Source organism: Olleya sp. Hel_I_94 (assembly GCF_007827365.1).
Lineage (GTDB): Bacteria > Bacteroidota > Bacteroidia > Flavobacteriales > Flavobacteriaceae > Olleya.
Genome location: NZ_VISI01000001.1, coordinates 348,529 through 406,199 on the forward strand (window position 1 = coordinate 348,529; position 57,671 = coordinate 406,199).

At 35.5% G+C, this 57,671-nt stretch carries 69 protein-coding genes (1 of these 69 running past the window's edge); 44 read left to right on the forward strand and 25 right to left on the reverse strand.

Going from position 1 to position 57,671, the window contains the following annotated elements:
- Positions 1-351 precede the first annotated feature (351 nt).
- The 26 genes from JM82_RS01640 (at position 352) to JM82_RS01755 (ending at position 14,230) form a co-directional block, all read left to right on the forward strand.
- Positions 352-1,515, forward strand: a complete 1,164-nt coding sequence (locus JM82_RS01640; protein WP_261375245.1) for a Fic family protein — start codon at positions 352-354, stop codon at positions 1,513-1,515.
- Positions 1,516-1,715: 200 nt separating this feature from the next.
- On the forward strand, positions 1,716-1,886 hold the full coding sequence (locus JM82_RS16275) for a hypothetical protein (RefSeq protein WP_162851989.1): 171 nt from the start codon (positions 1,716-1,718) through the stop codon (positions 1,884-1,886).
- Positions 1,887-1,959: 73 nt separating this feature from the next.
- Complete coding sequence (locus tag JM82_RS01645) at positions 1,960-2,871, forward strand: hypothetical protein (protein WP_145000641.1); 912 nt, start codon at positions 1,960-1,962, stop codon at positions 2,869-2,871.
- Between the two features lie 102 nt (positions 2,872-2,973).
- On the forward strand, positions 2,974-3,615 hold the full coding sequence (locus tag JM82_RS01650; RefSeq protein WP_145000643.1) for a hypothetical protein: 642 nt from the start codon (positions 2,974-2,976) through the stop codon (positions 3,613-3,615).
- Positions 3,605-4,243, forward strand: coding sequence for a hypothetical protein (locus JM82_RS01655; protein ID WP_145000645.1), 639 nt, complete (start codon positions 3,605-3,607; stop codon positions 4,241-4,243). Before JM82_RS01650 ends, JM82_RS01655 begins: the two co-directional genes overlap by 11 nt.
- 1 nt (position 4,244) lies before the next feature.
- Positions 4,245-4,805 carry a hypothetical protein gene (locus JM82_RS01660; protein WP_145000647.1) on the forward strand — a complete coding sequence of 187 codons (561 nt, stop codon included), beginning with the start codon at positions 4,245-4,247 and terminating at the stop codon, positions 4,803-4,805.
- Positions 4,780-5,007, forward strand: a complete 228-nt coding sequence (locus JM82_RS01665; RefSeq protein WP_145000649.1) for a hypothetical protein — start codon at positions 4,780-4,782, stop codon at positions 5,005-5,007. Before JM82_RS01660 ends, JM82_RS01665 begins: the two co-directional genes overlap by 26 nt.
- A 9-nt stretch (positions 5,008-5,016) precedes the next feature.
- Positions 5,017-5,490 carry a hypothetical protein gene (locus tag JM82_RS01670; protein WP_145000651.1) on the forward strand — a complete coding sequence of 158 codons (474 nt, stop codon included), beginning with the start codon at positions 5,017-5,019 and terminating at the stop codon, positions 5,488-5,490.
- Between the two features lie 50 nt (positions 5,491-5,540).
- Positions 5,541-5,807, forward strand: coding sequence for a hypothetical protein (locus JM82_RS16495; protein ID WP_261375247.1), 267 nt, complete (start codon positions 5,541-5,543; stop codon positions 5,805-5,807).
- Positions 5,777-6,244 (forward strand): hypothetical protein, encoded by a 468-nt coding sequence (locus tag JM82_RS16500; RefSeq protein WP_261375248.1) that lies wholly within the window; start codon positions 5,777-5,779, stop codon positions 6,242-6,244. The genes JM82_RS16495 and JM82_RS16500 overlap by 31 nt, the downstream gene beginning before the upstream one ends.
- Positions 6,237-7,826, forward strand: a complete 1,590-nt coding sequence (locus JM82_RS01680) for a YncE family protein (protein ID WP_145000653.1) — start codon at positions 6,237-6,239, stop codon at positions 7,824-7,826. Before JM82_RS16500 ends, JM82_RS01680 begins: the two co-directional genes overlap by 8 nt.
- Entirely contained in the window at positions 7,810-8,247 is a 438-nt protein-coding gene (locus JM82_RS01685) for a TIGR02594 family protein (RefSeq protein WP_145000655.1), read from the forward strand. Before JM82_RS01680 ends, JM82_RS01685 begins: the two co-directional genes overlap by 17 nt.
- Before the next feature lie 10 nt (positions 8,248-8,257).
- The gene (locus JM82_RS01690) at positions 8,258-8,752 is read left to right on the forward strand and encodes an N-acetylmuramoyl-L-alanine amidase (RefSeq protein WP_145000657.1); all 495 of its coding nucleotides are present in this window, start codon (positions 8,258-8,260) and stop codon (positions 8,750-8,752) included.
- Positions 8,753-8,941 carry a hypothetical protein gene (locus JM82_RS01695; protein ID WP_145000658.1) on the forward strand — a complete coding sequence of 63 codons (189 nt, stop codon included), beginning with the start codon at positions 8,753-8,755 and terminating at the stop codon, positions 8,939-8,941.
- Positions 8,941-9,387, forward strand: coding sequence for a hypothetical protein (locus JM82_RS01700; protein ID WP_145000660.1), 447 nt, complete (start codon positions 8,941-8,943; stop codon positions 9,385-9,387). Before JM82_RS01695 ends, JM82_RS01700 begins: the two co-directional genes overlap by 1 nt.
- Positions 9,384-9,872 (forward strand): hypothetical protein, encoded by a 489-nt coding sequence (locus tag JM82_RS01705; protein WP_145000662.1) that lies wholly within the window; start codon positions 9,384-9,386, stop codon positions 9,870-9,872. The genes JM82_RS01700 and JM82_RS01705 overlap by 4 nt, the downstream gene beginning before the upstream one ends.
- 1 nt (position 9,873) lies before the next feature.
- Complete coding sequence (locus JM82_RS01710) at positions 9,874-10,395, forward strand: hypothetical protein (protein WP_186439166.1); 522 nt, start codon at positions 9,874-9,876, stop codon at positions 10,393-10,395.
- A gap of 9 nt (positions 10,396-10,404) precedes the next feature.
- The gene (locus JM82_RS01715) at positions 10,405-10,908 is read left to right on the forward strand and encodes a peptidoglycan-binding domain-containing protein (RefSeq protein ID WP_145000664.1); all 504 of its coding nucleotides are present in this window, start codon (positions 10,405-10,407) and stop codon (positions 10,906-10,908) included.
- Positions 10,908-11,411, forward strand: coding sequence for a hypothetical protein (locus JM82_RS01720; RefSeq protein ID WP_145000666.1), 504 nt, complete (start codon positions 10,908-10,910; stop codon positions 11,409-11,411). Before JM82_RS01715 ends, JM82_RS01720 begins: the two co-directional genes overlap by 1 nt.
- Complete coding sequence (locus JM82_RS01725; RefSeq protein WP_145000668.1) at positions 11,389-11,637, forward strand: hypothetical protein; 249 nt, start codon at positions 11,389-11,391, stop codon at positions 11,635-11,637. The genes JM82_RS01720 and JM82_RS01725 overlap by 23 nt, the downstream gene beginning before the upstream one ends.
- The gene (locus JM82_RS01730; RefSeq protein WP_145000673.1) at positions 11,634-11,957 is read left to right on the forward strand and encodes a hypothetical protein; all 324 of its coding nucleotides are present in this window, start codon (positions 11,634-11,636) and stop codon (positions 11,955-11,957) included. The genes JM82_RS01725 and JM82_RS01730 overlap by 4 nt, the downstream gene beginning before the upstream one ends.
- Positions 11,957-12,307, forward strand: coding sequence for a hypothetical protein (locus JM82_RS01735; protein WP_145000675.1), 351 nt, complete (start codon positions 11,957-11,959; stop codon positions 12,305-12,307). Before JM82_RS01730 ends, JM82_RS01735 begins: the two co-directional genes overlap by 1 nt.
- A 37-nt stretch (positions 12,308-12,344) precedes the next feature.
- Complete coding sequence (locus JM82_RS01740; RefSeq protein ID WP_186439167.1) at positions 12,345-12,632, forward strand: hypothetical protein; 288 nt, start codon at positions 12,345-12,347, stop codon at positions 12,630-12,632.
- Positions 12,632-13,162, forward strand: a complete 531-nt coding sequence (locus JM82_RS01745) for a hypothetical protein (RefSeq protein WP_145000679.1) — start codon at positions 12,632-12,634, stop codon at positions 13,160-13,162. Before JM82_RS01740 ends, JM82_RS01745 begins: the two co-directional genes overlap by 1 nt.
- Before the next feature lie 85 nt (positions 13,163-13,247).
- Positions 13,248-13,589 carry a hypothetical protein gene (locus JM82_RS01750; protein WP_042269915.1) on the forward strand — a complete coding sequence of 114 codons (342 nt, stop codon included), beginning with the start codon at positions 13,248-13,250 and terminating at the stop codon, positions 13,587-13,589.
- A 110-nt stretch (positions 13,590-13,699) separates the two neighbouring features.
- The gene (locus tag JM82_RS01755) at positions 13,700-14,230 is read left to right on the forward strand and encodes a D-Ala-D-Ala carboxypeptidase family metallohydrolase (RefSeq protein ID WP_145000681.1); all 531 of its coding nucleotides are present in this window, start codon (positions 13,700-13,702) and stop codon (positions 14,228-14,230) included.
- A gap of 301 nt (positions 14,231-14,531) precedes the next feature.
- Here JM82_RS01755 and JM82_RS01760 read toward each other — a convergent pair whose 3' ends face one another.
- The 25 genes from JM82_RS01760 to JM82_RS01875 form a co-directional block, all read right to left on the reverse strand.
- Positions 14,532-15,449: an NERD domain-containing protein gene (locus JM82_RS01760; RefSeq protein ID WP_261375250.1), complete on the reverse strand. Its 918-nt coding sequence runs from the start codon at positions 15,447-15,449 to the stop codon at positions 14,532-14,534.
- Positions 15,446-16,996, reverse strand: a complete 1,551-nt coding sequence (locus JM82_RS01765; RefSeq protein ID WP_145000683.1) for a hypothetical protein — start codon at positions 16,994-16,996, stop codon at positions 15,446-15,448. The genes JM82_RS01760 and JM82_RS01765 overlap by 4 nt, the downstream gene beginning before the upstream one ends.
- Entirely contained in the window at positions 16,983-17,906 is a 924-nt protein-coding gene (locus JM82_RS01770; protein WP_145000686.1) for a hypothetical protein, read from the reverse strand. Before JM82_RS01770 ends, JM82_RS01765 begins: the two co-directional genes overlap by 14 nt.
- 20 nt (positions 17,907-17,926) lie before the next feature.
- A complete protein-coding gene (locus JM82_RS01775) occupies positions 17,927-21,121 on the reverse strand; it encodes a hypothetical protein (protein ID WP_145000688.1) in 3,195 nt (1,064 codons plus the stop codon).
- Positions 21,114-21,794 (reverse strand): condensin complex protein MksE, encoded by a 681-nt coding sequence (locus JM82_RS01780; RefSeq protein ID WP_145000689.1) that lies wholly within the window; start codon positions 21,792-21,794, stop codon positions 21,114-21,116. Before JM82_RS01780 ends, JM82_RS01775 begins: the two co-directional genes overlap by 8 nt.
- The gene (locus JM82_RS01785) at positions 21,779-22,852 is read right to left on the reverse strand and encodes a hypothetical protein (RefSeq protein ID WP_145000691.1); all 1,074 of its coding nucleotides are present in this window, start codon (positions 22,850-22,852) and stop codon (positions 21,779-21,781) included. Before JM82_RS01785 ends, JM82_RS01780 begins: the two co-directional genes overlap by 16 nt.
- Before the next feature lie 454 nt (positions 22,853-23,306).
- The gene (locus JM82_RS01790; protein WP_145000693.1) at positions 23,307-24,071 is read right to left on the reverse strand and encodes a zinc-dependent peptidase; all 765 of its coding nucleotides are present in this window, start codon (positions 24,069-24,071) and stop codon (positions 23,307-23,309) included.
- A gap of 15 nt (positions 24,072-24,086) precedes the next feature.
- Positions 24,087-24,299, reverse strand: coding sequence for a heavy-metal-associated domain-containing protein (locus JM82_RS01795; protein ID WP_145000695.1), 213 nt, complete (start codon positions 24,297-24,299; stop codon positions 24,087-24,089).
- A gap of 23 nt (positions 24,300-24,322) precedes the next feature.
- Positions 24,323-26,581 carry a heavy metal translocating P-type ATPase gene (locus tag JM82_RS01800; RefSeq protein WP_145000697.1) on the reverse strand — a complete coding sequence of 753 codons (2,259 nt, stop codon included), beginning with the start codon at positions 26,579-26,581 and terminating at the stop codon, positions 24,323-24,325.
- A gap of 110 nt (positions 26,582-26,691) precedes the next feature.
- The gene (locus JM82_RS01805; protein WP_145000699.1) at positions 26,692-27,258 is read right to left on the reverse strand and encodes a helix-turn-helix domain-containing protein; all 567 of its coding nucleotides are present in this window, start codon (positions 27,256-27,258) and stop codon (positions 26,692-26,694) included.
- 12 nt (positions 27,259-27,270) lie between these two features.
- Positions 27,271-27,447, reverse strand: a complete 177-nt coding sequence (locus tag JM82_RS16280) for a hypothetical protein (protein ID WP_186439168.1) — start codon at positions 27,445-27,447, stop codon at positions 27,271-27,273.
- 71 nt (positions 27,448-27,518) lie between these two features.
- Entirely contained in the window at positions 27,519-29,321 is a 1,803-nt protein-coding gene (locus JM82_RS01810; RefSeq protein WP_145000701.1) for an efflux RND transporter periplasmic adaptor subunit, read from the reverse strand.
- Between the two features lie 11 nt (positions 29,322-29,332).
- Complete coding sequence (locus tag JM82_RS01815) at positions 29,333-29,821, reverse strand: DUF305 domain-containing protein (protein ID WP_145000703.1); 489 nt, start codon at positions 29,819-29,821, stop codon at positions 29,333-29,335.
- A 16-nt stretch (positions 29,822-29,837) separates the two neighbouring features.
- Positions 29,838-30,542 (reverse strand): PepSY domain-containing protein, encoded by a 705-nt coding sequence (locus tag JM82_RS01820; RefSeq protein ID WP_145000705.1) that lies wholly within the window; start codon positions 30,540-30,542, stop codon positions 29,838-29,840.
- Between the two features lies 1 nt (position 30,543).
- On the reverse strand, positions 30,544-31,134 hold the full coding sequence (locus tag JM82_RS01825; RefSeq protein ID WP_145000707.1) for a DUF2911 domain-containing protein: 591 nt from the start codon (positions 31,132-31,134) through the stop codon (positions 30,544-30,546).
- A 6-nt stretch (positions 31,135-31,140) separates the two neighbouring features.
- On the reverse strand, positions 31,141-31,623 hold the full coding sequence (locus tag JM82_RS01830) for a YybH family protein (RefSeq protein WP_145000708.1): 483 nt from the start codon (positions 31,621-31,623) through the stop codon (positions 31,141-31,143).
- Between the two features lie 19 nt (positions 31,624-31,642).
- A complete protein-coding gene (locus JM82_RS01835; protein ID WP_394330317.1) occupies positions 31,643-32,191 on the reverse strand; it encodes a potassium channel family protein in 549 nt (182 codons plus the stop codon).
- Positions 32,192-32,754: 563 nt separating this feature from the next.
- Positions 32,755-33,315: a DUF3347 domain-containing protein gene (locus JM82_RS01840; protein WP_047418842.1), complete on the reverse strand. Its 561-nt coding sequence runs from the start codon at positions 33,313-33,315 to the stop codon at positions 32,755-32,757.
- 23 nt (positions 33,316-33,338) lie between these two features.
- On the reverse strand, positions 33,339-33,791 hold the full coding sequence (locus JM82_RS01845; RefSeq protein ID WP_070237425.1) for a heme-binding domain-containing protein: 453 nt from the start codon (positions 33,789-33,791) through the stop codon (positions 33,339-33,341).
- Positions 33,792-34,394 carry a DUF3347 domain-containing protein gene (locus JM82_RS01850; RefSeq protein WP_145000710.1) on the reverse strand — a complete coding sequence of 201 codons (603 nt, stop codon included), beginning with the start codon at positions 34,392-34,394 and terminating at the stop codon, positions 33,792-33,794.
- Positions 34,395-34,422: 28 nt separating this feature from the next.
- On the reverse strand, positions 34,423-37,074 hold the full coding sequence (locus JM82_RS01855; protein ID WP_145000712.1) for a multicopper oxidase domain-containing protein: 2,652 nt from the start codon (positions 37,072-37,074) through the stop codon (positions 34,423-34,425).
- 59 nt (positions 37,075-37,133) lie between these two features.
- Positions 37,134-37,568, reverse strand: coding sequence for a hypothetical protein (locus tag JM82_RS01860; protein WP_145000714.1), 435 nt, complete (start codon positions 37,566-37,568; stop codon positions 37,134-37,136).
- 2 nt (positions 37,569-37,570) lie between these two features.
- Positions 37,571-38,791, reverse strand: a complete 1,221-nt coding sequence (locus JM82_RS01865; RefSeq protein WP_145000716.1) for a TolC family protein — start codon at positions 38,789-38,791, stop codon at positions 37,571-37,573.
- A complete protein-coding gene (locus JM82_RS01870) occupies positions 38,788-42,540 on the reverse strand; it encodes an efflux RND transporter permease subunit (protein WP_145000718.1) in 3,753 nt (1,250 codons plus the stop codon). The genes JM82_RS01865 and JM82_RS01870 overlap by 4 nt, the downstream gene beginning before the upstream one ends.
- Positions 42,541-42,647: 107 nt before the next feature.
- Positions 42,648-43,064: an HYC_CC_PP family protein gene (locus JM82_RS01875; RefSeq protein ID WP_145000720.1), complete on the reverse strand. Its 417-nt coding sequence runs from the start codon at positions 43,062-43,064 to the stop codon at positions 42,648-42,650.
- Between the two features lie 228 nt (positions 43,065-43,292).
- Here JM82_RS01875 and JM82_RS01880 point away from each other — a divergent pair, with 228 nt between their 5' ends.
- From JM82_RS01880 to JM82_RS01965, 18 genes are all read left to right on the forward strand, one after another.
- A complete protein-coding gene (locus JM82_RS01880; protein ID WP_145000722.1) occupies positions 43,293-45,521 on the forward strand; it encodes a TonB-dependent receptor family protein in 2,229 nt (742 codons plus the stop codon).
- A gap of 93 nt (positions 45,522-45,614) precedes the next feature.
- The gene (gene rpiA / locus JM82_RS01885) at positions 45,615-46,313 is read left to right on the forward strand and encodes a ribose 5-phosphate isomerase A (protein WP_145000724.1); all 699 of its coding nucleotides are present in this window, start codon (positions 45,615-45,617) and stop codon (positions 46,311-46,313) included.
- A gap of 297 nt (positions 46,314-46,610) precedes the next feature.
- On the forward strand, positions 46,611-47,033 hold the full coding sequence (locus JM82_RS01890) for an HYC_CC_PP family protein (RefSeq protein ID WP_145000726.1): 423 nt from the start codon (positions 46,611-46,613) through the stop codon (positions 47,031-47,033).
- Between the two features lie 171 nt (positions 47,034-47,204).
- Positions 47,205-47,786: a helix-turn-helix domain-containing protein gene (locus JM82_RS01895; protein ID WP_145000728.1), complete on the forward strand. Its 582-nt coding sequence runs from the start codon at positions 47,205-47,207 to the stop codon at positions 47,784-47,786.
- A 70-nt stretch (positions 47,787-47,856) separates the two neighbouring features.
- Complete coding sequence (locus tag JM82_RS01900) at positions 47,857-48,459, forward strand: WG repeat-containing protein (RefSeq protein WP_145000730.1); 603 nt, start codon at positions 47,857-47,859, stop codon at positions 48,457-48,459.
- Between the two features lie 159 nt (positions 48,460-48,618).
- Positions 48,619-49,080, forward strand: coding sequence for a hypothetical protein (locus JM82_RS01905; protein ID WP_145000732.1), 462 nt, complete (start codon positions 48,619-48,621; stop codon positions 49,078-49,080).
- Positions 49,081-49,105: 25 nt separating this feature from the next.
- Positions 49,106-49,363: a hypothetical protein gene (locus JM82_RS01910; protein WP_145000734.1), complete on the forward strand. Its 258-nt coding sequence runs from the start codon at positions 49,106-49,108 to the stop codon at positions 49,361-49,363.
- Positions 49,364-49,375: 12 nt separating this feature from the next.
- Positions 49,376-49,594: a heavy-metal-associated domain-containing protein gene (locus JM82_RS01915; protein ID WP_034886844.1), complete on the forward strand. Its 219-nt coding sequence runs from the start codon at positions 49,376-49,378 to the stop codon at positions 49,592-49,594.
- 19 nt (positions 49,595-49,613) lie between these two features.
- Complete coding sequence (locus JM82_RS01920; RefSeq protein WP_145000736.1) at positions 49,614-49,832, forward strand: SHOCT domain-containing protein; 219 nt, start codon at positions 49,614-49,616, stop codon at positions 49,830-49,832.
- A gap of 17 nt (positions 49,833-49,849) precedes the next feature.
- Positions 49,850-50,128: a DUF5676 family membrane protein gene (locus tag JM82_RS01925; RefSeq protein ID WP_070237419.1), complete on the forward strand. Its 279-nt coding sequence runs from the start codon at positions 49,850-49,852 to the stop codon at positions 50,126-50,128.
- Positions 50,129-50,146: 18 nt separating this feature from the next.
- Complete coding sequence (locus JM82_RS01930) at positions 50,147-50,863, forward strand: lycopene cyclase domain-containing protein (RefSeq protein WP_145000738.1); 717 nt, start codon at positions 50,147-50,149, stop codon at positions 50,861-50,863.
- 4 nt (positions 50,864-50,867) lie between these two features.
- The gene (locus JM82_RS01935; protein ID WP_145000740.1) at positions 50,868-51,383 is read left to right on the forward strand and encodes a hypothetical protein; all 516 of its coding nucleotides are present in this window, start codon (positions 50,868-50,870) and stop codon (positions 51,381-51,383) included.
- Between the two features lie 26 nt (positions 51,384-51,409).
- Complete coding sequence (locus JM82_RS01940; protein WP_261375252.1) at positions 51,410-51,874, forward strand: universal stress protein; 465 nt, start codon at positions 51,410-51,412, stop codon at positions 51,872-51,874.
- A gap of 34 nt (positions 51,875-51,908) precedes the next feature.
- The gene (locus JM82_RS01945; protein WP_145000741.1) at positions 51,909-53,261 is read left to right on the forward strand and encodes an NAD(P)/FAD-dependent oxidoreductase; all 1,353 of its coding nucleotides are present in this window, start codon (positions 51,909-51,911) and stop codon (positions 53,259-53,261) included.
- Between the two features lie 7 nt (positions 53,262-53,268).
- The gene (locus JM82_RS01950; RefSeq protein ID WP_145000743.1) at positions 53,269-54,624 is read left to right on the forward strand and encodes an APC family permease; all 1,356 of its coding nucleotides are present in this window, start codon (positions 53,269-53,271) and stop codon (positions 54,622-54,624) included.
- 21 nt (positions 54,625-54,645) lie between these two features.
- The gene (locus tag JM82_RS01955) at positions 54,646-55,659 is read left to right on the forward strand and encodes a type II glyceraldehyde-3-phosphate dehydrogenase (RefSeq protein WP_145000745.1); all 1,014 of its coding nucleotides are present in this window, start codon (positions 54,646-54,648) and stop codon (positions 55,657-55,659) included.
- A gap of 11 nt (positions 55,660-55,670) precedes the next feature.
- Entirely contained in the window at positions 55,671-56,732 is a 1,062-nt protein-coding gene (locus tag JM82_RS01960; protein ID WP_145000747.1) for a class I fructose-bisphosphate aldolase, read from the forward strand.
- 12 nt (positions 56,733-56,744) lie between these two features.
- On the forward strand, positions 56,745-57,671 hold the 5' portion of the coding sequence (locus JM82_RS01965) for a dicarboxylate/amino acid:cation symporter (RefSeq protein ID WP_145000749.1). The gene runs 429 nt beyond the window's last position; the window shows 927 of its 1,356 coding nt (coding positions 1-927); its start codon is at positions 56,745-56,747; its stop codon lies off the right edge, out of view.

The following is a 57,671-nucleotide window of genomic DNA, read 5'->3' on the forward strand; positions in this document are numbered from 1 at the left end:
TATTTTACATTTTTGTCGTAAATCCACTTTTTAATGGAAAAAAATATACCAATCCACTTACAAGAGATCATTTTTAGCTCTTCCGATTCTGCGACATCGCAACAAATATCGAAGTTAGAAAAAGAGGGAACGATACGGAAGCTGGCAAACAGAGTTTACACTTCTAATCTTGAAGATACACCAGAAGACATAACAAGACGCAATCTATTTCATATTCTTGGGCATTTATATCCAGGTGCACTATTAAGCCATCGTTCTGCGTTTGAGTTTGCACCAACAGCCACAGGACAAATATTTTTAACGTACACCTACACAAGAAAAGCACAATTACCAGGAATAACAATTCGTTTATTGGCTGGCAATAAACCTATAAAAGGCGACACCATCTTTTCTGGAGAATTATACCTATCTCAAAGAGAACGTGCTTTGCTGGAAAATATGGAATCTTCTCGAAAGCTTGGTCCCGATTCTAAAACATTAACCTATCCAGAAATTGAAGAAAAGCTGGAACAAATCATCCGTATTAATGGAGAAGACGAATTAAATGCGGTAAGAGACAAAGCAAGAAAGATTGCCAAAGAAGTGGGCTTGATTAAAGAGTTTACCAAGCTAAATAAAATCATAAGCGCCTTACTCACTACAAAACCATCGAGTATATTAAAATCGCCAGTAGCATCAGCAAGAGCATTTGGAGTGCCTTATGATCCGGCTAGAATTCAACTTTTTGAATCGTTGTTTACAGCTTTGAAACAACAAGAGTTTCAGCATCGAGAAGAAAAAAATACCACAACTGCTGCTTATAGAAACTTTGCCTTTTATGAAAGTTACTTTTCCAATTACATAGAAGGTACTGTCTTTGAAATTGAAGAGGCAAAACGAGTCATCGAAACTCAAAAACCACTACCATCACGTAATGAAGACTCTCACGACGTATTAGGAACGTATCAAATTGTTTCTAACCCACGCCAAATGAAAATCGTTCCAAGCACTAAAGAAGAATTAGTAGAAATACTTCAGTACAGACATCAGATATTATTGAGTGCTCGAGAAGATAAAAAGCCAGGAAAGTTCAAAGACAAAAACAACAGAGCTGGAGACACCTCTTTTGTAGAAATGGAATTAGTTACAGGAACACTTTATAAAAGTTTTGACTACTATCAAGCACTAACACATCCTTTTGCAAAAGCAGCTTACATAATGTTTGTGATTAGTGAAGTCCATCCTTTTTTAGATGGTAATGGACGTATTGCACGTGTAATGATGAATGCTGAACTATCTACTGCATCACAGACCAAAATAATTATCCCAACAGTCTACAGAGAAGATTATTTAGGAGGATTACGCAGGTTAACCAGAAATCAAGACCCATCCGTTTACATAAGAATGCTCAACAGAGCGCAAGCTTTTAGTGATACATTGCTTGGTGATGATATGGTTGCAATGGAAGAAGTTTTGCGTCAAAGTGAGGCGTTTAAAGAGAGCAATCAAGGTGTATTGAGGATAATTAATAATTAGAAAACCAGTTAGAAGCACTTTATAATTCATTATTGCATTGACGCCTTAACTTCATCGTTAAGGCGTTTTTTATTTCCACTCGTCCCAAAGTCCCTTTCGCGACAGCGGAAAAACTACCATTCATTCTCAACTTCGCACTCAATCAAGGTTTAGAGACCTCGCCAAGTAATTCAAAACGAAATCAATCAATAATTAAACGAATGGCAAACAAGAACGACATCGCCTGGACACCAATTCTATATTGTGTGGGAGCAGGCGTCGCTGGAATCGCATTAGGAACATTTTTAATTGCTCCGATGATGCAAAAAATGAAAGCTAAAAAATTAGCTGAAGCAAAGAAACCAGCAACCGCAAGTCCAACTAAAAAATAGTGTTTAGAGACACTTTTGGACTCCAAAACAAAAGTATCATCCTGTTTTTTGAACAGGCAAACAATGAAAACAAATGAAAGATTATAACGACGAATTAATGCGTTACGAAGAAGCTGCTGAAGATCAGTATGACGACTACGATAACGACGAGATGTACGACGATGAAGAAGACGACTTCGATACTGGATTTGAAGGTTTAGAAGACGGTTATGACGAAGAGTACGAAGATGAATATGATGATTACGACGACTACGCTGATGAAGGCGAGTACGACGATGATGCCTATGATGATTACACAAAATCAAGTATTGGCAAGATAGACCCTAACGATAGAACCCTTACGGTTGTCGTGACTAACAAATCTGGCGCTCGTGCAGAGGCAGTTATTTTTGGTGGTAATGCAGAAGCTGCTCAACCTAACGGACTAACCGTTGAGATTGAAGAGTCCAGTCACAAAGAAGTACGTGAAGAGAGCAAATCAAATCCGTTCAAGATTGCGGGAATGAAATACTCTGTGAGTAACGCACTGCAATTTGATAACGTGCTACGTATTGACCGTAGAACCGCTTCTGGGTCTAAAACCACCAGAGTGTATCAACCGCGTAATGCGACTTCGCCACAAAACTTTACCCAACAACTCATCGACGATGATAACTTCGAGATGGATGTTACAGGTCAGGATTCCCTGCGTGTATCTGTAGAAGATGGTGTGACGGCAGTATTCACATTTACGATTAAAGCGAGAGCAAATCTGGGTAACCTTTTAAAAGGCACTAACGTGGCAGAGCTTTCAAGAGCACCACGTACCACTGGGCTTCCACAACTGGATTTAATCCGTAGAAAAAGACCAACAGCATTAGGTGTGCGTCCTAGACGTAGAGTGGTGAGACGTCCTACTCGTAGAGTTGTAAAACGTCGTAGACTAGTCAGAAAACCGGTGACGAGACGTCCAGTTTCTCGATTGGTAAGACGTCGTAGACGATAGTCCTGTAATAAGGAAATCGTCCAGACTTTGTACCTAATACCAGACAGCCAGAGTCGGTTTTCCCCTAAACCATATACTCTGGCTGTTCTTATTGAAATCAAGATGAAAAACTCAAAACAAACACCTTCACTAGCTCAAAATAGAATCGATTATATCGTCTATCACAATACAGATGATGTTGCAAAATTGTTATTTGAGTATGGTTTTGAAGCGCCCGAAGACCCTAAACACCTAGCAGAAGCTATAAAAGAACTTGCTCGCAAAAAAGGGCGTAAAGTCATTAAAGAGCTCATACAATTGCATCCCGATAAGGATGCTATTTTAAAGCTTAGCCAATCCAAAGAAGATAACTTTTGTGGTGCTTGTAGCAACGACTCTTATAATACAGAAAGCAATTTCTGTAAAGCTTGTGGACATTCTAATTATTCAGGGACAGGCGATGAAGACAGTTTTCTCAATCAGTTTGAGAGCTATTCGGACAAAGACTTAGAACGCTATTACCAAACCATCGTAAAACGATCTAACGCTCAAGCAGATGACAAAAATCTTGCTCAGGAAGTACAAATGGTTTGGAACGAAGTGCGCATTCGTAAAGAAGCAAAGAAAAAAGAAGAAGAACCTAAACCACAACCGCATAAAACCTTCAGCGTGACTAAAGATGAACTCCTACTTTTTGGAGTGGTTTTCATCGCAGGCGCTTTAGTTGGGCACGGTTTAAAATTCAATTTTAGCAATGTCAAATAAACAATCACAATACAATCAGGCGATTGACAACCTTACCTATTTGGTTCTCAATTATCCAAAACCTGTTCAAGAAATGCTTGCTAAAAGCAATGTGTTCTTTCAAGGTAAACCATCAAAAGAGCAACTCGTAAATGAGGTGGTTGACCTATTAAAAGATGGAGATTACGCTTTCGCGAAAGCGTTAGAAACTTTAATCGCTCGCTTTTCATCACAAGAGAACGACCAATTTTGGGGAGCGATTGCCAAAGGTGCTGTAGGCATTATAGGTGGACTCTTTAAGAAAAAGAAACGCGGAGGTTCATCTAATAGTGGCGCAGCTCAAGCAGCTGCACAAGCAAGAGCATCTGCCCAAGCTGCTGCGGCCAAAAGAGATATGGAAATGCGTATGCAACGTATGCGCGAAGAGCAAGAACGTAAACGTCGAGAAGCCGAAGAACGTCGCAGACAAGAGGAAGCGCGTCGTCGTGAGGAAGAAAAGAAAAAAGCCGAAGCTGCCAAAAAGAAGACTAATATGATGCTAATGATAGGTGGCGGTGTGGTCGTCTTAGGTATTGGAGCGGTAGTATTAATGAAATCGGGACGTCCACCAATGCCTTACGGACAACCACCGATGCCAATGCCGAGATAAAATGACAAACACCTACGCACTTACAGATTATGATGTTTATCAGGACGAAGACTACGATAATTTTGGAGGCAGACGTCGTCGTCGCAGAAAGAAACGCCGTACTCGAAAACTATTAAAAAGCACACGGTCTTCTAAACCAAAATTAAGCAGACCACCTGTAAGAAGTCGCCCCAGAGTCGTTCGTGGTCGTCCTATGAAATTACCGCCTATTCGAGTAAAGACAATTCCTGTGATTCGTAAGAAAACGGTACAACCGAAAAAAGCGGTCATCAAGACTAAAAAACCACCAGTCAAAACAAAGACACCCATAAGTCACTTGATTAAAAAATCAAGTCCAGCGGTTGTCAAAACACCATTATCTGCTATTGCAAAAGCCGAAGTCAAACAACTTCAAGCCAACCAAGTAGAAGCCAGTAAAAAGGCAATGAAATCTGACAGTAAGGTTAGCAAAGTGGTTAAAGTAATTGCTGTAGTGGGAGTTGTAGGCGCTACGGGATTTGGGATTTATAAATTCATTCAAAACAAAAAATTACAAAATGGACATATTAGCACAAGTAAATGAAATTGACACAACGGTCTCAGGAGAAATAAGTGATGGGTTTTTGAGCGCCTCAATTAAAAACGTGGGAGAAGGAAAAGCTTTGGTTAATGGAGTGGTTTTATTTCCTGGCGAAGCAAAGGGCTATCCTTTTGTGGGTAAAGGTTATAAGAAAATTGCCTATGATCCTGGTGCCTCGACCTTAAGAATAATGCAAATTATCTAATACCCATTTATGATTTTAGGAGAAACAGAGAGCATTTTAAGTCGCCATCTACAAGATGAGGATTACGATGATTTTTTTGGAAATAAAAAGAAACGTAAAGCAAGACGTGCCAAGCGAAAAGCAAAACGTCTAGCAAGAAGAACGGTAAGAAGATCTGCTCCAAAACGAATAGAGCGCAAAGCAAAGCGCACGAAGTTCTTTAAAGATGTAGGTCAGATTTATAAAGAAGCTGGAGGCGCTACAGCGATAGGTCAAGTAATCGATTCTTTTACTACACCAAAACCTTTAGATGGATATGGCACTAACGCAGAATTGCCCTCAGACTTCTCTGTAGACTTAGGAGCTCCAGAAGTTCCTGAAGAAGAGAAAAAAGGCATTCCTACCATCGTTTATGTTTTAGGTGGCGTCGTAGTTGTCGGAGTGATTGGACTTGCGGTAATGAGTGGTTCTAAGAATAAGCAATACCAACAATATCCTCAGTGATAACAACAATACCATCAAATAGAGAACGCTTTCAGATAAAACTGACCATTATGGCTTTGATGCCTTTTGAGTTGGGAATTCGTGTGTATGATCCTGAGCATCCTAACAGTTATTATTTTAGGAGAAAAGCTGCTTTCGCGAAAGCGAACTCAAAACGAGAATTTGTGATCGCATTGCCAGTCTCTCCAGAGGTGCTGGAAATGGAAGTCTTTGATAAAAACCACGCAGATGACGATGCTTTTGAAATCGTCAATGTGAAAATTGAAAAAATGCCAGCACTTGCGGTTTGGCGACTGACGACCAACATCGCTTTTTAGAATTTGCGATTCAGTTTGCGCAAAAAGCAGGATATGTACCTCCTGGATTTTATGAAAGTACCGACAACGAATTTCTGTTTCAATATTTAGATAAAATAACAGATCCTTTAGGCGCAGAGCTTATCACACCTGCGAGAACGCATCGAAAAATGCCGAGAGTACAGATTTCACAACGTTTGTTTAAGTCTTACACTATTCCTATTCGCGTGGCAATTTTAGCGCACGAAGGCTGTCATTGGTTCTTAAATACACGCAGTCAAACCACCGCAGATTTATGCGGAATGAAACAATACCTCGATTATGGTTTCCCAACCATTGAGGCGGTGTATGCGGTAACGAAAGTGTTCGGGAAAAACCCAGAAATGGTTGGTGCATCACAAATTGAGCGTACCAAAGATGTTATCAATTTTATAGAAAATTATAGAGCCAATGAGTAGAGCAACATATACTTGGTTAGACAAGCAGGCAAGTTTAAAACGTTTCTACGCGCAACTTCAAAAAGAGAATGATGTTGTACAAGTAACGGTTACAAACCATACGAAGGATATTAGAAAAGTATGTCTTTGGGGTGCGATTGCTTGCACTCCACTCACTGACCCAATGTTTATAAATGAAGAAGGCACAAAAAGTGTAGTCGTAGATAAGCAACCACAAGAGCTGGTCTATAATGTTGTTACAGACTTATTTTATGTAGTGAATCAATTAGGCGATTCTGTCTCGGTGGTTAATCCTTCAGGAGAACTTGTCACTACAATTGACTTGTTTCAAGGTAATTCTCAGACTGATGACGGATCTGGAGTTGGCGAAAGAAGAACAACTAATCCAACGACTTTAAGAGTTCCAGGTAGTGTTAGTCCAGTTGCTTTAGCGGTAAATACATCTACTAATAGCGTTGAATATGGAGTTGTAGCAATAGCTTGCTCAGTTTCAAATGAGGTGGTTTTTATAAATCAGGACTTTTCAATTTTAAGAAGAGAAGCTGTTGGTAATCGCCCAGTAGATATTGTTTATAATCCTGTGGATCAATGTTACTATACAGCAAATTTAGTTTCAGGAACAATCTCTAAAATTTGCATCAATCGTAGAGTAAATAATTTGCCTTTAGTACCTGGAGCCAGAACACTTGGAGTTGATACAGATTCAGGCGATTTATACATTCACAATATTGTGGATGGCGCCATCAATGTGTATGATCTTCAAGGCAATCAAAAAGGAAGCGTAGGTTCTGTAGTGGCAGATATTGTTTCGTTTCAATTCCATCCAGTGACCAAGAATATGTATATGGTACTGAATAATTCAAATTCTGTTTCGATTTTAGACACCTTAAGATTTGGAGCCATCACTAAATTAAGCGTAGGCAAAAATCCTGTGGCTATTGCTTATAATCCCCATAATGGATTGATGTACGTTGGGAATCGAGGCGATCAAACGTTTAGTAGAATTAGTCCAAAGCATCAAGTAATAGATACTATTAAAACTGAAAGTTTTGGACTTGGGTTAGCAATTAGTTCTAAGGAAGAGATTATAGGCGTGAGCAACTCTACAGATGATACGGTTAGTATTTCGGGATTACAATCTGGTCCTACCGTAACAGTAAACGAAGAATATTATGAAGACCGTGAAGACTTCCAACATAATCCTGCGATGGTTGGTCACGTCAAATTGGTTGCTTCTGGAGAAGACCGAATCAATGCACTACAGATTACTGAAAAGTCCGTCACTGGCACCGAAATCTGTAAAACCATCTCGTTGAGTAATAGTCAGAGTCCTCAAAACTTTGCTAACGTGTCAGAAGTATTTGACTTTGATGGCAATTTGATAGATGGACACGTGACCTGGTGTTTTAAAATCAATCCGTTACAACAAGTCAGCTTTTTAATTTATTACAATCAAATAGAGATGTATAATCTACTTCCCGAAAAATCAAGAATATCTACTGGTGTCCAAATGAGTAAAGGCATTCCAGTATCGTGGCTCGATAACCCTAAAGACGATCCACCTAATGAGTCAACTTATTAATATAGCCTTAAGCCAATACGGTGTAACCGAAATTGTAGGCTATCAACATAATCCCATTGTTCTCAACTACTTCAAGGAAATAGGTCATACTTGGGTTTCTACAGATGAAACTGCTTGGTGTTCTGCCTTTATCAATTGGGTAGCGCTCAAGGCGAAAGTGCAAAGAAGTAATAAACTTACTGCGCGCTCTTGGTTGCAAGTTGGTACTGATATCAAAGAACCCAAACTCAACGATGTGGTCGTCTTCTGGCGCAGTAAAAAAGCCAGTTGGAAAGGTCACGTAGGTCTTTTTATCAGCTATTCTGAAGATAAAAAGTACATCTATGTCTTGGGTGGTAATCAGAGCAATCAAGTCAACATCAAGAAATATCCTGTCTATCGCTTATTGGGCTTTAGACGCTTAACAGCTATAAACTCTTAAATCACAACAGATGCAAAAAGTAGATTATCTCATCATACAAAGTACAGACACCAGCGAAGCGAAAGACTTTGGTAAGGAAATTATTATCAATCAGCACACGCTACCAAAAGATAAAGGTGGTTTTGGTTGGAACCGTCCAGGCATCGATTACCTCGTGCTTCAGGATGGTGTGTTACAAACTATCATTAGCGAAGACAGCCCAACAACTACTGATTTATGGGGTATTTCTCACGGTCAAAACGGTATCACGGGAATTGCCAAACACATTGCCTATGTAGGTGGTAGAACACTCAAAGAGGCTTGGGATAAAGACACACGTACCGATGAACAAAAAGCGGCACTTGAAGCGATTGTAAAGTTCTATATACTGCGCTTTCCAGATATCATTATTGCAGGTTTTAATGAAATTCCTGCCAAAGCAGATGAAGATAGTCCAGGATTTGAGGTAGCAGAATGGCTCAGAGAATTAGACATTCCCGAGCATAATATTTACAAGAGAAAGTAGATGAAAACGATTTTGACATTAGGCGTTGGTTTTTGGTTGGGCAGGCAGCTGTATATCAATTATGATAAGCGAACCGCTTTAAGAAAAGAAGCACAACTCAAAGCTCGCCTTCAGCAATTTTTAGAACAAAACGATTTCAGTAAAACCGATAGCAAAAAACACAGTAATACCATTTTCAGGAGTAATTAATGGCGATACAAGTAAACATAGATAACCGCATTTTTTTAGTTCCAGAAGCAGACGATCCGTGTGACTTCTGGACAAGCTATTTCACGAAATTAAAAAGCGAATTAGGTCAAGAGAATGCAAAAATGATATGGCTCATTACTTGGAAATCTAATGGTGCAGCATCTTGTACTACGAGTCCCAACTTTAACAAATGGCTCAATCAAAACAACCTTGATGTTTCCAATATGGCAACCAGAACCATTGCCGATTTATCTGAAATCGGTGGTAATATTTTTGGCTTGGGGAAAAGTTTGACAAAGGTATTATCGATTGGAGTACCTGTATTACTTGCGGTCGTATTGGTTAGTGTTATTGTACTTCTTAAAAATTCAGCAAAGAATGCAGATGTGTCGGATTTAGCAATGCTCACACCTGCAGGTCGTGGCTTAAAACTGTTGGGTAAATGAATTTGACATACAAAATTATTGGCGCAAGTGTTGGATCACTTTTAATTGGGACTACTTATTTCTCAGTTAGAAAGCGTAGTCGAGATTTGAGAACGAGCAAATTACTATCTGCAATTCAAGCGCAAATTCAGCCTATATCTAGTGGGCTTACTTCTCAAAACGCTTTTGATATTCATTATCTCAACAAGGTATTACAAACAGTAAACCGTGAAGTTTTAGTACTTAAAACCAGTACTGCCTCTCGATATGCAGACCAAATTTATAAGTCTTGGGGAAGTTGGTATCAAGGTGGCGATGATGAAGAACAAGTCTACGGAGTCTTCCGCAAGATGAAGGATAAAGTTCAGGTCTCTCAAGTGGCAAAAGCGTATCAAGAAACCTATTCAAAAAACCTAATTGACACGCTCAAAGACCGCTTTGATAAGGAAGAAATAACCATAGTGCTCAACATTGTTAAGGCACTACCTAATTACAGAACAGCTTAATATGGAAATCTCAAAAACAGGATGGTGGATGATAGGTGGCGCAGGACTTGGCGTTATCGGGATAGGTGTTTTTGTTACGCTTTCGCGAAAGCGTACAAAGCAACAAGCACTGCAATCCACAACAATCACATCTATTGGAAACGGCGTGCAAGTCACTACTGGAAACGTAGGAACTACCAAACAAGAGCCGAACTGGAACAGTCCATTTGATCTGAACTACCTAACTGATGTTCAGAAATGGGTAGCGCCCAAAAGTATTCAAGTATTGGATGATGCTTCGGCTAAGAAACTGGCTAAAATCATTAGGGATGCGAAAGGCACTTTTAATGATGACGAAGAGGCTATCAAAGATGTTTTCGGTAAAAAGTTGCGTGATAAAACACAAATCGCCAGTCTTTCTAAAGCATTTTATCAGCTCTACAAAAAGGATATGTGGCAACACTTGAATAGCTTCTTAAGCCAAAGCGAAATGAAGGAATACGTCTCAAAATATGTGCAACGCCTTCCCAATTATCAATCATAAATCGAACCAATGAAACAGAAATCAACAGCAACAAATCCGTCATTTATGGCTAAGAACAAAGACCTTTTAGTGGTAGGTGGTGTAATCGTGGTACTCGCTGGAGCTGCTACCGCGTATTATTTTATGACCAAGAAAAAGGAGAAAAAAGAAGCTCAATTAGCGAGCGCTTCTTCATCAGGAATTACAACAGTTTCAAGTAGTTCATCCAGCTACCAAACGCCTCCTTTTATTCCGAGTTCTTCAACATCATCAAGTTCAAGTACAAAACCAATTATTACCAAAACAGGCTATCCATTAAAATACGGAAGCCGTCATCCTGATGTGAAAATATTGCAACGTTACCTTAAAATCTACAAAGAAGATTTAGGCAAAACGGGACCAAAACGTGATGGTGTGGATGGGCAATTTGGTCCTAAAACCTCGCGAGCGGCACAAAAGCGATTAAAGAAAACAGTATTCACTCAAGCCGATATCGCAGGAATGCGAAAAGCGCTGTCAAGTCTTGGAAAATAATGAGCGAACAAACGATGCAAAAAGGATTGCTTATCGCTGGTGGATTTTTGGGATTGGGATTGTTGGGCTATGTCCTCTTTAGAGATAAAGAAGAAACGGTTGAGGATGCCGAATTTACAATCGTCGAGGAATCTCAACCTGTAAAAGTCGAGAAACCTACTCCGCAGAAAAAAGAGGTTTCTGTGGTTGAAATGAAGCCTACTGTTCCTTTAGAAAAAGAAAAGAAAGCAATCGTCATCAAGCCCGAAGCACTGCCAGAACCCAATGATGATTTCCCTTTAAAATTAGGAAGCAAAGGAGAACGCGTCTACCAACTACGCGTCTATCTCTTAAAAAATCACGGTGCTGCAAAAGGCTTAATCACAGATGAATTTGATGCTATTACTGAAGAACGTGTTTTGAGGTTGTATAAAGTAAAAGAGGTTTCAGAACAGCTGTTTAATGAACGCAATATTGGCAACATAAAAAAGCAACACAAAGATGGCAGAAAAACGAAGCATTAAAGATTTAATAGACGGTCTGGTAGATAAAGACGGCATCAAGACGGAAGTTACCGTAACACTTACCAATCAAACATTAACCAAAATTGTGCTTGCTCTGTTGGCTTCTGGAGCAACCATAGTTGTCGTGGCTCATTTGACTAAGAATTTATTTCCAAATCATCAAATAGCGGCTCTGCAAGTAGATATTAAAAGCATAAAAGAAACCCTAAAAACACAATTAAAATGATAGAAATTTTATCACACATCTCCAATTATTTAAACAGCCTGGATTGGGCTTACATTTTCACATTCATCGTCATTGCTTATGGTCTCAACCATTACCGCTCAACTAACTTCTTTTATGAAGTTTTTAAGCTGAAAATAGCCACGCGTTATCGCGTTCTTATCATTGGCATTATTTACGGAGTCGCTTTGTATTTCATAAGAGGTTATCAGATCAAGATGATTGAATGTTTATTACAATCGTTTGCTTTTGCGCTGGTGTTTCATAAACTCCTATTAGAGAAATTTTTAAACAAACTATTTCAAACGAAACCCAAGGAGTAATGAAGTTTTGGAAACCTTTTTTATTAGTGCTTTGGATTGCAGGGATTCTTGTCTTGCTCATCTTTTACATCATTCCGCAAGAGGAAGCTTTGAACAATAACACTATTCAAAAACTTGAAAAGGAAAACGAGCTGTTAACGGTTAAAAACGTTAGCCTTGATGAAGAAATTAAAAAGCTTAAAAAACAAACTGATAGTTTAACTGGTAAAATAGTTTTAAGCCATAAAACAATAGAGAATTTACAAAATGCATTGGAAGAAAAAATTAACACTATTGATAGGATGTCTGCTCTGGACTTGTATGAGTATTTCTCAGGATTTACAGCCGATAGTACAAGACATAAAAAGTAAGAAATATTTCTGTTTTGACTTATCACAATCAAAGTATTTGGCAAAGCGATTAGAGTTCAGTCTTTATCAAGATAGCATTATTGATACGTTGCAATTACGCAATTATAGATGGCAGTATCTCACTCAAAAAAAGGATACCATCATTTTTAAATTGGAGCGTAAAGTTGAAAATCTTGTTGTCATTCAGGATAATGATGAATCTCAAATTCAAGAGCTGAACTTGACCATTAAGAGACAGCACAAACAAATAAAAAGAGGTAAGCTGGAGCGCTGGTTTTTTGGCGGTGGTTTACTCATATTAACCGGAATAATAATAGCACAATAATGAGTATAGTAGGATATCAAAGTAATGTGCCAAAAGCACAAGGTGGCGGATTAATAGCAAACACTCAGCGAGAGCTGAGTGTGCCATCAAATCAATTAAATGCAGATATGTTGCACTCTCCTGGGCGCAACATTTATGCAGTGATTAATGAAAATATCGTAATCGGCAAGGACATTCGTTTGCGTTCAAGGTCTGGAAGAAAGGAAATTGCAGGATGGCAATTAAGTCTACCTGCACCGATCAATAAAAACCAACAAGGCGAGCACACAGGAACATTGTTGAGTCGTCAAGGCAAACCATTTTATTATGCGATAGATGATGACGGTCGCGTATTTGTAAGTGGCGTTTTTAACGATCCAGAAGATGAAATCATTTTTAATGTGAATCCTTATGTGGCGGAGCTTCCATTGAAGTTTAGACCGTTTTCTGGTGGAATATTTGTGCTACCACCTGATATAATCGAGGAAGACGAAATCGAAGAATCTGAGCCAGTCTTAGTAAGACGAACTCGAGTGCCAAGCACCTTATAAAAATCAATGAAGCTTTCGCGAAATCGAGTTTACGGGATTCACGACCGACGGGAGAGCGAAGCGGTAAAGCGTAATCTAAAAACTAATGGACTTAATTAAAATTCTTGCAATTGTACTGGGCGCTACTGGGTTTTGGAAACTCATTGAAGTGCTATTGCAATATGGGACGCAAAGACGTCTTAAAAGCGCCGAAATACGCAATCTCAATGTTCAAGCGAATAGCCTTGTAGTGGAAAACTATAAGCTATGGTCTGAAAATATGGAAAAACGGTTGAAACAACTGGAAAGTAAGAATACGCTGATGAATAAAACGATTACCAAACAAAGGGATCGTATAACAGATCTTGAAAGATACATCGAGCAATTGGAAGCTGAAATTCAATTATATAACAAACAAAAAAACAATGAACGTGGACAAAGGAAATAACACATTGAACTATATTTTTGGGGCATTTATACTACTAAGCGCTGTAAAAATAAGTTCAGATTTATTCTTGAGATACAAGAAAAGTAAAGAAACAGCAAAAGGTTGTGGCTGTGGTAAAAAGTAACAATCAGCATATTTATGTTGGATTAGGCACCTTGTCAATTTTGATGATAGGTGCTTTTGTTATTTTTAGAAAATCAAAAATGAAGTTGGTTAAAAATCGAGTGGTACAAATCAATCAACGACCTATCGACTTGTCAGTTTTTGATAGTCCAGATCTTCAAGGTTCTGGTAATTGTATGGATAGGCAATTAATCTTTATGCTTCAGCAACTGGAAGCCAGAACAGGATATCCCATTTTTGACTGGATCAACTCTGGAGCTCGTAGCCCTTCACACAACAAAAAAGTAGGTGGTGTTTCCAGTTCTTCTCATAAAATACCAACTTGTAAAGCTGTAGATATCAAAGCTCAATCTACGTTTATTCGAAATCACTTAGTCTCTGTAGCTCGTGATGTTGGTTTTAAGCGCATTGGTGTAGGTAGAACCTTTGTGCATCTTGATACTGATGATATGAAGTCGCAGTATGTAGCTTGGGGCTATCCAAGTGGGACGCCTGCGGAGGTTAATCCTTTTGTTTGAACTCAAACAACAAAAATCAAGTGTTGTTTTTTAAACCAAACTTCCCAAATGGATTATCTCTAAACTCTGAGCTATTAGACATTTTAGGGTTTTGAAAATAGCCGAATTCCTCTTGAATTTTAGTGGCGTTTTTTAAAAACTCATCTGTAAGATTTGGAATGTAATGATGGCATATATCAAAAACACTTTCTCCATTAATATTTGAACCAATTGCTATACCAATTACATTATGAATAGACGGGTTTAATTTTCGGGCTACAATGCACCTTAACTCAAGCTCTTGTTCTTTTCCTTCCCAATTTTATTGAGTTAATGGAATAAACACGTATAGATGGTTAGCATTTTCTTGGGGTAGTAACATCCTAGCATTAGACTTTTTGTTAATTGCATCGTCTAAACATATTCCTAACTCTATTCTATTCATCCTATTTTCTTGATTAATCAATCTAACCGCAAACTCCATATTATCTCTTCTTTCTTGACTAGTAGAGTCTGTTATGTGGTAATTGAAAAGATGATTTATCATATAATCCCATATAAAACTAGGCTTAATAGTTTCTCGCCAATTATAATACTCTTGTGATGTAAGATAGCTTTCCCACAAATCATCAGGACAAGTTAAAACATCAACAGGTTGATCAAACTCTAAAGTTGTTTCTATATAAATTGCCAGAAAATCAACCTCACAAGCAACAAGTAAATTACAATTTTTAAGAAATTTTTCTTTTGCAAATAGATAGTTTGTGAAATCGGTAATTGTGTCCAACTCAGAAAGTATAGTTGCAGTAGATTTCTCATCAAAAATATGTACAAACTCCTCTTGATAATTTCCAATAGGAATTTGGTAATCTTTATCACTACCAAAAGCAATGGCTATTCTATAAATTACCCTTTGATCTTTTTTTGGCAGTTTAATAGATTTTTTTCTGTCTTTTAAAAGAATACTGTCTACAGAATTCAAATGCCGTTCAGCTCCTTTTATTTGATTTATATAGCTTTCTATAGCTTTCTTCGACCAACGCTTTTGCTGTATTTTTTGATTTTTATGTTCTGAAAACTTGATGTCTTTTACAGATATAATAATGACCGTATTAGCACATACTACAAGTAAATCGCAAAGTTCTTTTCCGTTTTTCCCGATTGGGTTTGGAAAGCTCCAAAACGGCAAGAAAGATATTCTGCATAAATGTGTTATATACTTTTCTGAAGGTGTCATCATATTTTAACAAGGCCTTTACCTTTAACTTTTTCCTCACTGATATAAGAATATACTTTAGGTAGATTAACAATATGACCAGAGAATCCAGAGGCTTTTAAAAGTAAAATCGCAGTAAGCTTATGCACAATCATACTGATATGAAATAACCCTTTGAACTCAGCTTCATAGTCTAAGCTATTTGATAAAAAATCGTCACCGTGTAAAAATTTATTACGGTCAATAAATACTGCATCGGATTCATCTTGACTTAGTTTATAATTAAACTTATCAAAAGGTTCAGAAAGTTTTTTGTTGTTGGTCCCACTATTAAGTCTATCTAATTTTGAACATATTCGGGCGTAGTTAGCTTTATATGCTTTTAAATCTGCTTCAGATAGATTTTTAGGCTCATTATCTCTTTTTAATTGGTTGACTTCTTTTTTAGCGTTATAGGTAATTTTTTTTAGTGCTTTTGCTATTTCAGTCTCTTCTATAAGTGTTGATTCTCCTTTGTCATTTTCAGCAAACATTTTCGATATATTTTCCAATGCAACAAACAGGGAAGGTACTTTTAATTCTAAGGTGTTGGAGTGACTATTAATTAATATTATTATAGATCTTAATACCTGTCCATTAGAATTAATCAAAGAGCAGAGGTTTGAATAGTTCTCCGTAGGGAATTCATTCAAATATTCTAAAGAGGTATTACGATTAACTCTTTGAAGTACACCATTTTTATCTTTTTCAATTTTCATTTCTTGAAACTTCATATACTTATGTGGACTTACTGTATGAAGCTCAAAACCTTTTAAATTACTTTTTGCGTAATCAATAGTTTTAATACCAATTGGATTTTCAAATTTTTTATTATTATAAGAAAAAAGATAGCCTTCTCCACCAAAGTATTTACCCTTTAAAAAGGCATAAGTCATTAAAATAGAATTACAAACTCTGGTGAATTCATCGTAACTAATTTTGGATTGAGAATCTATACCTAGAAAAGTTTCTTCTTTCTTTTTGACGGTATAAAAATGATATTCTTGTGAGTCTATGCTTAATTTGATGAGTATGTCTGGACTGTTAAGACTATCTATCTGTATGCACCAACTGGGTTGGAAATCTCTCATTAAAATGGTTACATCCTTTATTGGAAGTAATAGTCGGTAATACTTCTTTTTTTTATAATGAGTTTTACTTTTGTTAGAAATAGAGTGAATATTTGAAATGACTTTTTTGGTGATTGAACTATTTGTCACCATTGGATCGTCAAAATTTGGAAAAGAAATATGTTTTGGTATAATATGCTTTCCTAATATGTAATAGTCAATATCAGTACAGCTTAGTTTTAATTCAGTTTCAGCTTTTATTTTATAATCTGCTCCTTGCATTTTTTTAGTTATGTATGGATCTGGCTCTAAGGTGATATTATCAATAAAAGATATATTACAATTTAGGTTTGTATAGGGATGTTTGGGTGATGTGCCTACTTCTAAAACACCTTTACGGTCAGTCTTTAGTGATTTTAGAAGTTGAAGGTTGGGAACTATTAGTTTATTAATTATTGCCATCAAGTATATTATTATTTTCAATCATTATTTTGAGGTTGTTTCCTTCTTCCGTAATCCAATGATTTTTATGTATTAATTCTTTAATGAGAGATATGTCTCTTTCTGAATAAAATTCTTTTTTTAAACCAGATAAACTATCAGGATTCTCAGAATCCTTCCAATGACTTTTATGATCTGTATCTTTTATACCTCTAGAAATTCCATCGGGATGTAAAAGCTGTATATCTGGAATTATATTCTTCACTAATTGATATATTTCTAAACCATCTTTATCCCAATCTGCTGAATAATAAATGGGCAATCCTCTTCTTAATTCATAAGTATACTCTAACTTTGGAACATTCTTACCACCAGCATACCACAGTTCATACCCATTTTCTCTTGGTAATTTATCTCTGTTTAAAAAATTCCCGTTCTCACATAGAATAATAAGTTTTGGATCATAGCATTGTAAAACGTACAAGAACTGTTGGCTTTTATTATCTACAAGTTTTATATTAAAAATAGAATTGATGGCGTCGACAAGAGAAGGATGCTTATTTAAATACTTTTCATTTTTAAAAAACATTAGTGAAAAACCTTTTACACTCTCTTGAGCTTCTACAAGATCCGCTTTTAGTTTTTTTAGACTTCCATCTTTAATACCTTCTTTAAAGTCTATTAGTAATTTTATATCGTTTTCTTCAAACCTAAGTTGAGGCTTCAATAGGTTTTCACTATCTAAAAAAGTATTATAGTGCTTGTATTTTTCTAGATACTTATTTTCATAGACCTCTATAAAATCTTGATTTCGACTAAATGTTTTTCTATTACGCTTAATTTCTAAAGCTGTCTCGTGATTTTTAAAAACGGGACTTTTACTTATTGTCTTATTCAGTTTTACTTCTCCAGTCTCATAGAGCCTGTGCAATGCCTTTATTTCTATCCAATTCATTTAGTAGCCTTTCTTTTTAAATACCCCTGTAACTGTTCGTTTTTATAGTTTGTTTTAAAGCTACTATTAGGAATGGGATAATTACGATTTTTGTCTGTTTTACCTTCAAGAAGTTGATGCAAATACCAACCATCTTCTGTATTAGAACCAAATGGCTCTGGTGTCATTGTTATAATTTGATAACCATATTTTTGAGCAATTTGAGGGAAGGTGTTGAAATTGTCATCATCTAAATTAGATACTTCCTCCAGTATTAAAAATCGTAAACCGTCTCTTTTTTCTTTGGATGTTATAGACAACCTGCCAATGCCCAAGAGAACTCTAGCTGTATAACTCTCTCCTGTACTACCAGGATATTCTTTACCGTCACTATCCTTAAATTCTGTTTTGAGAGTGAAGTACGTTTTGGGGTCTAAAAGATCAGAAAATTCTATCTTTTTGGAATAACCAGAGATATCTTTAAACGCTTCTTCAACAAAATTTTCTACTGTTTCTGACTCAAACAATCCTGCTGTTTGAGCTTTAGAAGACAAGCTATTTATCCAATTAATTTTGAAGTTGACATTGGGATCAAAGACGACTTGGAAATAGTATTTTTTACTTATCAACTCTCCTTTAAAAAAAGTATTAAGTTTAGCTACCACAGATTTATAATTATCATATTCATTCTGAGTCTTATGAAAAATCTTTAGCATTGTATCTATTATTGCCGAGGCCAGTTTATTCCTGTCTTGATGAATACTACCTAATGCTTTTTCAATATTTTTTGTGGTAACAATATCATTACCTAATAATTTTTTCTCAAGAATTTTATACTCAAAAGTCTCTGTTTCTTTTTCAATTTCTTGTCTTACCTCAATATCATCCTTTAGTTCTTTATAGTTAGTTAGTGAGGATTTATAGCTGGACTCATATGCAGTTTTTGCTAGTGCGAATTTTTCTTGAATAGAAGTAAGATTATCTACAGATGTAACATCTTTTAATAACGCACTTTTTAAGCTTGGATATTTAATCAATATAGCTTTCTCTTCTGCTTCAATTTTTTTGAGCCCTTCAATTTTTAAATCTTCAATCTCTTTAGGATTGTAGTTAACCTTTTCTAGTTCTTCAGTTTTAGTATTTAATCGGGTTTTTGTGCTCTCAAATGCTCCATTTGCCTCAAGTTGGCCGGTGTTGAGTTTACTTTGTTCTGCACTACATTTGTTTATTTCTTCATCTAGATTTTCATTTGAAAACTTGAAAGGAATTTTCAAAGACAATGCATCTAGTTTTTCTTTTTTGTCTGCAATGGAAGCTTTTATATCAGCTTTAAAAGTATCTAGGTTCTGAATCATAATTACAGAGGATTTATACTCTTTAACTTTTCTTTGGTCTGGGATATTTACATCCCAATTAAAATCTAAATCAAGAGATTCTATACTATCTAATAGACCTTGTTCCAGTTTTTTTATACTATTAAGCTTCTTATCTATTTGGGTTATTTCTGTAATTAAATTCTGCTTTTTAATGCTAAAAGCATTGGACAAAGCATCTTTGTCATCAAACAAACGATCTGAAGAAAGTGATTTTATAAATCTTTTTATACCTCCTATGTTATACCACCATCCTTGGTTTTTCTCATCCTCTTCTATAAACTCCTCGTTGAGAATATCTAAACTAGAGGAATACATTACTTGATCTACAACTTCTTCCGGAAAATTCCATTTAGTGTCTAACAGAAAAGAGCGAAGTACGGTCTCTTGTCCAAGAGAAATACTCTGCTTCTTATTAAGAAGCTGTGATGCAAATGAGGTGTCATCTTTGAGTTCTAATATTTCAGATAACTTTTCAAGATTACCTTTCTTTTTTAAGAGTTGATTTTTTAGGGTGTTTAATTTCTCATTTTGCTTTTGATATTGCTCTTCTACGCCTTCAATAGTTTTATATTCCTTAACTACATTTGTTACATCCTTAATTGACTGAATAATTTGTTTTACAGTCAAGTTCTTAAAATCAAAATCAATATTACCATTTTGAACTATTTTGGGCAGTTTACAATCATTTAAATCATTTAAATCTTGTTTTGTTTTAAGATAATCTGAATAGTTATTCTTATAAGTGTTAAGGTTGCTAAGAGCTTCAGAATATGATTTGAATTTTTCAATTGCCTTTTTCTGTTTTTCTTCTAAGTCTGGAATAGACTTATTGTATTTTTTAATTTCTGCATCAAGCTTATCTACTTTTGTTTTTGTATCGTCCCAAGTCTTACATTGTTGATTGAAGGTGTATTTATTTACGTAAAATTTATTCAACAAATATTCTTTTTCTGTTTCCTGATGCGTTATTGAAAGCTCTTCTAAAACTTCTAAGTACTCTCTCTTACCAGTAAGTGAACTTATTAAATCGCTTAGGCTCTTGTAGCGCTCTACATAATCATCTAAGTTTTGTTTATTCTGTTTGTACTCAGCTTCAATTGCGTTTTTCTTGTTCTCAAATAAAAAACTTTTTAGACTCTCATCTTTATCAGTTTCTAGAGTGTTTGCTTTTGAAAATGCCTGTAAAACTTTAGCGAAAGCGGTAAGATGTGTGTCTTGGCTTAGATTGAGAGGAAGTATGTTTTTGTCAAAAAAGAACTGGTATAACTCATTGCGTTCTGCCTTTCTGGTAAATACATCTAGGTATAGTTCTTTTTCGTCTCTTAGATGTTTAGTAAGTACATCAATAGAAGGTATTGAAGGTTTTGTCCCTTTTGTAATAAAATCATCTTGATACAAAAGCTTGTGCTCAGGTATTAAACTACCTCCAAGGCTTTGCCTTTCTTTTTTAGTTTTTTTTGAATCTTTTTCTGAATCAAAAGGTTCGTTAAGAATTCTAAATAATTTGATTTGACTAGCACTAGAGTTGGGTATGTTTACACCAAATGTGATATACATTTTATGCTCAACTTCTATATTTAGAAAGAAATAAGCATTAGGCGTTTTATAAGGAATGGTATGAATTTGACGGTGTTCTTTTTTTACACTATCAGTTCCAAAATGTATTTTCTTGCGCTCGGCAATAAATAGAATTTGTAGTAAATCTGCTAAAAGGGATTTACCTATCCCGTTAGGACCAGTAAAATCTGTACGTGTATCGTGTATAAGATAATCTTGGTTATAATGCTTTATAACTCCTACAGTAGATATGGAATGTATTAATGGTAGTTTATTCATTATCTGTTTCTGTTAGGTTATTTACAAACTCTTCAAAATTTGATATTTCGTACTCATACATCATCTGAAAGCGATGTATAGATTCTTTTATAACAAAGGAAAAATCATTTTCCCCTTTTTGAGTTAGTTGATCTACCCAACCTAACTGCTCAAAATCTTGAATAACATTTTTAATATTTTTCGTTACATTGGCCCACTCCTTTGGTGTAAAATTATCTCTTGCTCCATTTTTAAAGAAAACAGATTTGTACAGGCTACTAAACTCGCTACCTAAAATTTTTGATTTGATATCTTTTAAAAAGGAAATTTCTTTTACATTTTCAAAGTACCTATCATAATACATTTGAAGCAGGGTAATTGCTGTGATTGTCTCAATAGCAGTTAAATCTCTATGTCTGGTATGATCTGAAAGTATTCCTTTAGACTCCTCGCTAAAGGTTAAGAAGAAATAAGTTACTCCTTCAAATGTTTTCTTATCTAAAACAAGACGATAGAAAACATCATAATATTTTTTGAACTCTATGTAGTATTTTGATAGAATTCTATGATGATAATGTTCATCATCCTGAATGTGCTTTCCTTTCAGTAGTTCGATGTTTAAATCTGCAAAATGTTTTTGAACATCTCTTAGCTTAAAAACATCTATAAAATTATAATTTAGCGTTTCTGCCATATGTTCATCTGCCATATTAAAATATTTTTGTCCTGATAGTCTTCAGGTATTTGTTGTAGTATCTTTATGTCATAGTCCTTATGTTTACTAGCATATTTTAGGACATCATATATTACTTTTAAAGCAACTCCCTCATCTTTGGTTTCATCTAACAATCTGTAGAACTCCTTAGTAATGTCAGTGTTCTTATATTTTGATAAATTGATTTTAAGTATATTGAGTTGACGTGCAATTTCCTCTTGCTTTAATAATAAACTATTAGCGCTCTGTGTCTGTTGTAATGCATAAACAGGATCTATTTCTTGAGTAAGGACGTAACTTTTTTTCTTTATAAAGTTGTTATACTTTTTAACGTTTAAGAATTTAAACGACTCTTCTGGAATATTTTTTAAATCAATATTTTTATAAAACTTAAGACCGTCTTTTCTATCATAAACAGATGCCTGAAGACTAGCTTCTAAAAATTTACGTAGATTTCTCTGGAATTGGGTTCTGGTTCTAAAATTCTCTTTAAAATTGGCTAACTGCTTATCAGCATAAATATATCTTTCGATAATCTGCTCTAATTTCTGCTCAATAATTTCAAAAAAAGTATACACTTCATTTTTGATTTTTAGAGCTATTTCATAATCAGCTTTAAGGTTTTCTAAGACTAGAGGCTCTTTTTCTATTTTAGTGTGTGAAACTTGTGAAATTTGACTTTCAAAATAATCGACAACAATTCTTATTTGTCCTTTTAAACTACTACTGAGTTGAAGGGTCTCTTTAATCTCTTCCGACCTAGCCATACTATCTCTAAATAGAGTAGTGAAAGCATCAAGATTTTCTAGAGCTAGACTATCTGTATTGGTAACAATAGTATTAAGTCTAATAATAGATTGATTAACCAGGTCTTTAAAGGCCTCTAGATGGTCTTCAATAACTGTTTTACTACTATTCTTAAAATTATGCTCATACCAAGATTCAAATTCTAAAATCTCTTTAATTTCTTCAGCTTTGAAAAGCCCGTAATTTTGAAATGTTTTGCGAAGTGGAAAATGTTTGTGTTCATTAAACAACTTTTTCCCTACAAATTGAATAAACCTTACTGCGTGTGGTGTCAGTATATATTTATAAGGTTTATTAGGTGGATGTTCTATAAAAAAATGAAGTAAATTTTGTGTGAGTTTTTCAATTTGAGGTTTTGCTTCAGGGAAGAAATCTGATGCCTCACCAATGGCGCGTTCAAGATCAATCTCTTCAAACTCATTTCCTATATAATCAAGTTCAATTCTTTTATGAAGGATATATAGAAGTAATCCCTCTGATTTAGAGGGAACAAGTCTATCGTAAAAATCGTTTATATCTTGTAACTCGGTTTCTATACTACACTGGTATTAAGTTCGTCTCCTAAGATAAAACTAATTGAATTTTAAGTGTAGAATTTTCTAAAAAGAATTCAAAAAAACATTTTCAAAGATTTTTTAGTAGTGATTCTCTATAGAGTGTAAAAAATTAAATAGTTTATGTACTTCAATTTTGATTAAAACTTTTTACCATCATTTTATATAGTTCAGGATGTTTCTTTTTGAACAAATCTGGACGTTCAAAAAAATATTCTGAAGCTACTGCAAAAAACTCTGCTTGATTTGTAGCTCCATATTTTCGAATGTCAGATTGGTTATTATTAATGGCTTCCATTTCTTTATGGATTAAGTTCAACCACGGTATTGCATATTGGTGTTCTAATAGTCGTTCTGGCACACCATCTGTTCTCTCATCCAGCTTATCTATGAGATGCACAAATTCGTGTATACCAGTATTACTTTTATCACTAGTATTATTAAAACCGTGATATAATGCTTTTTTGGATAAAATCATTTGTTTTTCAAAACGCCCATTTCCAACTATTCCACCAATGTTACGTGCGTTATCTTTACTGCTAAATTGCATATCCTCATTAAAATTATCTGGATATAAGAGGACACCACTTAAATTAGTGTAATGCCATTCTTTAAACCCAAAGACAGGAATTACCGCACTTGCTGCAATTAAAATTTTGTCTAATTCTTCCAATTCAAACTGCACACTATCTATATAAACCTCACTCAAAAAAAGCATCATTCTTTGTTGAAACACAAGTTGCTTATCTTCTGAAAGATTTTGATAATAGAGAACATTCTCCATTAATAGCCTGTGCCAATGTTCTGGGAAAGGCTTTATAGTCTGTCGTGCTGTTTTTCTATAAAAATGAATAACAAATAGAAGAAGCACTACTAAAGTTAAAATGTAAATCATACTAACGTATGTATATTAATTTACAAGCTCTGCTTTAAAGCCTATTTTTTGTAATGTAGCTTTTACATCTTCTTCTGTAGCCCCATTGCTTTCAATGGTTAGGATTTTATCAGCATTAGCAGTATCTACTTCCCAACTTTCTACACCTTCTTGCTTGTTTAAAAAAGGGGTCACTTTTGATATACATCCACCACAATTGATATTTGTTTTAAATTTTAAAGTTTTCATAGTTTTTGAATTTATAATTAATATTAAAGTTTTACTCGTTTAAGTCTTAAGCTATTTAAGACCACAGATACGCTACTGAAAGCCATTGCCATTCCAGCAATCATTGGGTCTAATAAAAAACCATTTACGGGATACAAAACACCTGCTGCAATTGGAATACCAATGATATTATAAATGAATGCCCAAAATAGATTCTGACGTATACCCAAAACCGTTCTTTTTGATAGTTCCAACGCTTTTGGTATGGATTGTAAATCTGATGTTATCAATGTCATCTTCGCAACGTCCATTGCTATGTCAGAGCCTTTACCCATTGCGATACTCACATTAGCCTGTGCCAAAGCGTGTGAATCATTAATGCCATCGCCAACCATAGCTACTATCTTACCATCAGCTTGTAACTTTTCAACAAAAGCTGCTTTCTCTGAAGGCATTACTTCTCCTTGGTAATTTATTATTCCTACTTGTTTTGCGACAGCGGATGCGGTTTTATTATTATCTCCAGTAAGCATATAAACCTCAATACCTCTTTCTTGAAGCGTTTCTATAGCTTTTTTTGAAGTTTCTTTAATCTTGTCTGCAATAGCGAGTATCGCCAGCACTTGTTTTTCATTGCCAAGGAAAATGACTGTTTTTGCTTGCTCTTCGAGGCTTTCTGCAGTTTGCATTAAGGAAGCGTCAATTTGAATATTTTTCTCAAGCATTAGTTTATGGTTTCCAACATAGTATTGTGAACCATTTTCTGTTTGAGCTTTCACACCTTTACCTGTAATACTTTCAAAAGAAACAATTTCAGCTTTTTCAATATTTTCATCTTTTAAGTGGTTGACTAAAGCTTCCGCCAAAGGATGTTCTGATTGCGCTTCAATCGCCAAAAGAACTTGCTTGTATTCATTATTATTTTCAAGTTTATCATTCCAAAGTATATCAGTTACTAAAGGTTTACCTTCCGTAACTGTACCTGTTTTATCAAGAATAACAGCGTTCACTTTATGACCGAGCTCTAAACTTTCAGCATCTTTTATAAGAATATAATTTTCAGCGCCTTTGCCAATACCAACCATAATAGCAGTAGGTGTTGCTAATCCTAATGCACAAGGACAAGCGATAACCAAGACAGCTACCGAAGTTAATAAGGCTTGTGAAAATGCATTATCACCACCAATTAATATCCAAACGACGAAAGTAACGATAGATATACTCAACACAACAGGAACAAATATTCCAGCAATTTTGTCTACCAGTTTTTGCACAGGTGCTTTACTACCCTGCGCTTCCTGAACCATTTTAATGATTTGGGATAGCAAGGTTTCTCCACCTACTTTTTCGGCTGTAAAATGAAAACTTCCTTTTTGGTTAACTGTGCCTGCAAAGACTTTTTCATCCTTTGATTTTTCTACAGGAACTGGTTCTCCCGTAATCATACTTTCATCTACATACGAGCTGCCTTTTGAAACTTCGCCATCTACAGGAATCTTTTCTCCCGGACGCACCAAAATAGTTTGACCTACTTGCACAGCCGAAATGGGAATTTCCTTCTCTTCACCATTCTCTATAATCTTTAAGGTTTTAGGCTGTAGCCCCATCAATTTTTTAATAGCAGAAGAGGTATTTGACTTTGCCTTTTCTTCCAATAGTTTTCCCAAGGAAATAAAAGTTATAATTACTGTTGCCGCCTCATAATAAACGTGAGGCTCGATACCTTGACTTAGCCAGAATTCTGGAAAAAAGGTATTGAATACACTAAAGATAAAAGCGATTCCGGTACTCAAGGCTACCAAAGTATCCATATTAGCCTTACCGTATTTAGCTTGCTTATAAGCATTGATAAAAAAACTACGACCAAACCAAAATAGAACAGGAATAGATAGTGCCAACGATATCCATTTCCCAGGTTCCCATTGCATAAAAAACATTCCTAACACAAAAATAGGAAGTGTAAGAATTGCCGACCAGATGGTACGGCTCTTTATATCTTGGTAGTGCTTTTGTTGAAGTTCTTGTTGTACTTCAGAAGGATTTTCTGCATCTATGATAATATCATAACCTACCTCACGAAGTGCGTTTTGAAGTTGATTAGGACTCAACTCTTTGTCGTATTCGACAAGAACAGAACTATTGGCAAAGTTTACGCTGGCATCAAATACTCCTGATGTGTGTTTTAAGACAGATTCAACGCTGGATGCACAAGATGCACAGGTCATTCCCGTAACAGGAAATGATTCTTTTATACTCTCTTTACGGTTCTTTTCTTTGGTTGCAAATACGTTAATTGTCTCCATAATCCTATTCTTATTTGTAGACTACAAATTTCAGAATTAAAGGACTTTAGTATGTTACGTTTTAGGCTGAATGATTTGTAGAATTTGCTTGTGTATTATGATTTTAGTAGTTAAATTTCATCCAAAGATTTTCGGTTCTTATTGGTGCTTTTTTTGAATTTTGTAGGCGTCATTCCCGTAACTTTTTTAAATTGATTACTTAGATAGGCGACACTACTATAGTCAAGTTTAAAAGCTATCTGACTCAATGTTAATTCATCATAGATTATTAATTCTTTTACACGCTCAATCTTCTGATTGATGATATATTGTTCAAGCGTAATACTTTCAACAGATGAGAACAGTGAACCAAGATATTTATAATCGAGATGTAGGTTTTGACTTATATATTCTCCCCATTTTATATGTAATTCCCCTGAAGAATGATGAATTTTATCTACGACCAAAGTCTTCATTTGTTCAATAAGCTGACTTTTACGATTGTCTATTAAACTAAACCCTGAGTTTAGAAGTGATTGGGACAGACCTGATTTTGTTTTAGAATCTAATGTAGAAAGTAATTTGACCTCTCCCAATTTGATAGAAGTGTAGCGTATTTTCTGTTGGTCTAAAATATGTGATACCGCAGATATACATCTTGGGCATACCATATTTTTTATGTAAATAGTCTTATTCATATCTTATCTACTTTAAAAAAGTGTCCACCCTGCTTTACTTAGAGAATAATAAACCGCCGCTATAGCAGCAACTGCAAAAATTAATATCATTGCAATTAATGCTATAACTTTATCTTTATTTGAAATATCACTTTTGGGTTTATATTTCTCTTTTTGAATTTTCCTTCTATTTCTTCTGCTTTCACTCATTATCTTTTTTCTCTTTTAAAGCTATAATGCTTTAAAAAACAATCAAACTACTTTCAAATTCTAAATTGCATTTATTCTATTGTGGCTTTTACTTCACCACATTTTAACATTGCTTCACCATAATACGGGTTGCGAATTTCTTCTTCTAAACTCAACCAATATGCACCTTTGTTATTGTCTGCCATTGGGCAAAACTCACTGTATACTTTTTGATTAATTCCAAAAAGCTTGACACCACTTGTCATATGTGAAGAAAGATGCTTAAAATGTCCTCTTTGCTCTGCTATATCTGAATTGTTTTCAATTCCATTAGCAGACGTTTTTAATTCCTTTTGAATAGTCATCCAATGGTTATGCGCTTTCTCGTCCTTAAGCAGCTTCATATCTACTTTTGCTAAATTCTTTCCTATGCTTTTTGCAGCTGTTTGTGCATCATTACTGTTATCATTTATCAAAGCATCTTTTAGAAGGATATAATCATTAAAAACCTGTTTTAACTGATTCTGAAATTTGTTTGAAACTTCAATCCTTTCTTTCATTTGAGAATGGTTGGCTTCATTTGTATTTTCTCCAGAATTATCTTCTTGCATTCCCAAATGCCCTTCGTGGCCTGTCATTGTTTTACCACCAGATGCATTCATCATACTTTTTTTTCCCTGTAATTGTGCAGCGGCATCTACGGTAAACGTTCCGTTAGTTACGACTTCATCTCCATTCTTTAAACCTTCAAGAATGGTATAACTATCGCCATTGGCATTGCCCAATAAAACTTCCCTCATTTCGAAAATAGCTTCATTAGGGTTTGTTTTGACATAGACTACAGAGCGTTCTCCCGTCCACATAACAGCGGTTGACGGTACGGAAACGGTATTCTCGGTGCTTGTTTGCGTACCCTCAATTATACCTTCCACAAACATTCCCGGTTTAAAGAGGTCTTTCTTATTTTGCAAGACCGCTCTTACAACCACCGTTCTAGTTGCAGAATTTAATAAGGGGTCGATGAATGAGACTTTTGCATCAAAAACCTCATTGCGATAAGCATTTGTGGTCACTTTAATAGTTTGCCCTTCTTTTAGGGATGCAATTTGATTTTCATAAGCATCAAATTCTGCCCATACTGTATTGAGATTTGCAATTTTGTATAAGGGTTGTCCTTGCTTTAGATAATCTCCTTCTTCTACCATTTTCATTGTTACCGTTCCTGAAACGGTTGCAAAAACCGGAAAGTTTTCTTGCACTTTCCCAGCAGTTTCTATGGCGTTGATTTGCTTTTCGGAAAGTTTCCAAAGTTTAAGTTTGTTCCTAACAGCCTTATACAATTCTGGTTGCGATTCTTTTAATGATGAAGCAGTAAGCAGTTCTTGCTGTGCCGCAACCAATTCTGGCGAATAAATAGTTGCCAAGCGTTGTCCTGCTCCAACACGTTCTCCTGTAGAATTAACGTACAGTTTTTCTATTCTTCCTCCAAAATATGTGACCTGTACGGCATTTGACTCTTCGTTGGCTTTAATCTTACCAGATAACTTAAGGGAATTATTTCCCATTTGTCCTTTTCCTACAAGTGATGTTTGGATATTGGCCAGAGCCATTGCGTTATCGGTCATTTTTATTTCATTGGCATTGAGGCCATCTGCACCAGATTCGGCTGGAATTAAATCCATTCCACAAATGGGACAATCCCCAGGTTCTGGTTGCATAATCTGTGGATGCATAGAACACGTCCACATTTGATTAGAAGCAATTTCTTCTGAATGGTCGTGGGTGTCTTTCGCATTATTTGTTGCCTTGTCCGCAGAACCTCCACCGAATAGTAGAAAGCCGCCTAACAGGCCAACAATCAAGGCAACACTTATATAAATGATGTTTTTATTCATTTTAATTTTATTTATTTGTTATTTTCCAATCTTTTAATCATTGCTTTCATTTCAGCTATTTCCTTTTTTTGAGCCTCAATAATATCTTCTGCCAATTTTTTAACCTCTGGGTCTTGAATGTCCGCTCTTTCACTAGTCAAAATAGCAATCGAGTGGTGTGGTATCATTGCTTTCATCCACAATACATCTCCTACCGTCGACTTCTGATCACGTACCAATCCTAATGCACCAACAAATAGCACAATACTACCCAAAACAATGGCTATATTCTTCTTTTTGCTTTGATACATATTTCGCATCGCCACAAACATTATAATGGCCATGGCAGCAATACCCAAGCAACTCATATAAAAACGTGTAAGGCTAAAATAGACGTGATCTATTTGATAAGTGTTCAAGTACATTGTAATGTACATTGCTATAAATGATACAGCGAGCATCAATAAAAATTTTGTGTAATTTCCTTTTTTCATTTCTTCGTTTTGTTTTTGTGTATTCATTTGTTAATGGTTTTAATTATTTTCTTTTTTTTATTTTTCTAACAGTAGGCGAACTTGTGAACCAAAGTAAAAACCCACTGAGTACTGTTATTAATCCTAAAAGGGAAAAAGCCCTTAAAACTATTGTGTTAAAATTATCGCGTCCTTGATAATCCATGGTATGTGTCATCCATAAGAAGTCGAACCAACGCCAATCTCGATGACGAACTGTTTGAAAAGCTCCGTTTTTAATCGCCACATAAGCCTTAAGATTTTCATCAGTTTTATATGAAATTTCATAAGCCGGCAAAGGTCTTCCTCGGTACTCATGATGATCACCTACAGTTTCAATCCTTCGTATTTGTTCAAATTTTAAATCCGACAACATATAGCGCTCAGCTACTTTTATGGCTTCCTGTTCTGTGAGTTCGTCTTTCTTTACACCTGTAAGCGCATTATAAAGGGTTGTTTCATTAATCCAATAGTAAGGTGTATCTGCTATTTCAAGAAGCTCTAGTGATCTAATAGGCTCTTTTAAACCTAATTGAGAACTTCCCAATAAATCAGCAAATGCAGCTTGTTCAGGATTTTCTTTTTTGAAATGGTCACCGTGAATCTCATCAATATCCGTCCAACTAAAGTACATTCCGCTAATAGTCCACATCAAAAATTGGACGCCTAAAAAGAGGCCCAAATAGCGATGCGCTTTTCTAATTTTTATTGCTGTCTTTCTTTTTACCATTTTAATTTACTTCAAATGGAAATTCAACAACGACCTTTTCCCAACTCAAACTCATTGTGCCTGATACATCGGAAGTCTTTATTATCTTATATTCTAAATGTTCCTGAACTTCTTGGGAAATTTTAGGTGTTACTTTAAATTGCAATACATCATCTTTCTCGTCGTATTCATCCTTTCCGTGTTGATCCCAATTTGAATTAAACATTATGGTCCATTTATCTTTTGATGGAATAGTAAAAAACCCATATTTACCTGCTGGTAAAACTTTACCATCAATGGTTAAATCCTTATTGGTTTCTAACCAAGTTGCATTATGTGCGCCAGCCTGCCACACCTGATCGTAAGCCAACAATCCGCCAAAAATGATTCTCTTTCTAACGCCCGGTGATGAATAATCAATATGAATATGAGCATCACCTATCATTGCCATAGTTGAAGTATGTGGGCTCAAAGGTTTCTTTTTATCTGGTTGTGCAAAAGTTTCTGAAGCTTTTTCATCAACAACTACCTCTTTGGTTTCTTTCACTTCTTGTTTGCAAGAGACGATTTGAAAAACGATTAGTAATACAGAAAGGTGGATATATTTTCTCATTAGATTTTACTTTTTATTTCTTGATGAAGAATGTGTTTTAATAATTTTCCATTTACCATCCATCTTTTTTAAGATTGACGTAGCTACTCCTTTTTTCTTTATGGTTCGAGAATCACCCTTATCGTCTGGATTTAAGACGATGGTATAGACGTAGGTTTCTGTGGTAAATGCATAGGGCGCATCAACCTGTACATCGATTTCGTAATCAGAAAATGTGAAGCTTTTAAAGTGTCCCAATTCTGGACCTAAATGATGCTCTATATAATGCGCATAAGAACCTTCTACACCTCCGGATTCAAACACCTTGGAATCTTCTGTGAACAATTCAAATGTTCCCTCGGTCGTTAGATTTTGTAATGCATCTTTGTATGATTTCATTACGGCAATAACGTCTTGCCTATCTGCTATATCCTTACTATTCTGTGCATTGGTAAAATTGACCGTGGCAATGAGAACAGTTACTAGTGTAATTAATTTGAATGCTTTCATAGTTATAGTTTTAAAAGGGTTATTTGTTAACGTGAATTCTATTAATGTTTGCAATACCAAATACCAATACCAAAAAGCTCAAGAAAACTTCCATCATTACCAATAGTTTACCTGCAATATTCAATGGTACAATATCTCCGAAGCCAACCGATGAAAAAGTAATTAAGCTGAAATATAAAAACTCAAAAAACTGTAATGAAAATGAGCCATTGAGCGCTGTACTCGATTTAAAATTTTCAGGGTTCAAAGTATATAAAGCGTGATAATCTGCTGAAAACGAAAGGACAATCAAAATAATCAATACCCCAAATAAAGTAAGAACGTGGGTTAGCTGATGACTTTCGCCTATTATTTTACTTAACTGTATAAAAGTGAGCCTTACGATAAAAATGGTTTTGACCAAAGCCAAACCAACAATTATAAAGGGTAGAAATTGGCTGGCGGAATCTACACCTACCCATAGTATATAACTTAACGATAGAGCAATCACTATACTTGCAGTAAGCAATACCTTTTTAAACAGTTGCTTGTAAAAGCCAATTCTTTCAGATTTTTCTATTGTGTTCACTTTAGTCATTTTCAATTTATTTCCTTAACTAAATAATTGAAGCGCCAAAGCACCACCAACTATTAAGATTAGTATGGTATATATTATGTAATTGAACCATTTTCTAACTACAGACTTTTCAGTTGTATTTTGACACCCGTCTTTGCAACACTCTTTCATTGTTATATCTTCCTTTGTTATACGCAAAATCCTTTAAATAATACTTGAAGATGAGAGGCAACCTTTATTAACCAATAAACCAACCAAATGTTTACCCCTCACAATCAAGTACTCTTCACTAAACTTCTCTTCATCATAATTTTTTTTATGCCTGACATAGGAAGAGAGATGTTATTATTTTAGGGATATATTCTCTCTCCCTTGTGCAGGCTGCTATTAACCAAATCAACTTTTCTTTTCAAAATTAATTGTGCCTGACTAGGGAAGGAACTAACACTAACCATCAACATTGTTTTCCTTCCCAGGACAGGACTTAAAAACTATTCAGATATCTTTATCATTTTACAACCTTCTGTTAACTAATAAACCAGAACATTGAAAATATTTTTTAAACAAAGGATTATCTATTGAATAGTCTTTTGAACTTTTCCGCATTTAAGCATTCTACTGCCGTAATATGGATTTTTCACTTCTTTACTTGTACTCAACCACGCACTACCCTTATCATACATTGGGCAAAATTGCTCGTATAACGTGCTTTTCGTACCCGTAATAGCTACCATATCAGTAATATCCTTACTTAACGTTTTAAAGTGCTCGCGTTGGTGGTCTATCGCACTTTCAGAAATATGTTCTGCGTGCTCGGTAGCATCTTCTATGATATCGGCCAGCTCTTTTTGTTGTTCTTTTGTATAACTACCCATATCAAATGCTTTAAGAGTGGCTACCAATTTTGTTCCTGCTTGTGCTGCCTTTTTTGTGTCGTCCGCAACTAAAGCATCTTTTAAATTAAAGTAATCACTTAAAATAGCTTCTGCTTTTGCGTCACTATTTTTATTCATCATTTTGCTATGGTCCATTTTCATATCTCCGTGATCGTGGTTCATTTTTTCTTTTTCCTGTGCATTGGTAAAAGAAACTGCTAACAATAGCATTGCTGCAATACTCATTTTTAAATTTTTCATTTTAATTACTTTTAAATTATTGTTTATAAACTATCTTTTAATTGTGTGATAAAATTGATTAACTCTTCTGCTTCAGCTTCTGTAAATGTTGCCTCACTATGTATCAAAGTGTAAGAATCCAAAGGCATTTCGTCATTTTCAATCTGCTTGATAATAGACCTTAACTTACTTGCTTTTCTTCGGCTGGATAATGAATCCCATTCGTTGAAATTAAGTTCAGCTTTGCCTTCTTTAATATGGTCTTCCAAAAACCAAGCAACAGGTTGAATCTTATTATACCAAGGGTATTGAGTATTATTGCTGTGGCAATCATAGCAGGATACCTGTAATTTTTTTTGAATAGTTTCTGGTACATTATTGACCAGCATAAAATCAGTTGACGGTACAGTATCACTCTGATTGCGTGTAGTGGGAATAAATTGAATTCCCACGAACGCTACCAGTAGTATTATTGCTATAATCTTTACAATTTTCATTTAGTTAATTTCTTTTTGCACCTTACCACATTTCAGCATTTTACTTCCGTAGTAAGGGTTTCTTACTTCTTCACTCATACTTAACCAATTACTCCCGCCATCGTACATTGGACAAAATTGTTGGTATAGCGTGTTTTCTGTTCCTGTGATTGCAACCATATCGGTTACATCCTTACTCAAGATTTTAAAATGCTCTCTCTGGTGGTCTATATCACTTTCAGAAATATGCTCTGCGTGCTCCACCGCATCTTCAATAATGTCTTTTAGATCAGCTTTTTGAGCGTCTGTATAATTTGAAACATTAAGATTACCGAAGCTTTTTGCAAGAGTAGCACCAAGTTCTTTTGCCTTAGCATTATCATCAGATACTAAAGCATCTTTGAGGTTGAAATAGTCATTTAAAATGACTTGAGATGCACCATTTCCATTCATTGCCATTTTCTTGCTTTCTTCATCGTGATGTCCATCGCTGTTATTATGGTTCATTTCTGAATGATTACCATCTGAGTTATTTTGTTCCTTTTTTGCGTCTTTGCAAGACACCGCTGTTAAGGTTATAAATGCTATCGCAACTATACCTAGTGTTGATTTTAGTTTTTTCATTTTTATTTATTTTAGGTTATTAAATTATTTAAAATCTTACTGATAATCCTCCGCCAGTACCAAAACGGTTATCGTAACTCGCCATAAGTGAAAAGTTTCTTGAGAGCATATATTCAGCTCCTGTACTCCAAACTGTTTCTGAAGTGAAGTCTTTATTCATTGGTATATTATCCACAAAACCTAAATCTATTTGATATTCATAATAACCGAATACAGACAGTTTAGGGAATATCATTATACTTCGTCCTACACCAATTCTTGGTCTTAATTTATTATCAACGCGTACATCTAAATTGAATAAGTAAGGCGTTAAATAACGAACACCAACAACTGCTGTTGTACTAAATTTCTCTAAGCTATCACGTGTTTCATTCTCAATATTAATACCACCGAAAACCCTTAGATAATCGTGTAAATAGCGTTCATAAGTTATTTCACCTTCCATATTCTGGTTCCACCCATATTCAAAAGATGCGTTAAATTGATTTCTAATATTAGAGGTCATTAAATTAAAACCAGTAGTGTGCGACGCCGCATCTACCAATCCCCAAGAGTACCATTTGTTAGTTTCTTCAATAATTTTAGAAGCTGGAAATTCATCCATTCTTGGATCTCTTGGTGTATCATAGGACACTACTCTTGCCATACCACCCATCATATGATATAAAATATGGCAATGGAAAAACCAGTCTCCAGCCTCATCACCATTATTCCCATAAAATTCTATGGTCATTTTTTGCATTGGTGGTACATTTACCGTGTGCTTTAATGGTGAGTATTCTCCATTTTCATTAAGTACCCTAAAGAAGTGACCGTGCAAGTGCATTGGGTGGTGCATCATCGTCAGGTTATTGAATGTAATGCGCGTTACTTCCTTATTATTTATTTTGATATTATCCGCCTCTGACAATGGTACACCATTCATACTCCAGATATAACGATTCATATTTCCTGTAAGATTTAATAATATTTCTTTTACAGGAATATTTTTATCATAGTTTGTTTTTTCAGGCGACTTCAAATAATCATAATTATACTCGGAAAACATATCCATTCCTTCCATCTTCATTCCTGGCATAGTATTCTCTTTTTTCATATTCATTCCAGACATTGTTTTGTCTTTCTTCATATCCATTCCTACCATATTAGAATGGTCCATCTTGCCCATTGCTGTAGTATCTTTTGGTTTCTTCATATCCATGCCTGACATTTTTGAATGATCCATCTTCATACCTTCCATTTTAGAATGGTCCATTGACATAGAGTCTTTAGACATCTCCATATTCATTCCAGACATTGTTTTGTCTTTCTTCATATCCATTCCAGACATTTTTGAATGATCCATCTTCATACCTTCCATTTTAGAATTATCCATTGGCATAGAATCTTTAGGCTTCTCCATATTCATTCCAGACATTGTTTTGTCTTTCTTCATATCCATTCCTGCCATTTTAGAATGGTCCATTTTCATACCTTTCATTTTAGAATGATCCATTTTCATCTCTCCATCCATTTTCATTCCTTCCATTTTATCCATCTGCATCCCGTATTCCTCTTTCATCTCAAAACGCTCATCCTTACCTGGCTGAAATTTTAAGGCGTGTGCACCCATTTTCATATCCATTTTAGCCATTTTCTGCATCATCCCGATTTTATCTGGTCGAGCAACATCCATTGCAGGTAAAATTGGACCATTACCTATAAAAGCAGAGGCTGTACCAGAACCATCTTGTGCAGTAATTCTAAATTCCATCTTACCCTCTTGTGGAACTGTGACAATAAAATCATACGTTTCTGCTACTCCTATAAATGTTTTATTTCTTTCAACAGGAACCACATCTAATCCATCTGAAGAAACCAGTACAGGCGTTTTCCCACCAAAAGTCATCCAAAAAGAGGTAGAAGCTCCTCCATTAATCATTCTCAATCGAATTTTTTCACCAGGTTTAAATTCTGGGTACTCAATACTTTCCTCTCCATTAATTAAAAATGCAGGATAGTATACATCTGCTATATCTGCACCTTCCATACGCTGTCTCCAAAAATCTAATTGTGCACCAAAAGCGCCACGTGCAATTACTTGGTTAAGTGGTGTAGCTGTTCCTTTTTTAATACCATACCATTCGTTGCCACGTTTTAAATTACGCAGTACATTCATTGGCTTTTCATTTGTCCAGTCAGATAAGACCAACACCAATTCTTTGTCATAATCCAACACTTTTTCTTTAGGCTGAATAACAATGGAACCGTATACGCCGCTTTGTTCTTGTAACATTGTATGCGAGTGATACCAATATGTTCCAGATTGCTTTACGGGAAATTCGTATTTCTGTGTATGGCCGGGTTCTATAGGTGGTGTATTTAAGTAAGGAACACCATCGTAAAAATTTGGTAATAAAAGTCCGTGCCAATGCACAGAGGTTTCTACACTCATTTCATTTTTTACGTAAATAACTGCATACTCTCCTTCGGTAAACTCCAAAGTTGGACCAGGAATTGTTCCGTTAACGGTCATTCCCATAACGTCTTTTCCTGCTTTGTTTACTATAGCTTCACGTAAGGTTATGGTATGTTCTCTTACTGGAAGGTTGTTTATATTTCCTTCCGCTACTTGCACTTCTTGTGCAAAAATGCCCGTAGTTAATGTAAGTAAGAATAATACTATTAGTTTTGTTTTCATTTTTGTTTTCATTTTTTTAAATCAACCTTTTTAAGATAGTATTTTTTGTTTTTTTACCTTTAATGAGATTCTTTATACTTGCTGTAATTTTCTTCTGACTCAAAATAAGCTACTTCACCTTCTTTTTTCATTAAAACAATATAAGCTTCTGTTTTATCAACTTTTTTATTACTATAAGGATCTGTACCTGTTCTAGCAGTTTCCTCGTTATTTAATTTACCTACACACATTTGGCAGCAACCGTAGTAGGTCTTACCATTAACAGGTACTGGTATTTGAGGTTTTCCCATATAGGCATTGTTTACCATACAAACTAAATCGTTTGGTACTTTGGCACCTACTTCGTACTCTTGTTGTGTTTCTTGAATTGTCTCCTTTTGTAGTGTCACTACAGCTGTTTCTTTTTCTTTATTCTGTTTCGTTTTTGAATTACAAGCTGTTAAGCTAAAGGTTACTAATAATAGTAATACGAATGGTTTTGCTAATTTTTTCATTTTTATTTATTTATTAAATAGTTTATCAAGGCAGACTTTAAATAATAGCCTTTTGTAGATTCGATTAAATTGATTTGAAACCTTAATTGCAATTCTTGTACATCGAGCACATCATTAAAATCTATGGTACCGGTCTCATAATTTTTAATTAGAATTCCTTCGGCATCATTAGCCTGCTTTAAATTATCTGTCTGTACATTAAACTTTATTCTCATTGTATTTCTATTATAAATAGCTTGTGCAAGACGTGTTTCAAGGTTATTGAGCCTCTCTTCTTTCTGTGATTTTATTTCCAATTGTTTCAATTCATTTTGCTTTGTCACTGACTTATATTTATTATTGAAAATGGGGATTGAAATAGAAACCATAGGCATCACAATGTCTTTACCATTATCGGAAAAATTCATATCTGGACGTTCTGATACAGGCACATAGTCCAAACCAAAACCGATATTGGGCGCACTCTCTTTTTGGTTTAATAATTCGGCTTCTTCGATAGATTCATATAATTTATCGTATTTAATAAGTTCTGGGTTAAGCTGTAGATTGTCAGTCAAAATAAACACATCTTCTTCGGGAATTATCATCTGCTTTACGACCTCTACGGCAATATTTTCATCACGATTCAAAAGATTATTAAAGAGCGCTTGCTCCGCCAAATAATCTTGTTCCAGCACTTCTTTCTGTTGAATCAACTCGTTCTGTCTTATCTGAAGGCGAAGTACATCAACCGCTGATGCCTTTCCCACTTCTACAGAGGTTAATGCAAGGCGTTCATAGGTTTCCAAAAGTTCTATATTCTCATCCAGAATACCCTGTTTTGCACTTATGGCATAGAGTTTATAATAGGATTGGGATACTGATAACGAAAGTTTTCTTTTTGCAATCGCTATATCAACAAATTGGGCTTCGGCCATTGATGAAGCATAGTTTTCCCTTGCTGATATGGTTCCAAACCAAGGCAACATTTGTTTTACTGAAAAACGTGCACGTTGCGCCCCTGTACGGGTTTCTGGTTCGCTCACAAAGTAGCCTACGCCAATCTCTGTGTTTGGTAACCAATCAGCTTCATTTACCTTTTCTTCCGCTATGTTGTAGCGCAATTCAAAAGCTTGAATTTCTGGATTATTCTTTTCAGCTTCCTGAATATAGGATGCTAAATCTTGTGCATTTACTTCCGCGAAAGCGAAAAAAACAAGTACTATTAAAATTATATATCTCATTTTTTAGCTCGTTTTAATTGAAATTCTTTCTTCCAGCTAAATAGCACTGGTAACAAGAAATAAGAGGTAATATCGATAATCATCCCACCAAAAATTGGGATGGCCATAGGTATCATTATATCACTTCCTTTTCCTGTAGAAGTGAGTATGGGTAATAGTGCCAGAATGGTAGTTACGGTTGTCATTAAACAAGGGCGTATTCTCTTGCCAGCAGCTTCAAGGGTTACCAGTCGAATTCCTTTTTTATCCTCTGGATTTTCCCTGTCAAAAGACTGTGTGAGATAGGTTGCCATTACCACCCCATCATCTGTAGCAATACCGAAAAGAGCAATAAAACCTACCCAAACCGCCACACTTAAATTGATAGTTTTCATATTGAACAGGTCTCGCATATTTTCCCCGAAAAGATTAAAATTGAAGAACCAATCTTGGCCGTATAACCAAATCATAATGAAACCACCAGCAAAGGCTATAGTAATTCCTGAAAATACCATAAGCGATGTGCTGACTGATTTGAACTGGAAATATAGAATCAAGAAAATAATAAGAAGTGCGAGTGGCACTACAACAGAAAGTGTTTTCTCCGCTCGTAATTGATTTTCGTAGGTACCTGTAAATTTATAACTGATTCCTTTAGGAACGATTAACTCGCCAGCCTCAATTTTCTTTTTAAACAAGGCCTGCGCATTTTCAACTACATCTACCTCGGCAAAACCATCGAGCTTGTCAAAAAGTACATAACCGATTAAGAATGTGTCTTCACTTTTAATTACTTGCGGACCTTGTTCATAACGAATATCCACCAACTCGCCTAATGGAACCGGACTTCCTTTTTCCACAGGTACATAAATATTTTTAAGGTCTTCTGGGTTACCACGCAACTCTCTTGGGTAGCGAACACGAACACCATAACGCTCACGACCTTCTACGGTTTGGGTAAGTGGCATACCGCCTACGGCTACTTGAAGTACTTCTTGAACATCCATAATTGAAATTCCGTATCGCGCCAATTGCTCTCTTTTTATATCAATTAACAAATAAGGTTTACCTACAATACGGTCTGCAAAAACAGCTTGTTCTTTTACACCTTCGGCTTGTTTCAAAAGACCTTCCAATTGCAGGCCAAAGGCTTCAATAGTTTTTAAATCAGGCCCTTTCACTTTGATGCCCATAGGTGCTCGCATTCCAGTCTGAAGCATTACCAATCTTGTCTCGATAGGTTGTAGTTTCGGTGCAGAGGTAACTCCAGGAAATTTAGTGACCTTAACTATTTCATTCCATATATCATCAGGACTGACTATTTCTGGTCTCCAGTTACGGTAGTATTCCCCATCATCATCTGGAATTAAATCTTCATTAGTTGCGTTTGTTTTAAGTTGAGATGCTTCGTAGTTTGCATCGTCACTGATTTCGTTATTTGGGTTGATGATAAATTTTTCATTTTTCAATACAAACAATCCATCATCATTCATTTTATAACGTTGGCGCTCTCCAGATTCATTCCGCATATATTCAGATTTATACTGAATCATATTTTCATACATTGATAACGGTGCTGGGTCGAGCGCAGATTCTGTTCTACCAGATTTTCCTACTACCGTTTCTATTTCTGGAATCGTAGCAACCGCCATATCGAGTTGTTGCAGTACGCGCTTGTTTTCTTCTACACCTGAGTGCGGTAAAGAAGTAGGCATTAAAAGAAATGAACCTTCGTTGAGCGATGGCATAAATTCTTTCCCTGTGTTACGCATTATAAGCACTCCTAAAATAAACACCGTTGTTGGAATGATTAAAAACAGCAGTCGGTTTTGAAGTGCCCAGCGCAATATATTGTCATAATATCGTTGGAAAATTGAAAACACACCGAGTAATCCAAAGCAGATAATCGCTACAAAAATCAAGTTCATTAAAATACTACGGTCAAAACCAAGCGGTCGCCAGTATTCAGCCAGTAAGAATACAATTGCAATACAGGAAATGATGATGTGAAATAAATTAGCTCTTTTTGTTGTAATAATATCTCTTACACTCAGTAGCGCAACAACTCCATACCCTATTAAGATAAGCCCTAACCAATAGCCGTAAACAATGGCAGTGATGCCAAGAATAATAAGCAAACCATTAAGAATGTATTTAGAACGTTCCCTAATATTTGTTTTTCTGAATAGGAAAGCGGCAAAAGGTGGTATCAAGAAAAGTGCAATAACTAAGGCCGCAGAAAGCGCCATTGTTTTAGTGAATGCTAGCGGTCTGAATAGTTTTCCTTCAGCACCTATTAATGTAAATACTGGTATGAAGCTTATAATAGTTGTGAGAACCGCTGTTAAAATAGCTCCTGAAACCTCGGCAGTAGCATTATAGACAATTTCATCATTAGTGTATTCGATTCCGCTTTCGCGAAAGCGTAATTTTTCATCTTCCAAATGCCGAATCATATTTTCGGCAAGTATGACACCTACATCTACCATCGTACCAATGGCAATAGCAATACCAGAAAGTGCAACAATGTTTGCATCTACATTGAATAGCTTCATCGCAATGAACACCATTAACACGGCAACAGGCAATAATCCTGAGATTAAGATGGATGCACGCAGGTTGAACACCATTACTATAATGACCAGAATGGTAATTAAGATTTCAAGCGTAAGAGCTTCATTTAGGGTATGAAGTGTTTCTTGAATAAGTTCTGTACGGTCATAAAATGGAACAATGGTTACTTGTGATGTGCGACCGTCTGCTAAGACTTTGCTTGGTAATCCGGATGAGAGTTCCGCTATTTGGTCTTTCACATTATTAATTACTTCCATTGGGTTTGCACCGTAACGAGCCACAACGACACCACCCACAACTTCAGCTCCTTCTTTGTCTAATATACCACGTCTGGTTTGTGGTCCTAAATTTACTTTTGCGATATCCTTGATTCGTATAGAAGTAAAATTTTCTGAAGTAACTACTGCATTTTCAATATCAGCTACAGATTTTACATAACCCAAACCACGAACTAAATATTCTGCTTGATTTATTTCTAAGGTCTGCGCCCCAATATCTTGGTTGCTTTCCTTTACTGCTTTTACAACATCGCTTAAACCAATACTGTATTGGCGCATTTTTTCAGGGTCAACATCAACTTGGTATTCCTGCACATAACCGCCAATAGAGGCAACTTCTGAAACACCACTTGCCGAGGACAATCCGTATTTTACATAGTAATCTTGAATACTACGCAGCTCCTGTAAATCCCAGCCGCCAGTTACATTTCCTTTTTCATCACGCCCTTCTAATGTGTACCAATATATTTGACCTAAACCTGTGGCATCGGGTCCTAAAGATGGATTTACGCCACCTGGTAATAGGTTGGCTGGCAGTGAATTTAGTTTCTCTAAAATCCGACTACGTGACCAATAGAATTCAATATCTTCTTCAAAGATGATATAGATACTAGAAAACCCAAACATAGAGGAACTACGAATGGTCTTTACACCAGGTATGCCCAGTAATGAAGTAGTTAAAGGGTAGGTAATCTGGTCTTCAATATCTTGCGGTGAGCGACCTTGCCACTGGGTAAAAACAATTTGTTGATTTTCCCCAATATCTGGAATAGCATCTACTGCGACAGGATTAGATGGTAAAAAACCAGTGTCCCAACCAAAAGGCGCGTTTACAACGCCCCAACCTATAAATAGGGTGAGCATTAAAACTGTAACGAGTTTGTTCTCAATTAGAAATTTGATGCTTTTATTTAGCATAGAAATGATTATTAAGTAATTATTATAAATCTTGTTTAAGAAATGAAAAACAAGCAGAAATGTCCTAAACAAATTAATGCAGGACTACAGTTCTAATTACTTAAAAATCAAATAAGGAAGGTTTGGTCTAAAACTTGAATATCCCTGACCAAGGGAGGAGGTGTATAATCTCTAAATGAATTTAAATCTTCTTGAGATTCGAAAAACAAATTTATATAGGTGTGGATAAAAGCAGCAACAAATAGTTGTTGGTCTTTATCCAATTTTTCGAACGACGTTTTTAAAGTATCTTGACCTTCAACAATCACTTGTTCATCACTACAACAATCTTTTTTGGAGATATCACACTCTGATGAATTCGATTGCTGTTGAACTTCCATACCGCAGGTTTCAGCGTGACCGAATAAAGAAGTATCCACTAAAGTATCGCCACAGTAATGACTATCAACAGTAAAAGATACTGTTGATAACAGCACTAAAAGTGCCATAAAAAATGATGATATTTTAAAGAAAATCTCTTTCATTAATATTTGCAAAGGTATTAAATTTTTAGCAGAATTTCTTTATTTAACAAAAAATTAAAATTGCACTTGAGGATTTGTACTGCATTTAATCCATTACAAATTATAAATTATTGAGTCTAAATTGCTTAAATCTTATTATTAAGAATTATTTTAAATAATATTTGTTTAATTGAAAAAGACCACTAAATTTGTTCTTTATTTATATTCATTCTAAATAATTTAAAGCAAATGCGAATTCTCTTTATTCTAATACTTATCTTGCAATTCCCAAATATATGGGCACAAACTAATCCCCAAAAAAAAGATACTATCCAACAAAAAACGGAACAGTTAAAAGAGGTTGTAGTCTCAGGAAATACTATACTAGGTAGTAGGTTTGAGGTTAAAAACAAAACGGGTTCTGCAAGCTATATTTCCGAAGAAGACTTAAAAAAATTCTCTTATACTAACATCAACAGGGTATTACAAACAGTTCCAGGAATTAACATTTATGAAGAAGATGGTTTCGGATTACGCCCAAATATAAGTTTGCGAGGCACATCGCCTGAGCGTAGTGCAAAAATCAATTTAATGGAAGATGGTGTGCTCATTGCCCCTGCACCTTATAGCGCACCTGCCGCCTATTATTTTCCTACCATTGGTCGTATGCAGGCCGTAGAAGTTTTAAAAGGAAGTAGTCAAATTCAATACGGACCCAATACCACTGGTGGCGCCATAAATATGATATCTTCCCAAATTCCAAACAAATTCTCTGGAAGGGCTTCCATTGCTGCAGGAAATTACGATTCAAGAAGTACTCAATTAACAATTGGTGATAGCTATAAAAATTTTGGATTTGTAACGGATTATTTTAATTATAATTCTGATGGTTTTAAAAATCTTGACGGTGGTGGCAATACAGGATTTGACAAATCTGATTATTTGGCCAAGTTTAGGGTTAACTCAAATTTAGACGCAAAAACGTATCAGTCATTAACGTTTAAAATTCAGTATTCCGAAGAAGAGGCAAACGAAACTTACTTAGGTTTGACAGATGAAGATTTTCAAGAAAATACCTTTAGAAGGTACAGAGCTTCTTCAGAGGATGTAATGAATGCCGAGCATCAACAATACCAACTTACCCATTTTATCCGATTATCATCATCATTAGACATAAGCACTACCGGTTACTTGAATAAATTCAAACGTAATTGGTACAAATTGGATGATGTAAATTTAGGCGAAAGAGTGAGCATTAGTAATATCCTTTCATCGCCACAGAATTTCCCATTAGAATACCAAACCATTTTAGGAAACGAAAACACCCAAGAAGATGTTATGGGCGTAAAGGCAAACAACAGAGCATACACTTCAAATGGTGTTCAATCCATTGCCAAATTACGATGGGGCTCTGATTGGTTACAAACTTTAGAAGCCGGAATACGCTACCACGAGGATGATGAAGACAGATTTCAATGGGTGGACAGGTATGCATTCTTGAACAATGAATTAATACGTACGACCGTAGGCGAAAAAGGGTCTGACGCTAACCGCATAAGTGGTGCAAAAGCTCTCGCTGCACACCTCTTATACACCATAATAGTTGAGAACCTGACCCTAACACCTGGCTTACGCTATGAGAATATAACTCTAACCCAAATGGACTATGGCACCAATGACCCTTCCAGGACTGGTCAAGATTTATCCATTCGCGAAAACAAGGTAAACGTATGGATTCCTGGTTTAGGCGCAAACTACAGATTTAGTAACGATTTTTCAGTTTTTGGTGGTGTACACAAAGGGTTTTCCCCACCAAGCAATACACCAGGGCAAAATGCTGAAGAAAGTATTAATTACGAAGTAGGAACCCGATTTAGCGTTAAAGGGCTACAAGGGGAACTTGTTGGGTTCTACAATGACTATCAAAACCTACTGGGAAGTGATTTGGCTGCTACAGGTGGTACGGGAAGTCTTGACCAGTTTAATGCAGGTGAAGTGCGCGTAAGCGGTATTGAATTTTTACTGAATTACAACCTATTATATAATAAGTCAGAAAAATTTAAACTTCCTGTGTCGGTTTCCTATACCCTCACGGATACCGAATTTCTGACCAGTTTCGATAGCAACGAGGATATTTATGGAGTGGTGACCAAAGGGGATGAAATACCATACATCGCAAAAAATCAATTAAATGCAACTTTTGGGCTAGAGCATAAGAAATTTGAAGTAAACCTAAATTCACGATATACTGGAGCATTTAGAACTAAAGCTGGTTCAGGATCTATTCCTGAAAATTTTAAAGTGGATTCTAACTTCATAGTTGACTTATCTGCTCGATATTTTCTTAATGAAAATTTTACGCTATCAACAAACATCATAAACCTATTTAATACAAAATATGCTGTATCTCGTGTGCCAGCAGGCTTACGTCCTGGCCATCCTTTTGGGATAAATTTTTCTGTTGCGTATGGGTTTTAGGAAAATATACTAAAGATGACAAAAGACACAATTTTATTGAATAGACCTTACCTTTGGGATTGTTAAATTAATAATAATCAAAGTTTTATTAAAATGATCTGGAAGAATAACATAAGTGAAAATTTTAACTGGGGGCAAGAAATATCAAATATAGACCAAAAAGAGATAGTTGCAAAGAAAATCTCAAAATTGGTTCAAGACAGTCAAACCATAGGTATAGGCTCGGGCTCTACAGCATTTTTAGCCTTGAAGCATATTGCTCAAAAAGTAAAAGAAGAGCAATTGACAATAAAAGTTATTCCCACTTCTTATGAGATAGAATTAGCGTGCACATATTTGGGTCTCACACTAACAACACTTCAGCAAGAGAGACCAGATTGGTACTTTGATGGTGCTGATGAAGTGGATGTAGACAACAATTTAATAAAGGGACGTGGTGGTGCTATGTTTAGGGAAAAATTGTTATTAATGTCGAGCAATAAAAATTATATTATTGTAGACAAATCAAAGATGGTCACTCATTTAGGAGAAAAGTTTAAAGTACCAATAGAAGTAATCCCTGAGGCAATAAACTATGTACGCCATTCACTAGTTAAAATGGATATAGTAACAATGGATTTAAGAATGGCCACAAAAAAAGATGGTCCTGTAATAACAGAAAATGGAAATTTTATTCTTGACGTAAAATTTAAAAAAATAGAAAGGACATTTGAAAAAAATATAAAGAATATCGTTGGAGTTATTGCGTCTGGATTATTTCAAAATTATGACATCTCAATTATTACACCTTAATCAAATTTTAGTCCTAATTAAAAATACTTTAAAATCGAAAACATTTTATTATCATATTACACCAATCCTAAATTTATTTTAGAGACAACAAGGTTTGGAATGAGTTCAGTAAAAATTAAATTTTCTGTAGCAATCAAGTAATCTATAAAAGATGACAAATATCATATTCCTGTTGAACCTTTAAAATTATCTTCGCATTAATTAATTATGCTTCCAATTGATAATAAGCTTATTAAGTATCATCATTTAATCTATGAAAAACCTTTAATGTTGGACAAAATTTATTAATTTTATAGAGTGAAATTTTTTTTTACCAAAATACTGTCCTTTTTTTTAGCAGTTTTTATACTGTTTTCTACTTCTTCTTTCACGGTGGATATGCACTTTTGCTGTAATAAATTGGTGGATATGGCTTTTTTTAGTAAGGCAGAATCTTGTATGGAGACAGCGCAAAAAAAAGATTCAAATTCCAAGCAATGTACTTCCATACAAGAGAAGGATTGTTGCGATAATCAGACCATTGTAAAAGAAGAAGATGACACCTTTAAGAAGTCCAATACAATTTTAGAGATTGAGACTTTAGTTTTCTTAAATACTTTTTTTAATACCTATATTAATCTGTTCGAGGGGCTAGAAGAAAACGTCATTTCTTTTAAAACCTATAGGCCGCCTTTATTATCTACAGATATTATAATTCTCAACGAGACCTTCTTAATTTGATTTTCTACATCGCAGATTGACTTTAATCTGCATTACCTCTATAGCCAAAGTTTCACTTCTGGCTAACATTTGTTGTACTCTATTCCCAACAATACCATACACCATTAACCCTGTTAGGTCTTAACCTTTCAAACCATTGAGTTAAAACTCAATGACAATACATTATATACTATGAGCAAACCAAAAGAATTTTGGATTAAGAATATGGTCTGTAATCGCTGCTTAAAAGTAATTATGCAGGAGTTACAGGAACTTGAAGTAACCGTAATTTCATTGGAATTGGGAAGGCTGTTGGTAGAAGCACCAAATAAAACAGACAATGAAATTATCAATGCAGTAACAACCGTACTTCACGCCAATGATTTTGAAATAGTGCAGAACGAAGAAGAAATGCTCGTAGAAAGAATCAAGATTATTCTAATTGAACAATTGCAAGAGCTACCATTACATATCAAAGTAAACACATCTGAACTATTGGCATCAAGCCTTCATAGGGAATACAAGACATTGAGTAAATTATTTTCAGCAAATCAACAGACAACCATTGAAAAGTACTTTATCAAATTAAAAATAGAGAAAGTTAAAGAGCTCATTCAACTCAAACAACATTCCTTTTCAGATATAGGGTACTTATTGGACTACAGCAGCGTCAACCATCTGTCTAGACAGTTCAAAGAAGTAATTGGAGTGAGTATGACCGATTATAAAAATACTGAAAACTGGAAAAGAAATTTTTACGATGAAATTATGTAGATAACAACGAAAGTTATGCAGATAAACGCTTAAGGCAATCATTAATTTTATCAAAATAAATCAAACTAAAATGAAAAAACTACTCATCACATTAGTATTAATTCCCTTTCTAGGGATTACACAAACTATAGAAAATTTAGAGTACATCTCGCCTTTTAACAATGAAGTAGCTGCCATTAAAAAAGGGAACGAATGGGGGTTTATTGACCAAGACGGCAAAGTAATCATTGATTTTCGAAATGATTTGGTGCTAACCAAAACAGGAAATGCAACCTACCCCATATTCAGTAACGAAAAATGCTTGATTGCCCATCAAAAAGATGGCATACTGTATTATGGCTATATCGATAAAACTGGAAAAACTGTCATTACACCTCAATTCTTGAATGCGACCAATTTCGAATATGATAAGGCATTGGTACTAAAAGTTGAAAAAGAGACCATAGGCTATAATGACATTTTCAACAAAGACGTCGTTAGCTACCATTATTTTGAAGTAGTTATAAATAAACAAGGAAAAGCCATTGACCATCTAACTCAATTGGCCATTCACATATCGCCTAAAGATAAGGAGGATAAAAATCCACCTATCATAACCTCTAAATTGATTTCGGAAAATTTAGTGGCCATTAAAGAAAGCAACAAGAAATGGCGTTTAAAAAAAATTGAATAACAATGAAAAAGTTCCCGACAGAAATGAAATTAAAGAAGATTGAAAACCTTTTTAAATCTGACAGTTAATAGCTGATAACCCATTCCCTAAACTACGGTTTGTGGATTGTTGGGAATGGGTTTATAAAAATAAATGTTTAACTCAATAAAATAGAAAATTATGAAAACATTACTAATTGTTTTATCAACAATCGGGCTTTTAAGCTTAAGCAGTTGCAACCAAGGAGCAGATCCTCAAGCACTATTGGAAAATCCTGAAACTCGTACGGAGGTGTTTAATGCCGTTACCGAGAACCACGATTATATGACCGAGTTTATGGAAAGTATGCACGGCAGTCAACACACAATGGCAACGATGCAGGGCAACAAAAAAATGATGGGCTCTATGATGCAAGGAGAAGGAATGCAAATGATGATGAAGGACAGTACAATGATGAATATGATGATGAACCAAATGATGAATGACGGAAAAATGATGGGAACAATGATGAAAATGATGCACGAAAAAGGAATGATGAGCGAGGACTGTATGAAATCTTGCTCAAAGATGATGGGCGAAAAAGGAATGGATATGCAGAATATGAATAGTCAAAACAAACAGGATCATACCGAGCATCATTAATTTTTAACTTCTAAATACAAAAAAAATGAAAAAAAATCACTGGATTTGGATGGTCATAGGTTGTGGGCTACCACTATTGTTCATCTTTTTAGCGCCCTCATTTGGTATAGGAGGTGGTTCATCACTATTTATTTTCATCCTTTTTATGTTCGGCATCCATCTGTTTATGCCCCACGGTTCACACGGACACGGAAAGCACAATAATCATAAGCATCAGGATAGCGACCACAATCATTCTGAACAGGAAACAAAAGAAGAACACAAAGGACATCAACATCACTAAAAACTATATACAATGAAACAAAAATTTCAAATAAACGGAATTAGTTGTGGTGGATGTGTAGCAAGGGTCAAGAAAACTTTGGAAGAACATCCCAATATCGAAAAGGCAGAAATTTTTCTGGCACCAAAAGGAGCTACACGTATCACGATGAATGAAGCACTTTCGGTTGCCGACTTGCAAAAGCAACTCGATGAGCTCAATGGATATACAATCACAGAACTTAATCAATAACAATTAAAACCTAAAAACTATGCATTTATACGACGGACACTTTGGAGGAATGCACCTAATATGGTGGATTATATGGGTCATCTTACTTGCTTGGATATTCTTTATCCCAGCAGATATACCCTATCAAAAAACAATGAAGGACAGCCCACTGGATATTCTTAAAAAACGCTATGCAAAAGGCGAAATATCCAAGGAAGACTATGAAGAATCTAAAAGAATTTTAAACTCGGACAACTAATCTTAAACTATAAAATTATGCATCGCTTAAACGTAAAAAAACTCGGATTTGCCTTCGGTCTTACAGGAACCATAATTTATTTGGGCTGTATGATAGTAATGGCTACAGCAGGGCGGGAAGGTTCAATCATCTTTTTCAATAGCTTATTGCACGGCTTGGATACCACCAATGTCATTAGAATGGATGTTCCCCTATTAGAAGTGTTAATGGGTATCGTACAAACTTTTATCCTTTGGTGGCTTATAGGCGCTTCTATTGGCGCTTTTTATAATGCGCAAATAAAAATAAAAAAGTAAAAAAACCTTTTAGGATTTATGCAGTATGTCTGGTTCATATGGTCGCTTATCATTCTTGCTCTTTGGGTAGTTATATATATATCCAAAAAAGGAGTTAGGAAAGAAATGCTCAAAATGAGCCTGATTACGATGCCCTTTGGTTTAACAGAACCGTTGTTTGTACCAGAATATTGGTTTCCACCTTCGCTTTTTGATTTGGCCGAAAAAACAGGCTTCGATATCGAAAGTTTGATTTTCTCTTTCGCAATAGGTGGAATTGGCACTGTACTCTACAACCTTATTTTTAAAAGAGGACTTGCCGAAATACCACATAGCGAACGAAGTCATAGTAGGCACCGATTGCATATTTATATACTTTTTATACCAGCAGCTGTATTCATCATTCTGGCGCTTTTTACGTCGCTCAATCACATTTATTGCGGCATTATAGCTTTGTTCATAGGTGGATTGGCGACTCTTTATTGTCGCCCAGATTTAAAAGGAAAGATTTGGGTTGGGGGAATTCTGTTTACGGTATTGTACTTCATTTATTTCGGAAGTATCCTTCCGTTCTATCCTCAATATGTGGAGTTGAACTGGAATCTAGACAACCTGACCCATATTCTTGTCTTGGGCATTCCTATTGAAGAATTAATGTTCGCCTTCACTTTTGGGATGTATTGGTCTGGATTGTATGAACATATCTATTGGCGAAAACTCATTCAAACTGAAATAATTATTCCACTAAAAGATTAACACTATGAAACGAATACACTCAAATCAAAAAAACAATGCTATCCAAGTTGTAGCCATTAAGAACCCAGTAAGAAAGATATACCAGGTATCCATCGCTATATTGTTCCTTCTACTGCTTTCAGCAGTAGTTCTATCCTGTTCTGGCAAGAAAAAAGATGTTGCAGAAAGCGTAACACAGCCAACTGTTGAAACATCCCAAACAGCAAATGAGGCCATTATATCAGCCCAAAATTATGAAATCGTTCCCAACGAAAAAGTCTGTATGGTCAATGACCGATTTATGGGTGTGTCACAAATACCTATTGACGTCAATGGAACTATCTACTATGGTTGTTGTGAAAATTGTGTTGAAAAGTTACAGAAAAATCTAGATGATGTTCGCTTTGGGAGTAATCCACTAAATGATACAAAAGTTGATAAAGCTTCAGCAATTATTGTTCAAGATAAAAGTAGCGGAAGTGTTTTTTATTTCGCTTCCATAGTAGATGCCCAAGATTTTATAAGTAAGAATAAAGCATAATACAGTTAATTGATAAAAACATTCAAATGATGAAAATAGTGTTAGCAATAGATGGTTCAGACTTTAGTAAAGAGGCTGTTAAGGAACTTGCAAAAATGCCACTACCAAATGATAGTGAAATTAGTATTATAAATGTTTATGAGCATCCAGCGATGTCAACACCAGAACTAATGGCGACGGGCGGAAGCTTGAACAATTACTTTGAAGAGTTCATTAACGGTGCCCAAAAAATGGGGGACAAAATTGTTTTGGAAGCTAGTAATGTTCTAAAGAGCAAAAACGAAGAATTCATCATAACTACTAGCGTAGTCAGTGGGTTGCCTAAAAGTGCTATTCTTGAAAAAGCGGAATCCTTTGATGCCGATTTAATCGTGGTAGGTTCACAAGGCCAAGGGGCATTTTCACGTTTTTTATTAGGTTCAGTATCGCAATATTTAGCAACACACGCCAAATGTTCAGTAATGATTGTAAAAGACAAGGATGCAAAGTAACCTATCGCAAATACAAATGATATAAAAATTAAATATGAATATTAACCACTCAAATAACACAAAAGAGTCTGCCTGCAAAGTAACATATGAAATCTGCCTACCAGATACTAAATTACCTCGTGTAGTTGTCATTGGTGGTGGTTTCGCTGGTTTGGCATTAGTAGAAAAATTGAAAAACAAAGAAGTTCAAGTTGTATTATTTGATAAAAATAACTTTCATCAATTTCAACCCTTATTTTATCAAGTGGCAACTAGTGCTTTGGAACCTGATAGTATTGTATTTCCTTTCAGAAAACAAATTAGTGGTTATAAAAATGTTCTGTTTCGGCTGGCTGAAGTAGAAGAAATTCAACCTTCTTCAAACACTGTTATAACCAATAAGGGAAGTGTGCATTTCGATTATCTCGTATTAGCTACAGGAACAACCACCAATTTCTTCGGAATGGATAACGTCGAGTCCCATAGTCTTGGGATGAAAGACATTCGCGATTCTCTAAATATTCGTCATATGATGCTTCAAAATTTGGAAGAAGCAGCCATTACCTGTGATGACAACGAACGTGATGCCCTGACTAATTTCGTAATCGTTGGCGGTGGACCCGCTGGTGTAGAAATGGCAGGTGCCTTGGCTGAATTCTGTAAATATATCCTTCCCAAGGATTATCCAGAATATCCAGCTTCAATAATGAAAATTTATTTAGTAGAAGCATCAAGCGAGTTATTAGGAGCAATGTCCGATAAAGCTTCGGCCAAAACACTAAAATATCTAGAAAAACTAGGAGTTGAAGTCTTGTTAAATGAGTCTGTAACTGATTATGACGGAATAGTAGTCAGAACAAAAAGTGATAAACTAATACTAGCCAGAAATCTCATCTGGACAGCTGGCGTAAAAGGGCAATTTCCTAAAGGAATTGATGAAAAGAATGTGGTACGTGGCAACCGTTTAAAAACCGATTCCTATCTAAAAGTAGAAGGATATGAAAACATTTTTGCAATAGGTGATATAGCAGCTATAATTACAGAAGAGACACCAAAAGGGCATCCGCAAGTGGCCCAAACAGCAATTCAACAAGGAAAATATTTGGGCAATTCAATACTGAATATCATAAATAGCAAACCCATAAAATATTTCAAATATAAAGACAAAGGTTCATTGGCAACTGTAGGTAAACGCAAAGCCGTAGCAGATATAGGTGCCTTCAAATTTGGAGGATACTTTGCTTGGCTATTATGGTCTATTGTGCATTTAATGTCAATAAGCGGTTTCAGAAATAGATTGATGGTTGGTTTTAATTGGGCTGTAAGCTATTTCACTTATGAAAAGAGCAACCGCCTGATTATTAGAAACTTTAAACCAACACCAACTATAAATAACACCAAAAAATAAATTGAATATGAAAGACACAACAGAAAAAAACAATAAGCTTTCCTTAATAGGTTCTATATCTCTTGGCACAGGAGTAATGATTGGTGCTGGAATATTTGTGCTTATGGGACAAATAGCAGAGTTGGTGGGAGATTTATTCCCGATTGCATTTATTGCTGGTGCTATTGTGGTAGGTTTCAGTTCATATTCTTATGTAAAGTTCTCAAATGCCTTTCCATCTTCTGGTGGTGTTGTTAAATTTTTTAATAAAGCCTACGGACCGGGAACTACAACGGGTGTCTTTTCTCTGTTAATGTATGTTTCAATGGTCGTTTCAGAAAGTTTAGTGGCGAGTACTTTTGGGGCTTACACGCTTCGGTTGTTCCCAGAAAGTTATGCTGGTTACGCATCCATTCTTGGGATTTTACTTTTGGTAACTGCTTATATATTAAATATTTTAGGCAATAAAGTTATTGGAGCAACGGCTACTTTTACAGCAATTATTAAGGTTGCAGGTATTGCATTGCTAGCCATTGCTGGTCTAATAATTTCTGGGGTTGCAGATATTACAGGGAACTATATTCCTAAAAATTCTGAAACTATGCCACAAGGTCTTGCCTTTGTAGCAGCATTGGCATTATCAATCCTTGCCTATAAAGGCTTTACAACAATTACAAATCAAGGTGGAGATATTAAAGACCCTCATAAAAACATCGGTCGATCTATTGTGTATTCAGTCCTTATCTGTACTCTAATATATGTAGCATTGGCGCTTTCTGTTGCAGGAGGTTTAAGTATTCCTGAAATAATTGAAGCAAAAGATTATGCTTTGGCAGCGGCAGCAGAACCCGTTTTTGGAGAATGGGGTTTATGGATTACCATAGCCATTGCAATTGTAGCGACCTTCTCAGGGGTTTTAGCTAGTATGTTTTCTGCATCTCGCTTATTAGGGATGTTAAGTAATATGAAACAAGTACCATCCTTAAAGAAACTAGGAAATTTTAAAAACCCTGCACTGGTTTTTACGGCTTCTCTTGCTATTTTATTGACTGTTCTGTTCGATTTAACAAGGATAGCTTCTATAGGAGCTATTTTTTACCTTATTATGGATATTGCTATACATTGGGGGCTTTTCCGTCACCTTAAAAAAGAAGTGAAATTCCTACCAATCATTCCATTAATAGCCATAGTAATGGATATTGCAGTGCTCGTTGCCTTTCTATATTTAAAATATCTGAACGATCCATTAGTACTCATCGTTGCAGCAATTGGAATTATTTTAATACTCGTTGCAGAACGTTTTTTTATGAAGTCGCACACAAATGATGACGGTAATATGGAGATGGGAATGGAAACTACAAGTAACAAAAACAATAAAAAATAATTAATTAAAAAAACAATTTATATGAAAAATATAGCAGTTATAGGATACGGAGTCATTGGCAAAAGAGTTGCTGATGCCATTAATTTACAAGATGATATGAAGCTTACGGGTGTGTGTGATATCATTAGCGATTGGCGCATTCAAAATGCCGTAAGAAAGGAATATGATATTTATGCTGCCACTTCGGAAGCTAGTAAGGAAATGAAAAATGCTGGCATTCCCGTAAAAGGAAGTATGCAAGACCTTTTGGAAAAAGTTGACTTGGTTGTGGACTGTACGCCCAAAAAGATTGCAGCACAAAACGTGACAATTTATAAGGAAAAAGGCATCAAATTTATAGTTCAGGGTGGCGAAAAACACGAAACTACAGGACATTCCTTTAGTGCAGAAAACAATTATAAATCAGCTTTAAATCTAGATGCTACAAGAGTTGTTTCTTGCAACACCACTTCTATTTTAAGGACGTTGACCGCTTTAAAAAGAGCCGATTTATTGGATTATGCCAGAGGAACACTTTTAAGAAGAGCAACAGATCCTTGGGAAAGTCATTTGGGCGGAATTATGAACACAATGCTTCCAGAAAGAGATATTCCAAGCCACCAAGGTCCTGATGCTAAAAGCGTAGATCCTGATTTGGACGTCATCACTTCCGCAGTAAAAGTTCCAGAAACTTTAAGCCATATGCACTATTGGAATGTGAAGTTAAAAAAACAAGCCTCGAAAGAAGAAGTGCTGAATGCTTTTAAGACATCTAGTCGTATCAAGCTAATTCAATATGACCAAGGCCTAGTTTCTAACAACACTATCAAGGAAATGTTTTTGGATATGGGAAGACCTTGGGGCGATATGTATGAAGTAGCCCTATGGGAAGATATGCTGAAGGTAGTGGGTGACGAACTTTTTTATGCTTACGTGGTCGATAACCAAGCCATTGTAATCCCAGAAACTATTGATGCCATTAGAGCACTTACAGGAATTGAAACAGATGGTGCCAAATCTATCGCTAAAACAAATGAAAGTTTAGGAATTCATTAATCATTAATACAATGAAAATAGACATAAATATTACACAACTGTTAGGGGAAAAAGCAGACTTCTATTTGAATCACGTTTGTGAAAAAATAACCAAGGATGAATTGCAAACCCCAAGTAGAACAAGCCTAGATAAGGTATTTACCCAAAGCAACAGAAATCCGCAGGTACTACGAAGTCTTTCACAATTGTATAACCACGGAAATCTTGGTGGTACAGGCTACTTGAGCATCCTGCCTGTAGACCAAGGTATCGAGCATAGTGCAGCTTTTTCTTTCTATAAAAATCCGGATTATTTTGACCCAGAGAATATTATAAAATTAGCGATGGAAGCAGGTTGTAATGGCGTGGCTTCCACCTTTGGTGTATTGGGATTGAACGCTAGAAAATATGCCCATAAAATTCCCTTTATCGTAAAGATTAACCACAACGAACTACTTACCTATCCCAATAAATATGACCAAACCTTATTTGGCAAAGTAAAAGCTGCGTGGGATATGGGAGCAGTTGCTGTCGGTGCTACTATATATTTTGGTTCCGAAGAAAGCAATAGACAGCTTAAAGAAATAGCTGAAGCTTTTGAAGAAGCCCACAATTTAGGTATGGCTACCATTTTATGGTGCTATACCCGAAATGAAGCTTTCAAAACTGGAAAAAAAGATTATCACGCTGCTGCCGATGTAACAGGGCAAGCAAATCATATTGGGGTAACCATTCAGGCAGATATCATTAAGCAAAAATTACCTACAAATAACTTTGGTTTCAAAGAAATCGGTTTTGGAAAATATGATGATGAAATGTATGAGACGCTGACAACAGAACATCCCATCGACCTATGCAGGTTGCAGGTGGCTAATTGCTTTATGGGAAAAATCGGATTGATTAATTCCGGTGGTGGCTCTAAAGGTAAGTCTGATTTGGTGGAGGCAATAACAACTGCCGTTATCAATAAAAGAGCTGGTGGCTCTGGATTGATAATGGGAAGAAAAGCGTTTCAAAAGCCCTTCGGCGAAGGCGTGGAAGTATTACAATCCGTTCAGAAAGTTTATTTGGATACTAAAATTAGCATTGCATAACAATAAAAAAGAATGTTCGACACAGAAGTAAAATCACTTAAATCATTCAATCACTACCTCTCAAAATTGGTAGAAAGTCGTCTATGGCTAAAGGTTATCATTGCCTTATTTTTGGGTGTTGGTTTTGGATTGCTGTTAAGTCCTCAAAACGGGTGGATTACTAAAGAAACAGCAGACATCGCAGGGAATTGGCTGGCGCTACCTGGCGTACTCTTTCTAAAATTGGTCCAAATGATTATGATTCCTTTGATTGTGGCTTCTATCATCACAGGAATCGCAAGTAATGAAAAGGACAGTCTAAAAAAATTAGGTGGTGGCGTTTTATTATATTTTCTAGGCACTACCATAGTTTCGGTAAGTTTGGGTGTAATACTATCTCAAATTTTTAGACCTGGTCGCTTTTTACATCAACAAGCTCTAGCTGAACATAATGAAATTACTGCTGTTCCAACGGAAAATCCCGAGCTTTCCTTTGGCCTTGAAACTATTCCAGATGCCATATCAAACTTACTTCCAGAGAACCCTTTAGCATCTATGGTTAGTGGTGAAATGTTAAGTATTGTGATTTTCACAATCATTATTGGTGTAGCTGTGCTATCACTTGAAAATGCCTTACTGCGCCCAGTAAAGCTTCTTTTAAGTGCCATTCAGGAAGTCTGTATGACAGTAGTAAAATGGTCAATGCTTCTAGTACCTATTGCTGTTTTCGGACTAATGGCGCAGCTTACCTCTAGTGTTGGTTTAAGTTCTTTATCAGGTTTAACGTACTATGTTGGGGTAGTACTTCTCGGTCTTCTTTTATTGGTAATTTTCTATTTGGGACTCATCGTACTTCTCGGAAAGAAAAACCCATTGCAATTCCTAAAAAAAATAAGGGATGTTCAATTATTGGCTTTTTCAACCACAAGTTCTGCCGCTGTGATGCCCTTATCTCTAAAA

Bases quoted from the DNA above. Each gene is read 5' to 3' on its own strand.
- JM82_RS01655 (WP_145000645.1), top strand. From the start codon at position 3,605: ATGTCAAATAAACAATCACAATACAATCAGGCGATTGACAACCTTACC.
- JM82_RS01800 (WP_145000697.1), bottom strand. From the start codon at position 26,581: ATGGAGACAATTAACGTATTTGCAACCAAAGAAAAGAACCGTAAAGAG.
- JM82_RS01915 (WP_034886844.1), top strand. From the start codon at position 49,376: ATGAAACAAAAATTTCAAATAAACGGAATTAGTTGTGGTGGATGTGTA.
- JM82_RS01705 (WP_145000662.1), top strand. From the start codon at position 9,384: ATGAATTTGACATACAAAATTATTGGCGCAAGTGTTGGATCACTTTTA.
- JM82_RS01795 (WP_145000695.1), bottom strand. From the start codon at position 24,299: ATGAAAACTTTAAAATTTAAAACAAATATCAATTGTGGTGGATGTATA.
- JM82_RS01870 (WP_145000718.1), bottom strand. From the start codon at position 42,540: ATGCTAAATAAAAGCATCAAATTTCTAATTGAGAACAAACTCGTTACA.
- JM82_RS01780 (WP_145000689.1), bottom strand. From the start codon at position 21,794: ATGGCAGAAACGCTAAATTATAATTTTATAGATGTTTTTAAGCTAAGA.
- JM82_RS01855 (WP_145000712.1), bottom strand. From the start codon at position 37,074: ATGAAAACAAAACTAATAGTATTATTCTTACTTACATTAACTACGGGC.
- JM82_RS01805 (WP_145000699.1), bottom strand. From the start codon at position 27,258: ATGAATAAGACTATTTACATAAAAAATATGGTATGCCCAAGATGTATA.
- JM82_RS01865 (WP_145000716.1), bottom strand. From the start codon at position 38,791: ATGAGATATATAATTTTAATAGTACTTGTTTTTTTCGCTTTCGCGGAA.
- JM82_RS01735 (WP_145000675.1), top strand. From the start codon at position 11,957: ATGAAGTTTTGGAAACCTTTTTTATTAGTGCTTTGGATTGCAGGGATT.
- JM82_RS01860 (WP_145000714.1), bottom strand. From the start codon at position 37,568: ATGAAAAAATTAGCAAAACCATTCGTATTACTATTATTAGTAACCTTT.
- JM82_RS01945 (WP_145000741.1), top strand. From the start codon at position 51,909: ATGAATATTAACCACTCAAATAACACAAAAGAGTCTGCCTGCAAAGTA.
- JM82_RS01900 (WP_145000730.1), top strand. From the start codon at position 47,857: ATGAAAAAACTACTCATCACATTAGTATTAATTCCCTTTCTAGGGATT.
- JM82_RS01760 (WP_261375250.1), bottom strand. From the start codon at position 15,449: ATGATGACACCTTCAGAAAAGTATATAACACATTTATGCAGAATATCT.
- JM82_RS01825 (WP_145000707.1), bottom strand. From the start codon at position 31,134: ATGAGAAAATATATCCACCTTTCTGTATTACTAATCGTTTTTCAAATC.
- JM82_RS01720 (WP_145000666.1), top strand. From the start codon at position 10,908: ATGAGCGAACAAACGATGCAAAAAGGATTGCTTATCGCTGGTGGATTT.
- JM82_RS01745 (WP_145000679.1), top strand. From the start codon at position 12,632: ATGAGTATAGTAGGATATCAAAGTAATGTGCCAAAAGCACAAGGTGGC.
- JM82_RS01810 (WP_145000701.1), bottom strand. From the start codon at position 29,321: ATGAATAAAAACATCATTTATATAAGTGTTGCCTTGATTGTTGGCCTG.
- JM82_RS01670 (WP_145000651.1), top strand. From the start codon at position 5,017: ATGATTTTAGGAGAAACAGAGAGCATTTTAAGTCGCCATCTACAAGAT.
- JM82_RS01685 (WP_145000655.1), top strand. From the start codon at position 7,810: ATGAGTCAACTTATTAATATAGCCTTAAGCCAATACGGTGTAACCGAA.
- JM82_RS01830 (WP_145000708.1), bottom strand. From the start codon at position 31,623: ATGAAAGCATTCAAATTAATTACACTAGTAACTGTTCTCATTGCCACG.
- JM82_RS01920 (WP_145000736.1), top strand. From the start codon at position 49,614: ATGCATTTATACGACGGACACTTTGGAGGAATGCACCTAATATGGTGG.
- JM82_RS01680 (WP_145000653.1), top strand. From the start codon at position 6,237: ATGAGTAGAGCAACATATACTTGGTTAGACAAGCAGGCAAGTTTAAAA.
- JM82_RS01660 (WP_145000647.1), top strand. From the start codon at position 4,245: ATGACAAACACCTACGCACTTACAGATTATGATGTTTATCAGGACGAA.
- JM82_RS01950 (WP_145000743.1), top strand. From the start codon at position 53,269: ATGAAAGACACAACAGAAAAAAACAATAAGCTTTCCTTAATAGGTTCT.
- JM82_RS01815 (WP_145000703.1), bottom strand. From the start codon at position 29,821: ATGAATACACAAAAACAAAACGAAGAAATGAAAAAAGGAAATTACACA.
- JM82_RS01875 (WP_145000720.1), bottom strand. From the start codon at position 43,064: ATGAAAGAGATTTTCTTTAAAATATCATCATTTTTTATGGCACTTTTA.
- JM82_RS01775 (WP_145000688.1), bottom strand. From the start codon at position 21,121: ATGAATAAACTACCATTAATACATTCCATATCTACTGTAGGAGTTATA.
- JM82_RS01940 (WP_261375252.1), top strand. From the start codon at position 51,410: ATGATGAAAATAGTGTTAGCAATAGATGGTTCAGACTTTAGTAAAGAG.
- JM82_RS01715 (WP_145000664.1), top strand. From the start codon at position 10,405: ATGAAACAGAAATCAACAGCAACAAATCCGTCATTTATGGCTAAGAAC.
- JM82_RS16495 (WP_261375247.1), top strand. From the start codon at position 5,541: ATGGCTTTGATGCCTTTTGAGTTGGGAATTCGTGTGTATGATCCTGAG.
- JM82_RS01820 (WP_145000705.1), bottom strand. From the start codon at position 30,542: ATGGTAAAAAGAAAGACAGCAATAAAAATTAGAAAAGCGCATCGCTAT.
- JM82_RS01850 (WP_145000710.1), bottom strand. From the start codon at position 34,394: ATGAAAAAACTAAAATCAACACTAGGTATAGTTGCGATAGCATTTATA.
- JM82_RS01690 (WP_145000657.1), top strand. From the start codon at position 8,258: ATGCAAAAAGTAGATTATCTCATCATACAAAGTACAGACACCAGCGAA.
- JM82_RS01935 (WP_145000740.1), top strand. From the start codon at position 50,868: ATGAAACGAATACACTCAAATCAAAAAAACAATGCTATCCAAGTTGTA.
- JM82_RS01840 (WP_047418842.1), bottom strand. From the start codon at position 33,315: ATGAAAAATTTAAAAATGAGTATTGCAGCAATGCTATTGTTAGCAGTT.
- JM82_RS01650 (WP_145000643.1), top strand. From the start codon at position 2,974: ATGAAAAACTCAAAACAAACACCTTCACTAGCTCAAAATAGAATCGAT.
- JM82_RS01765 (WP_145000683.1), bottom strand. From the start codon at position 16,996: ATGGCAATAATTAATAAACTAATAGTTCCCAACCTTCAACTTCTAAAA.
- JM82_RS01750 (WP_042269915.1), top strand. From the start codon at position 13,248: ATGGACTTAATTAAAATTCTTGCAATTGTACTGGGCGCTACTGGGTTT.
- JM82_RS01645 (WP_145000641.1), top strand. From the start codon at position 1,960: ATGAAAGATTATAACGACGAATTAATGCGTTACGAAGAAGCTGCTGAA.
- rpiA (WP_145000724.1), top strand. From the start codon at position 45,615: ATGATCTGGAAGAATAACATAAGTGAAAATTTTAACTGGGGGCAAGAA.
- JM82_RS01905 (WP_145000732.1), top strand. From the start codon at position 48,619: ATGAAAACATTACTAATTGTTTTATCAACAATCGGGCTTTTAAGCTTA.
- JM82_RS01695 (WP_145000658.1), top strand. From the start codon at position 8,753: ATGAAAACGATTTTGACATTAGGCGTTGGTTTTTGGTTGGGCAGGCAG.
- JM82_RS01710 (WP_186439166.1), top strand. From the start codon at position 9,874: ATGGAAATCTCAAAAACAGGATGGTGGATGATAGGTGGCGCAGGACTT.
- JM82_RS16275 (WP_162851989.1), top strand. From the start codon at position 1,716: ATGGCAAACAAGAACGACATCGCCTGGACACCAATTCTATATTGTGTG.
- JM82_RS16280 (WP_186439168.1), bottom strand. From the start codon at position 27,447: ATGAGTGAAAGCAGAAGAAATAGAAGGAAAATTCAAAAAGAGAAATAT.
- JM82_RS01665 (WP_145000649.1), top strand. From the start codon at position 4,780: ATGGACATATTAGCACAAGTAAATGAAATTGACACAACGGTCTCAGGA.
- JM82_RS01960 (WP_145000747.1), top strand. From the start codon at position 55,671: ATGAAAATAGACATAAATATTACACAACTGTTAGGGGAAAAAGCAGAC.
- JM82_RS01930 (WP_145000738.1), top strand. From the start codon at position 50,147: ATGCAGTATGTCTGGTTCATATGGTCGCTTATCATTCTTGCTCTTTGG.
- JM82_RS01730 (WP_145000673.1), top strand. From the start codon at position 11,634: ATGATAGAAATTTTATCACACATCTCCAATTATTTAAACAGCCTGGAT.
- JM82_RS01895 (WP_145000728.1), top strand. From the start codon at position 47,205: ATGAGCAAACCAAAAGAATTTTGGATTAAGAATATGGTCTGTAATCGC.
- JM82_RS01910 (WP_145000734.1), top strand. From the start codon at position 49,106: ATGAAAAAAAATCACTGGATTTGGATGGTCATAGGTTGTGGGCTACCA.
- JM82_RS01790 (WP_145000693.1), bottom strand. From the start codon at position 24,071: ATGATTTACATTTTAACTTTAGTAGTGCTTCTTCTATTTGTTATTCAT.
- JM82_RS01955 (WP_145000745.1), top strand. From the start codon at position 54,646: ATGAAAAATATAGCAGTTATAGGATACGGAGTCATTGGCAAAAGAGTT.
- JM82_RS01880 (WP_145000722.1), top strand. From the start codon at position 43,293: ATGCGAATTCTCTTTATTCTAATACTTATCTTGCAATTCCCAAATATA.
- JM82_RS01925 (WP_070237419.1), top strand. From the start codon at position 49,850: ATGCATCGCTTAAACGTAAAAAAACTCGGATTTGCCTTCGGTCTTACA.
- JM82_RS01700 (WP_145000660.1), top strand. From the start codon at position 8,941: ATGGCGATACAAGTAAACATAGATAACCGCATTTTTTTAGTTCCAGAA.
- JM82_RS01725 (WP_145000668.1), top strand. From the start codon at position 11,389: ATGGCAGAAAAACGAAGCATTAAAGATTTAATAGACGGTCTGGTAGAT.
- JM82_RS01845 (WP_070237425.1), bottom strand. From the start codon at position 33,791: ATGAAAATTGTAAAGATTATAGCAATAATACTACTGGTAGCGTTCGTG.